We start from the raw sequence: 54,274 nt of genomic DNA on the forward strand, positions 1-54,274 counted from the left end.
GGCCTCGGTCCAGCCGTCGCGCACGGCGCCGGCCGGCAGGTAGCGGATCGGCCCGCAGACCAGGGCGTCGTGCGCCGCCGCCGCCGCGGCGAGGGCCGGGACGAGGCCGGCGGAGGGGATGCAATCGACGTCGAGGAAGACGAGGACGTCGCCCCGCGCCGCCGCCCGGCCGGCATTGCGCGCGGCGGCGAGCGGCAGGCCCGGGCTCGGGAAACCGACGCGGCGCAACGGGAACGGCGTCTCCGGCAGCGGTGCCGGGTCCGAGCCCATCTCGACCACGACGCATTCGGCCGGGCCATCGCCCAGGGCAGCCCCGCGGGCGAGCCCCTCGATCAGGCGCGCGAGGTGGGCATCGCGCCCCTTGTTGAGCGTGACGACGCTGGTGGTGCTCACGGGTCTTCGTCCGGGACAGGCTTCTCTCGGGCCCGTCCTGCCAGCCTCAACCTGAAACCCGGATGAAGGCGCGGCCTCAGCGCAGCGCGATGTACCACTCGTGCGGGCCGCAGAGCCGGTCGATCATCGCCGGCTCCAACCGGAAACCGGACGGATCGTCCGCGATCAGGCCGGAGACCTGCGAGGCGTGCGCCTCCACCGCCCGGCGCTTGGCCGCGCGCTGGTCCTCGACGGCGAGGCGAAACCCCTCCGGCGCCGGTCCGACCTCGCGCTCCGGCGGCAGGGTCCAGCCCCAGACCGGGTAGGCGTAGGCCGCGATGCCGGGAAGCCGGGCGCGGGCGAGATCGACGATGGCCGCCGACGCGGTGTGGTCGCAATGGGGATCGTGCCGCCACGTCACGAACAGGGCGCCCGCCCCGGCCGCCCGGGCGATGTCGGCGATCGCATCCGCCGCCGTCTCGGCGCCCGCGCCCGCGCTCGGCACGCCGCCATCGGGCAGGCGCAGGAAGCGGACATGCCCGGGCCCGAGCCCGAGTTCGGCCATGGCCTTCACGGTCTCGGATTCGCGCAGGCTCCGCAGGCGGTCGTGCGGATAGGCCCTGGAGTTCGGATGCGAGCCGCAGCCGTCGCTGACGACGACGACGCGCACGGCGCGACCGTCTGCAAGGCCCTGCGCGATCAGCCCGCCGCAGCCGAGGCTCTCGTCGTCCGGGTGCGGCGCGACCACGACGAGGGCACGCCCCTCCGGCACCAGGGTGGCGAGATCGGCGACGGGCAAGGCCTTCACGGCCTCGAGGAAGGCGTCGGCGCGCATGGCTCCTCCTGTTCCTGTTCGGCTCTCTTGTCCTGTTCGGCTCTCTTGGCGCGGTAGCGCGCAAAACCCCTGGCGCGCAGGTCGCAGGCCGGGCAGGTGCCGCAGCCGTAGCCCCATGCGTGGCGCGTGCCCCGCTCGCCGAGATAGCAGGTATGGCTCTCCTCGACGATCAGGTCGACCAGCGCCCGCCCGCCCAGGCTTTCCGCGAGCGCCCAGGTCTGCGCCTTGTCGATCCACATCAGGGGCGTGTGCAGCACGAAGCGGCGCTCCATGCCGAGATTGAGTGCGACCTGCAGCGCCTTGATCGTGTCGTCGCGGCAATCGGGATAGCCCGAATAATCGGTCTCGCACATGCCGCCGACGATGTGGCGCAAGGACCGGCGGTAGGCGAGCGCGGCGGCGAAGGTGAGGAACGCGAGGTTGCGCCCGGGCACGAAGGTGTTGGGCAGGCCGTCCCGGGCGAACGCGATCGCGCCGTCGCGGGTCAGCGCCGTGTCGGAGATCTCGCCCAGAGCCGCGAGCGGGAGCGTGTGGTCCTGCCCGAGCCGGCGTCCCCAGGCCGGATCGAGGGCGGCCATGCCCCGCCGCAGGGCCTCGCGCCGGTCGAGCTCGACCCGGTGGCGCTGGCCGTAATCGAAGCCCAGCGTCTCGACATGCGGGAAGCGGTCGAGCGCCCAGGCGAGGCAGGTGGCCGAATCCTGGCCGCCGGAGAACAGCACCAGGGCGCCGTCGTCCCCGCCCGCCGCCGGGCTCGTGCCTGCGCTCGCCTGCGCCATCGCCTTCAATCGCCCTCGTACTCGGCCCAGGACAACGGCGTCTCGAAGATCCGCACGCTCGACAGGCCGGGGATCGCCGGCTTGGCGCGATGCCAGATCCAGGCCGCGATGTGCTCGGCGGTGGGGTTTTCGAGCCCCTCGATCTCGTTGAGGCAGTGGTGGTCGAGCCGCTCCAGGAGCGGCGCGAAGGCGCTCTCGATGTCGTAGAAATCGACCACCCAGCCGGTCCCGGCATCGACCGCCCCCGAAACCGTCAGTTCCACGCGGTAGGAATGCCCGTGCATGCGGTGGCAGCGGTGGGTTTCGGGCACGTTCGGCAGGCGGTGGGCCGCCTCGAAGGTGAACGCCTGGGTGATCTTCATGGAACTCTCGACCGTCCCGCCGACGAGGCGGGCACCGGGTTGACGGCGGCCGGCGGGTGCGACCGTCTCCGGGATATGTCACCGCCTCTGCCGAAATGCACCCTCTATCCGGTCTTCGCGGCCGCGAGCCCGCTCGCCGTGATCTACCGGCGCGGGATCAAACAACAATCGAGGCGACCGGTGAAACGGACGACATCACGCCGCTCCTTCGCGGCCAGTACGACATCGCGCTGCTCACCTACGAGAAGTTCGCGGCGGCCGCGCTTACCTCCCCCACGTGCTGCGCCGGACTGGTGTCATCGTGGTCGGCGAAGCCCAAATGATCGGCGACGAGGGCCGCGGCGCGAACTTGGAGTTCATCCTTACCCTGATCCGCATGCAGGCGGCGGATCGACGTCGAGCCTCAGATCATCGCGCTCTCGGCCGTGATCGGTGACACTAGCGGCCTCGAACGCTGGCTCGGCCATGCGACACACGGTTCGATGCACAAGGCTTCAGCGCAGGTAAGAGGGTGGGCTTAAATCGTTCCAACTGCGATTAAATTTATGGAGCGGGCGATCGGGATCGAACCGACGACATTCAGCTTGGGAAGCTGACGTTCTACCACTGAACTACGCCCGCATCCGACTGCTCTCGACGTGCAGTCGCACTTCGAAAGCCGGAAGGTGATCCCGGGAGCCGGCGGCTTCGGAAGCACCTCATTTTCATAAGCGATGGCCGGCGCCTGTCCACCCCTAAAATGCGCTCGCCGCCTCATCGGGGCGGCCGTGCCCCGGCGCTGCAGCCCGCGACCAGCCAGCAGATCAGGCCGGAGAACGGCGCCGGTCGCCAGCAGGATCGCAGCGAGGCGTACCTCCGCACGCGCCGCGGCCGTGCCGGCGGCAGCGCCTGCGCCGGCGCGGGCCAGCCAGGGCAGCAGCGCCGTGAGGCCGCCCGCCGCACCGCCGTACCAGAACGGCGAACGCAGCCCGAGCGTCTCGCCGATGAGGGCGACGAGCGCGGGCGGCAGGATCAGCAGGAGGCCGAGGGCCTGGGCGAGACCGATCACGGCCATCACCGCGAGGTCCGACAGGCCGGCGACGAGGCTGAGGAGCCCGAGCCGGCCGAACGCCTCGCGGAAGGCCGGGTCGAGGAGGATGCCGGCGCCGAGCGTCAGCGTTCCGGCGGGGATCGCCAGGATCAGGGCGAAGGCCGCGAGGAAGACGCGCCCCGGCATCGGCATCGATGGACCGGCCTCTTCGTCTCCCGTGCTTCGCCGGAGCGATAGACCCGGTGCGAGAGGCCGGCAACCGCTCCGTCCGGCGGCCGGGGTTGCCGCGCCGCGGGGACCGGATCCGGTGGGACGGGATCAGCAATCGAGGGTGGTGTCGCGCTCCCACTGGGTCAGGTGGCGGCAGTAATCGTCCCATTCCTGCCGCTTGAGCTTGAGGTAGCTCGGCACGAACGCGCCGAGCGCCTCGTTGAGGACGGAACTCGATTCCAGGGCGCGCAGCGCGTCGAGCAGGTTGAGCGGCAGGCGCTTGACGCCCTCCACCGTATGCCCGTCCGTGTACATGTTGATGTCGAGGCGCCGGCCCGGATCGCGCTGCTGCCGGATGCCGTCGAGGCCGGCGGCGAGGATGCCCGCCTGGAGCAGGTAGGGGTTGGCCGCGCCGTCGGCGAGGCGGAACTCGAAGCGCCCGCCGTCGGGGACGCGGATCATGTGGGTGCGGTTGTTGCCCGTGTAGGTCACGGTGTTCGGCGCCCAGGTCGCGCCGGAGGTCGTGCGCGGCGCGTTGATGCGCTTGTAGGAGTTCACGCACGGGTTCGTCAGCGCGGCGAGCGCGTCGGCCGAGTGGATCAGGCCGCCGATGAAGTGATAGCCCACCTGCGATAGGCCGATCTCGTCCGAGCGGTCGGCGAACACGTTCTGCCCGTCACGCCAGAGCGAGACGTGGGCGTGGCAGCCGGAGCCCGTCAGGTCCATGAAGGGCTTGGGCATGAAGGTCGCGCGGAAGCCGTGCTTCTCGGCGATCGAGCGGGTCATGTACTTGAAGAAGGCGTGCCGGTCGGCGGTGATCAGGGCGTCGTCGTAGTCCCAGTTCATCTCGAACTGGCCGTTCGCGTCCTCGTGGTCGTTCTGATAGGGCTTCCAGCCGAGGCTCAGCATCGCGTCGCAGATCTCGGTGATCACCTCGTAGCGGCGCATCAGGGCGGACTGGTCGTAGCAGGGCTTGGTCTGCCGGTCGGCGGTGTCGGCGGGCTCCGAGCCGCAGGGCGTGATCAGGAAGAACTCGCACTCGACGCCGCTCTTCATCTGCAGCCCCTCGCGGGCCGCTTCCTTGATCAGGCGCTTGAGGATGTTGCGCGGGCCCTGCTCCACCGCCTTGCCGTCCATCACGAGGTCGGCGGGCAGCCAGCCGACTTCCGGCTTCCAGGGGAGCTGGATCAGCCCCTCCGGGTCGGGCATGGCGAGAAGGTCGGCATCGGCCGGGCTCATGTCGAGCCAGGTGGCGAAGCCGGCGAACCCCGCGCCGTTGCGGCAGGTGCTGCCGATGGCGGCCGCCGGCACCAGCTTGGCGCGCTGGGTGCCGAACAGGTCGGTATAGGAGACGAGGAAGTACTTGATGCCGCGCTCCCGGGCGGCGATTTCGAGATCGTGCGTCATTGCAAGAATCCTCCCGGTGTCATCGGACCCACGTCGGTCTCACCCAAGAAAAAGGGCCGCCCCCTGAAGCTTTCGGGGGCGGCCCTCGCACGTCACAGGCCGGTCTTGCCGGGGATCCAGCCGGTGCCGGCCAGCGGCACCTGCGCCATCGCCGCGGCCTCGATGGTGAGCGCCACCAGATCCTCGGGTTCGAGGTTGTGCAGGTGGCTCTTGCCGCAGGCGCGGGCGATGGTCTGGGCCTCCAGCGTCATCACCGCGAGGTAGTTGGCGAGCCGCCGCCCGGCGAGTTCCGGATCGAGGCGCTTGGCGAGTTCGGGATCCTGCGTCGTGATGCCGGCGGGGTCGCGCCCCTCGTGCCAGTCGTCGTAGGCGCCGGCCGTGGTGCCGAGCGCCTCGTACTCGGCCTGCCAGCGGGGGTCGTTGTCGCCGAGCGCGATCAGCGCGGCGGTGCCGATGGCGACCGCGTCGGCGCCGAGCGCCAGCACCTTGGCCACGTCCGCGCCGGAGCGGATGCCGCCGGAGACGACGAGCTGCACCTTGCGATGCAGGCCGAGGTCCTGGAGCGCCTGAACCGCGGGGCGGATCGCGGCGAGCGTCGGGATGCCGACATGCTCGATGAACACGTCCTGCGTCGCGGCGGTGCCGCCCTGCATGCCGTCGAGCACCACCACGTCGGCGCCGGACTTCGCCGCCAGCGCGGTGTCGTAGTAGGGACGCGATGCGCCGACCTTGACGTAGATCGGTTTCTCCCAGTCGGTGATCTCGCGCAGCTCCTCGATCTTGATCGCGAGGTCGTCCGGTCCGGTCCAGTCCGGGTGGCGGCAGGCGGAGCGCTGGTCGACGCCGGGCGGCAGGCAGCGCATGCCGGCGACGCGCTCGGTGATCTTCTGGCCGAGCAGCATGCCGCCGCCGCCGGGCTTGGCGCCCTGGCCGATCACCACCTCGATGGCGTCGGCCTTGCGCAGATCGTCCGGGTTCATGCCGTAGCGCGAGGGCAGGTACTGGTAGACCAGCGTCTTCGAGTGGCCGCGCTCCTCCGGCGTCATGCCGCCGTCGCCCGTCGTGGTGGAGGTGCCGGCGAGGGTCGCGCCGCGCCCGAGCGCCTCCTTGGCGTTGGCCGAGAGCGAGCCGAAGCTCATGCCGGCGATGGTGACCGGCGTCTTCAGGTGGATCGGCTTCGAGGCGAAGCGGGAGCCCAGCACCACCTCGGTGCCGCAGCGCTCGCGGTAGCCTTCCAGCGGGTAGCGGCTGATCGAGGCGCCGAGGAACAGCAGGTCGTCGAAATGGGGCAGCGCGCGCTTCGCGCCGGCCCCGCGGATGTCGTAGATGCCGGTCGCCGCCGCGCGGCGGATCTCGGACATCACGTCGGGGGTGAAGGTCGCCGACAGGCGCGGCTTGGTGCGCGGAGGCTGGCGATGATCGGTCATCAGTAGGCTCCGGCGTTGTCGACGTGGAAGTGGTAGAGGGTGCGGGCCGAGCCGTAGCGGCGGAACTCGCTCGGGCTCACCTCGCCGGCGAGACCGGCGGCGGCGAGCTTGTCGGCGAGTTCCCGCAGGTGCTCGTCGCGCATCTCCTTCTCGACGCAGTCGGCACCGAGGCTCTTGACCGAGCCGCGCACGTAGAGCTTCGCCTCGTAGAGCGAATCGCCCAGCGCCTCGCCCGCGTCGCCGAGCACGGTGAGCGTGCCGGCCTGGGCCATGAAGGCCGACATGTGGCCGATCGAGCCCTTCACCACGATGTCGACGCCCTTCATCGAGATGCCGCAGCGGGCCCCCGCATTGCCGTCGATGACGAGGAGGCCGCCATGGGCCGTGGCGCCGGCCGACTGGCTGGCGTCCCCCCGCACGTGGACGAGGCCGGAGATCATGTTCTCGGCCACGCCCACGCCCGCGTTGCCGTTGACGAGAACGGTGGCGAGCTTGTTCATGCCGGCACAGTAGTAGCCGACGTTGCCCTCGATCTCGACGCTGACCGGCGCGTCGAGCCCGGCGGCGATGGCGTGACGGCCGTCGGGATGCGTGACCGTCCAGCGGGTCTCGTTGGTGTCGGGCCGCAGGGCGTGCAGGGCCCGGTTCAGCTCGCGCGGCGGCGCGGTCCGCAGGTCGAAGCTCGGCATCAGTGGCGCTCCCCGGATTCGCGTTCCCACGCGTAGACCTTGGCCGGCTCGGGCTCGAAGACGCGGGCCTTGTCGATGCCCGGCAGGCCGACCAGTGCCCGGTACTCGGAGCCGAAGGCGACGTAGTCGTCGGTCTCGGCCATCACGGCGGGCTTGCAGGCGATCGGGTCGCGCACCACGGCGAAGCCGTTCTCGGTGCCGACCACGAAGGTGAAGAAGCCGTCGAGATCGGTCAGGCTCGATTCGAGGGCCTGCTTCAGCGAGGCGCCCCCGCGCATGCGCCAGCTCAGGTAGCCGGCGGCGACCTCGGTGTCGTTCTGGGTGGCGAAGCTCAGGCCCTCGTGCCGGAGGCGGCGGCGCAGGTCGTTGTGGTTCGACAGCGAGCCGTTATGGACGAGGCACTCGTCGGTTCCGGTCGAGAACGGGTGGGCGCCGTTGGTCGTCACCGCGCTCTCGGTGGCCATGCGGGTATGGCCGATGCCGTGGGTGCCGGACATGCCCTCCAGGGCAAAGCGCTCGGCGACGGAGGCCGGCAGCCCGACCTCCTTGTAGATCTCCATGCGCTTGCCCGCGCTCACCACGTCGATGCCGGGAGCGTTGGCCTTCAGCCAGGCGCGGATCTCCGCCTCGCAGGTCGCCGGCACCGAGAGGACGGTGTGGGTGTCGCGCTCCGTGACCTCGGCAGAGAGGGCGAGCGCCTCCTCCAGCTTCGCGACCGCCGCGCGCAGGGCCGCCGGGCCGGGGCCGCGCAGGGTCAGCTTCACGCTCGCGCCGTCCGTCGCGCCGTCCGAACCGTAGACCGCGAAGCCCGCGCTGTCGGGGCCGCGATCGGTCATCGTCTCCAGCATCTTGGACAACAGCGCGCCGAGCTGCGGTTCAAGCCTCGGATTCTTGAGGAATAGTCCGACAATACCGCACATCGGCGTCGCCCCGTCCGTTCGTTCACTGTCGAAAGGATCGCACGGTGCGGCGTCGGCGTCAACTTTCAAGCACGAAAATTTCTTAAAGAGAAACGCCCTGCATCGGGAATGCAGAGGCGGGACGTTCCCTCCCGCCGTTGTCGTTCTGTGGTCCGGATCCGTCCTGGCGGGCTGCTCTTCGTCATTGCGAGGCGAAGCCGTGGCAATCCAGGGCGTGACCTCTCCGGAATAGGGGGCGCCCTGGATTGTACGTCTTGAGGGTCGGCCTTTGGCAGGTTGTGAGTGAGAAAGAGTCGACCCAAGGAGGGCAGCCGGCGCGATCGTTTGTGGATCGACTGCGAGGTCGCAAGCCATCCTGATCCGCCGGCTGCTTGTCCACGGTGTCGAGCACGAACGGTAGAGCGGGAGCGGCCCGCGCCTACAGTCCCGGCCGGCGCGCGACCTGCGCCAATCGCGCGTGCGAGGCCACCGGCGGCTACGAGCGGCCGCTCTGATCGAGGCGGCCACCGCCTCGGCCTGCCGATCCGCCGGTCCATCCCAGCCGCGCCCGGTCGTTCGCCAGGGCCAAGGCGAAGCGGTCCAAGACCGACCGGATCGACGCCGCCTTCCCGGTGGACGAGCCCGCCCCGCCGCTGCCCAGCCCGGCCCGCCCTGGCCGAGCTGATGACCCGCCTCGGGCCAGCTCAAGGATCAGCGCCAGGCCGAACAGGGCCGGGCGGAGCGGATCGAGAGCCCGATCGAACTCGGCAGCCTGAACCGGCGCCCCGTGGCCGTCCTGGTGGGCGGAGTTCCCCATCACCTGCCACAGCGGCGCGTCGAGCCGCCCGGCGAGCATCACCGGCGGGCGCAAGCCGGTGCGCGACCGCCTGTTCATGGCCGCCCTCAGCGCCCTCGTGCGAAAGTGCGTCACCACCCTCAACCCCATGATCCGCGCCGGAAAACCTTTCCAACACCCTTGACACCAGACACGCTCGATCGCTTCGCCGACGGAGGAGAGACCGAAGCATCCGCTCAAAAAGAAAGGGACGGCCGAAGCCGTCCCGATCCATCAGCGTCCGAGGAAGATCGAAGCCAGTCGCTGGAGCAGACCCCGCGGTGCGGGCGGAGGCTCGCTCTGCCCAGGACTGTCCCCGATCTAAGCGTTGGCGGCGAAGGGGTGCTGCGCCGAGTTGCGCTGCTCGGTGACCGTCGCGGCCTTCGGCTCGCCGTTCACGGCGCGCTGGATCGAGAGCTTGGTGGCCTCGTAGTTGTACTTCTGGATCTTGGCGTCGTCGGCCGCCTCCCAGTGGATGAACACGCCGACCAGCACGTACAGGTCGTCGGCCTCGTCGGCCGGGATGATGCCCTCGGCCACCGCATCCTGCACCGCCTTCGCGACGCCGTGCTGGGCCGGGCCGAACATCTGGACGGCCTGACGGGCGTCGTTGATGGTGACCTTGTTGAACATCAGCGTGTTCGGCTTGCACGGCAGGTTCGGCGCGATCACGGCGAGCAGGCTGGTGAAGCCGTGCTTGTTGTTCACGAGGCCGTTGCAGAAGGCGGTCTCGGCCGGCGAACCGCGCGGTCCGATGATGAGGTCGATGTGGGCGACCTCGTTGCCGTCGCCGACGAGAGCCTCGCCGACCTGAACCTTGGTGATCTTTGCCATTCGGGGTCTCTCCCTGGATTCCTGGAAAAAGGCCCGCCCTGAGAGAAGGCGGGGCCGGAAGCCATCCTTGTTCGCGGCGCCCGGCAGGGGGCCGAGCCGGTTAGCCCGGACAGCGGCGCGGACCCTACAGCGGGCCCTTGCGTCGAACAACCCGCGCAAGGCTCTGAAATCGGCGATTTTTTGTAAGTCGAAGGGCCTTGACGCGCGAACATTCGCCCCCCCCTCGCGGGCGAAGGCTCAGAGCCTGTTTGACGGCAGTGATCCCCTCTCGCCCCTCATCCTGAGGTGCCGCGTGAGCGGCCTCGAAGGGGGCTCCAGATCCCGCGCGGTTCCTGGAGCACCCTTCGAGGCCTCCGCTGCGCTCCGGCACCTCAGGATGAGGGTTCAGGATGGGAGCAGGATCTTCCTCTCGCCTTGCCGTGGCCTGACGAAGACACGGCGACCGGTCAAACAGGCTCTCAAACGGTCTCATACGCCATCCGGTTGATGACTTCGACCTGTCCTCCGCCCTTGCGAGGCTCGGCGCAAGCGATCCAGGGCACGCCCTTTCCGGACCTGTCGCGCCCTGGATCGCTTCGCGGCCGCTCGCGATGACGGAGGGGGGCGAAACCCGAAGCGATCAATCGGAAACGATCTCACCCCGGGCGACGAGCAGGGCGTCGAGGAACAGCGTCGCGACGGTGAAATCGGCGCTCGTGCCTGGGTTGAGGCCCGCCTGTTTCAGCAGCCGGTCGTAGGCGAGCAGCCGCTCGACCGGGGCCGCGGCGAGGTCGATCCCGGCGAGCTGCGCCTGCGCCTGCGCCCGCACCGCCTCGGCCCGCTCGGGCCCGTGCTTGCGGGCGATGTGGCTGTCGGCCACGCCGGTGAGATAGGCGAGGTGGACGGCCGTGGTGGTCCAGGGCGGGGCGAGTCCGCGCGCCCGCGCCCCGGCCAGCGCCGGCAGTCCGATCGCGAACAGGTCGCGAAACCCGTCCGCGTAGGCGCGGGCGATGCGGTCGCGCGAGGCGGCCTCGGCCATCGCCGCGCGCAGGGGCGGGAGCGGTCCTTCGCCGGCAACGTCGTGGCGCTCGGCCCTCCCGAGTCCGCCGGGACCGGCCCGGCGGATCGCCGCGAACACGTCGCGGGCATCCGAGGCGTCGAAGTCCGCCAGCACCGCCGCGAGACGCTCCGGGAACGGGCCGGCGTCCTCGGCGGCGCGGGCGAGCGGCGCGCACAGGAGCAGGATGCCGAGATTGGTGTTCTGGCCGACCGCGGCGAAGGTCGCCTCGACGCCGCCGCGCACCCGCCGCCCGACCCGCGCCCCCGATTCGGCGAGCGGCGGCGCCGACACTTCGGCGCTGGTCACGAAATCGGCCACCACCATGCGGTGGCCGGGGGCGTAGCCGTGGACGTTGCCGGGTTTCAGCGCGTCGAGTTCGGCGAGGCAGGCGGCGCGGTAGAGGTCGGCCACCGTCGCAGCCGGCAGGCCGGTGGGCGCCCTCATCCCAGTGCCGAGACCAGCCGCGGCGGGCGCATGGCGCGCACCGCGCTGAGGAAGCCGCGCGCCACCGCCCCGGCGATGTCGACCTCCGTCACCCGCTGCAGGCCCGACCATGCGGGCATGGAGTTCACCTCCAGCACGAGAAAGCCGCCTTCCCCGTCCTCGACGAGGTCGATTCCGGTGTAGTCGACGCCGATCGCGGCGGCGGCGGCTTCGGCGAGTTCGGCGGCGCGGGCCGGCACGTCCCAGGCGAAGGGACGGCCGCCCCGATGAACGTTGGTGATCCAGCCGTCGCCCTCGCGGATCATGCCGGCGATCGCCCGGCCCTCGCAGACGAAGACGCGGTAGTCGCGCCACAGCCCGTCGGCGCGGGGCACGTAGCGCTGGAGATAATAGACCCCGCTCACCATTTCCTGCGCCGGCAAATCGTCAGGGGTTTCGAGGAGCATCAGTCCCTCGCCCTGCGAGCCGAACAGGGGCTTGAGCACGATCGGCTTGCCCGGCCGGGCCTCGCGGGCGACGATCTCGGCCGCCGCCTCGCGCCGCGAGACGACGAAGGTGTCCGGGGTGGGCAGGCCCGCGCGAGCGATCAGCAGCGACGTCGCCGCCTTGTCGACCGAGCGCTCGATGGCGGTCGGTCCGTTCCAGACGGTGACGCCCGCGGCCACCAGCGCGTGGAGCACGCCGAGGCGCAGGGTGGTGGCCTCGAACGTGCCGCCGGCGATGGTGCGCAGGAGGACGCCATCCGGCAAGCCGTCCTCGAAGCCCGGGACGCGCAGCGGCTCGCCGCCGCCCGTCACGACGGCGACGTCGGCGAGGGAGAACAGCACCGGCTCGACGCCGAAGCCGCGCAGGGCTTCCCGCAGCCGCCCCTTGTGCCAATTGCCGTTGTCGGCCGCGAGCCCGATGCGCATTCGTCGTTCCAGTCGTTGGCCCTCTCCCCTGAAGCGGGAGAGGGTGGCCCCCGAAGGGGGTCGGGTGAGGGGCCGGCTCCGCACGATCCGGAAGCGTCGCTCCCCTCTCCCGCCTCGCATCGAGGCACCCTCCCCCGCTTCAGGGGGGAGGGGTGTTTGCGTGCTTGTCTTTACTACGCGAACGAAGCGTCCACGAGCCGCGGCTCCAGCCGGCCGCCGCGAAAAGTCTTGCCGGTCCTGACCGAGGTGACGATCGCCTCGGCCGGCGAGAACAGCGCGCCGTCGATCTTGTAGAAGTCGCCGTTCACCCGGGAAAAGATCTCGGCGAAGGGCGCGCCGTGATCGGCGGAGGTGGTGGAGGGGAGTTGCTCGGCGAGCCCCTTGGCGTCGGCGTCGTCGGCATCGACGAAGAGCTGGACCCGGCCGCCGTAGATGATCGCGTCGTTGGTGCGGCCCATCGCCTGGATGAAGTCCGGATGCTGTGGCGAGAGCGGGGCCGAGCCGATGCCGTCGAGGATCCTGTGCAGGTCGAAGCCGACGGTGTGGGCCTTGTGCAGCGCCACTTCCAGCACGCGGGCGACGACCTGGGTCGCGCCGGCGAGGCTCTGGGTCGGAGCGTAGATGAAGGTCACGTTCTCGGGCGCGATGCCGGTCTCGCGGGCGACCTTGTTGACCACGGAGGCCGGCGGGGCGCCGGCGGATTCGAGCACCAGGGCGGTCGCCGTCGCGTTGTCGCGGTAGCCGAGTTCGTTGTAGAGTTCCTCCACCACGGCGACCGCGCGGCCGGGGCCCGAGCCGAGGGCGAAGAAGCCGGAATCCCCCTCCTCGTCGGCGAGACTCCAGCCGGCATACTGGCTGCCGAGACAGGCCAGAACCGGGTCGGCGGAGTGGACGACGATCGAGTAGGGCCAGGAGGCGATCGGGCCGGTGGGGGCGATCGTCACCGTGCCGAGACCGCCGAGGCAGATCTCGGCGATGCGCCGGCCGGCCTCGATCGAGCCGCGGGCGTTGGCGCCGGCATCGACGGTGCGCGCGCCGTTCTCCCGGGCGACGACCAGGCGGAGCGTGGCCGCGTCAGCGACGAGGCTCTCGACCAGCGGCCCCGCCAGGGCGTTGAGGCTCGGCGCGGTCGTGTTGGAACTCATGACTGTTCTCCGTTTCCTCCAGCAGGGCGCGGACCGTCTCGATCCCCGACCGCAATTCGTTTCGGACCGCCGCCTCATCCGGCCCGGAGGCCGTCACCGTGCAGAGCGGCGCGCCGCGCTCGATGCGGCTGCCGGCCCGCGGCCGATCATGGACGCCGTTCGGCCAGTCGAGCGGCGGCACCGCCGCACAGGTGCGGGCCGCGTAACAGATCTCGGCGCCTGTCGCATCCTTCGGGACGGCCTCGATCGCAGGCATTCGACCGAGCGCGGCCTCGATATGCTGGATCAGGAGCGGCGTCGGCCGGCGGTCGAGCACGTCGAGGGTCGCGCCGGGGCGCGGGTTGATCTCGAGAAGCCACCAGCGTTCGCCGTCGATCAGCAGGTCGGCGCTGGCGAGGCCCGTCAGACCGGTCGCGCGCACGAGCCGGAGAACGGCCTCGGCGATCTCCGCGACGCGGGCCGCCGGAACCGGCCCGGCCGCGTCGCGGCCGCGGGCGAGCGCCCCGGCATAGCGGAACGGCCGCAGCGGCGAGGGCGCCTGCCACTGCTCGGTCAGCGCGAGCGGTTCGATGCGGCGCCCGTCGGACAGGACGTTCAGGGCGAAGGCGCGGCCGGGCATCCGGGCCTGGAGGTAGTGGCCGGGCGGGGCCGCGCCCGTCGCGCCGACGCGGATATGCGAACCGCCGCAGCCGCCCGCGCGCTTGAGGAGCCACCCGCTGCGCTCCGCCACCGGGCCGGCGGTGACCGCCGGATGCGGAATCGCGAGGCGCTCGCAGAGCGCGGCAAAGCGGAACGGGTCCTTCAGTGCCGCCACGACCCCGGGACTTGCGCCGAGCAGGCGGTGGCGGGCGGCGATCGCGGCGACGAGGTCCGGCGCACCCTCGAAGCCGCTGCCGAGCACGATCCCGAGTTCACTGCCGCCCGCCTCCCGCGACAGGTCGCCGAGTGCTGCCAGCACGCCGGCCCGGTCGCGGCCGCCCGCACCGAACCGGCCGGGCAGCGTGCGGTGTGCCTCGGCGAGCGCCAGGGTATCCGCGTCGCCGAACAGGTCGAGCACGAACGGCCGCAGGCCCGCCCGCCGCGCGGCCTGCGCCAGCGCCCGGCCGGACTGGGCGGCGATCAGGATTGCGCCGCCCTCGCGATGGCGAAGCGGGCTCGGCGCGGCGCTGGTACCGTTTCCGGTTGATCTGTTCGGGCTTTGCGTCATCGCGAGCGAATGCGAAGCGATCCAGGGGCGCGACCTTTCCGGAAAGGCGGGCGCCCTGGATCGCTTCGGCTGAAGCCTCGCGATGACGGTGAGGCGTCCCCTGGATCCGGGCACATTACATGGAAGCCGTGTCAGCCGGCGATCTCGACGGCGAGCCCGTAGGCGTCGCGGAAGTCGAGGGCGAGCGGCTCCTGCGCCTCCAGCATCGTCCGGAACAGGCGGCACTGGGTCTGGTACTTCACGTTGCCGACCGCGAGCGCGCCGATGCCGACGCCCTTGCCCACCGGCAGGGGTACGTCCCTGGCGTTCACGTCGATGCCGGCGATGCCGGCGGGCGGCACGGCGTTGACGTCGGAGGCGACGAGCAGCTTGGGCGCGGATTCGAGATCCTCCGCCGTCAGGATCGGGATGCCGGCCGGGCCGGCCGAGAGGATCACGTCGGCCTCGGCGATGGCCGCGCGGCGCGCCTCCGGCAGGGTGCCGTCGACGGCGCCGACCTCGATGCCGAAGCGCCACTTCATGGTGAAGGCGATCTTCGAGACGCGCTCCTCGCCGTCATGGCCGACGAGCACGCTGTGCGCGCCCTCCAGCGCGCCGATCACCGCGGCGACGTAGGCGACCACGCCCGCACCGCCGAAGACGACGATGCGCTTGCCCTTGAGGTCGGTCGAGAACTTCGCCTTGAGGGCCCGGGAGACCTCGGCGACCATGGCCGCGCCGGTGGTGAAGGAGCCGGCCGGATCGGCGAAGACGTGGTTGGCGAACGGCGGCACGAAGGCCTTCCTGGCCCGGTCCATCATGTCGAGCGCCGTCTCGGCGTTCTTGCCGCCGATGAAGATGCCGGTGCGCACGCCGTCCTGGGGCGCGCGGGAGAAGATCGAATCCTGGGTCAGCGAGACCACGTCGGCGAGATCGACGCCGGTATAGGTGACCAGCGTCTCGAATCCGGCATCGACCGCCATGTTCACGTCGAACGGGCTCATGTGCTTGAGCGGCGTCAGCATGTGCAGGATCGAGCGAGCCATGATGTTCGTCCTCCCGTGATCGCGCCCTTGCGGGGCGCTTCAGGTGCCAAACCGGAACGACCGGCGCCGGTCAAGCGCAGGTTTCCTTGAAGCGCCGGAAAAGAAAAGCTCTACGCTTCGGCGATCGCCGCGCCCGCGTTGCGCCCGCGGGCGACGACGAAGCGCAGGCGGCCCGGGCGGGCAAGCCGCGCGACCAGCGCTTCCGCCTCCCCCTGCGAGGGCACCAGCGCGAAGCCGGTCGGCCCCCAGGAACTCTGGCCGTAGCCGGGCAATCCGGCTTGAGCGATGCTCTCCAGCACCTCGGCCACCGCCGGGCTGGCGTAGCGCCCGCCCTGGTGGGGGGAGAAATGGTCGCCGATCCGCTTCTGGATCGCGGTGATGCCGGCGCCGAACCCGTTCGGCTCGGCGGTCGCGGCGGCCGGCAGCACCTGCATCAGCACGATCCGGCAGATCTCGGCGGCTTGCCCCGCATCGAAGGGCGGCAGGTCGCGAAACGCTTCCGTCTCGCGGGAGCCATGCACGCCGGTCATGGCTTCGTCGAGAATCAGCACGACGCGCCAGTCTTCCGGGTAGGGCAGCCGCGCGATCACCGGCGGCGGCGCGCCCGAGCCGTCGCGGCCGCCATCGACGATCAGGCCGCCCTCGGTGAAGGCCGCGAGGCCGACGCCGGAGCGGTTGCCGCGGTCGAGCACGTCGGCGAAGTCGGCCGGGGCGAAGGGCCGTCCGTTGAGGCGCGCCACCGCGGCGGCCACCGCCAGCGCGACCTGCGTGCCCGAGCCGAAGCCGGCATGGGGCGGGATCGCCTCCTCGACCGCGATGGCGACCGTCTCCGGCACGTCGAGATAGGCGGCGGCCGCGAGCAGGTTCGCCCGCACCCGCTCGGCCTCGGGGCCGCTGGCGGAGGCGCGCTTGGCTCCGCGTGCGACGAGTTGCACGGCGGGCGCATCGAGGGCGAGACCGATGCTGCCGAAGCGGCGCCCCAGCCCGCCGTTGAGATCGAGGAAACCGAAATGCAGGCGCGCGGGCGCGCGGACCCGGACGGCACCGCCGGGACGCGGCGCGCTCACGGTCTCACCCGTCTGGTCCGGGACCTCGGCCACGGTCTCATTCCCTTCCGCCGACGCGGCCGGCCCAGCCGGCGCACACGCGCCCTCACGGTGCGGGCGGCTTCTCCCATGCTGCGGTGCCCGCGACAACCTCGTCGGACACATCTCGGGCGATGCCCAGGGCTCCGAACCGGGGTCCACGGCTTTTGTCCCCCTTCCTCTTCCCCTGACCCGTCATTCCGGGCTCGCGCAGCGAAACCCGCAAATCCACCCGCGAGGCGCGGCTGGCATCGAGCGTCGAGCTTGGACGTGGAGTCCGGGCTCGCCCTCGGCGCCCCGGAGTGACGAAGGAGTTGGCCGACGGGGCGGATCGCATCGCGCGGGATGATCGCTGCGCCGGGAGCCGACCGACGAACGAAATCCTTAGGCCAAACTTCGCCGGGGGCTTGCGGGCTCCGGTTCGGGAGGGCAAAACCACCCCCGCTCCCTTCGCGGAGCCGGTCCGAGCCCCCGCCCTCGAACCCGAGCTCGGGATTTCGAGGCGATCGAGGCTCCACCAAGAGCGTCCGTGACGTTCTTCGGACATGACCGTCTTTCGCCCCGCCTCGACCGGGGATGCCCGAAGAAACGACGGTGAGGAAGCATGGCGGCCTGGGTGAAGGGAGGCGCGGCGGATGTGGACGCGGCGGTCGAAGCCGCGGCCGACCTGCTGGCCGCGGCACGCGTGCCGGTGCTGGCGGGCCTGAGCGCCGAAGTCTCGGCGCTCCGCGCCGCCTGCCGGCTGGCCGAGACGCTGGGCGCCTCGCTCGATCCCGTTTCCGGTCCCAGCGTCTACGCCGAACTCGGCGCGCTCGGCGCGGGCAGTGCCATGAACACGACCCGGGCCGAGACCGTCGGCCGGGCGGATGTGGTCCTGATCGTCGGCAACCGTCCCTGGGACGGCGACCTGATCGCCGAGATCGCCGCCTCCGCCCCGAGCCGGGGACGCGCGGCGGGCGCCGAGCGCGCCCTGCTCTCGCTCGGCGGTCCGCAGAACGGCGCGATCCGCCACGTCGCCTACGCGGCCGATGCCGGCGGCCTCGCCGTCTCGCTCGGGCACCTGCGCGCCTTCGCCAAGGGACACCTCGCGGGTGAAGCCGCCTATGCCGACCTCGCCAAGCGCCTGTTCGCGGCGCAGTACGGCGCCGTCGTCTACGACCCGGAGGAGGTCGGCGAACTCGGCGTGGACATGCTCCAGGGCCTGATCCGCGACCTCAACGAGTCCACCCGCTTCTTCGCGCTGACGCTGGCCGACCCGTTCCAGGGCCGCGCCGCCGTACAGCTCTCCGCCTGGACCACGGGTCAGGCGCCTCGGGTCGGCTTCGGCCGGCACCTGCCGGAGCACGATCCCTGGCGCTTCGACAGCGCCCGGCAGATCGCCGCGGGCGAGGCCGACGCCGCCCTGTGGCTCGCCTCGCTGCCCGCTCCGCGCCCGGACTGGCTCGGCCGCCTGCCCACGGTCGCCATCGTCGGCGAGGGCTCGCCCGAGGCCGCGGGCGAGACCGCGGAGGTCGTCATCACCGTGGGCGTGCCCGGCGAGAGCGTCGGCGGCGCGCTCTGGAACGAGCGGCGCGGCGTCATCGCCTATGCCGAGCCGAAAGCCGCCGCCGAGGCGCCGACCGCTTCCGGCGTGCTCGCCCGCATCCGCGACCGCCTCATCGAGAAGGGTGTCTCATGCTGACCCGTATCCACGGCGGACGGGTGGTCGATCCCACGGTCGGGCGCGACGCTGTCGGCGACGTCTGGATCGAGGACGGCCGCGTCGTCGCCGCGAGCGACCGTTCCCCCGACCAGACGATCGACGCCGCCGGCTGCGTGGTGATGGCCGGCGGCGTCGAGGTCCACTCGCACATCGCCGGCGGCAACGTGGTGATGAGCCGCCTGCTCCTGCCCGACCTCTACGTCAGCGAGTCGGCGCCCGACGGCCACCCCTTCGCCCATGCCGGCGGCTCGGGAAGCTGGATCGGCGCCAACTACGCGCGGATGGGCTACACCACCGCGGTCGAGCCGGCCCTGCCGCCCTCGAACGCGCTCGCGACCCATCTCGAACTCGCCGACATCCCGCTGCTCGACCGCGGCGGGCTGGCGGTGCTCGGCAACGACGACCACCTGCTCCAGTTCCTGCGCGACGGCGAGGGCAGGAACGCCGTTCGCGACCTCGTGCAGCAGACGCTGGCCCATGCGCGGGGCTTGGGCGTCAAGTGCATCAACGCGGGCGGCGCCTCGGCCTTCAAGGACGGCGTGCTGAAGCTCGGCCTCGACGACGAGATCCCCTGCTACGGGCTGTCCACGCGCACGATCATGTCGGCGCTGCTCGATGCGGTCGAAGAAATCGGCGTGCCGCACCCGCTGCACGTCCACTGCAACAACCTGGGCTTGCCCGGCGCCGACGACTCGCTCGTCGCGACGCTGGAGGCGGCGGAGGGGCGGCGCATCCACTTCGCCCACGCCCAGTTCTACGCCTACGGCGTGGTCGATCCCGAGAATCCGATGACCGGCGGATTCCGCTCGGCGGCCGAGCGCATCAACGCGGCGATGGAGGCCCACCCCAACGCGACCTACGACGTGGGTCAGGTGGTGTTCGGCCAGACGGTGACGATCTCGCTCGACATCCTGCGCCAGTTCGGCGGCCGGAAGGGGGCCAAGCCCAGGAAATGGGTGCTCTCGGCGGGCGATGCCGAGGGCGGCGGCGTGGTGCCGTTCCTCTACCGGCCGCGCGGGCCGGTCTCGTCGCTGCAATGGGCGATCGGCCTCGAACTGATGCTGCTCTCGAGGAACCCCGAGCGCACCATCCTCACCACCGACCACCCGAACGGCGGCGTCTTCACCGAGTATCCGCGCATCATCCACCTGCTGATGGATGCCGAGGAGCGGGCGAAGGAGATCGCGACGCTGCCGGCGGTCGTCGGCGAGCGTTCCGGCTTGGCCGGTATCGAACGCGAGTACACGTTCGGCGAGATCGCCCAGCTCACCCGCTCGGGGCCTGCCAAGCTCCTGGGCCTGACCGACCGCGGCCACCTGCGGGAGGGCGCCAAGGCCGATGTCGCGATCTACCGCGACGAGAAGGACCGCACGGCGATGTTTTCGCGGGCCAAGCTCGTATTGAAGGACGGGAAGGCGATCGTCGAGGACGGCGAGGTCGTGGCCTGGGGCCCGGGCAAGACGCTCTCGCTCGACGTCGAGGCCGATGCCGGCATGGAAAGGCGGGCGGACGCCTACCTGCAGGACCGCTTCGGCGCCGGGCTCGACACCTTCGCGGTGCCGGACGCCGCGTTCCCGGAGAACACCGGGACGTTCGAAGACGTGGCATGCCGGGCGTGATGGAACGGAATCGATGAGCGACCTCACCCTCAACGGCATCAAGGTCGAGGACACCTTCGCCGAGGCCTTCGACGTCGCGGGCACCGCGATCGTCGTCACCAACGACACGCCGAAATGGGCGATGATCGCGGCGACGGTGATGACGGGCTTCGCCACCTCGGTGATCGGCTGCGGCGCCGAGGCCGGCATCGATGCCGAACTGTCCCCGGACGAGACCCCGGACGGACGCCCCGGCGTGCGCATCCTGCTGTTCGGCTTCGAGCCGAACGGACTGAAGGACCAACTGCTCAAGCGCGTCGGCCAGTGCATCCTCACCTGCCCCGGCACCGCCTGCTACGCCGGCGTCGAAGGCCCCACGAAAATCAGGCTCGGCGGCGCGATCCGCTATTTCGGCGACGGCTTCGCGGTCGCCAAGCGGCTGCCGGATGCGCAGGGCAGGATGCGCCGCTACTGGCGGATTCCCGTCATGGACGGCGAGTTCCTGTGCGAGGATTCGACCCGCGCGGTCGACGGCGCGGTCGGCGGCGGCAACCTGCTGTTCCTCGGCCGCAAGCACGCCGACACCCTCGTCGTCGCCGAGATCGCGGTCGAGGCGGCGCGTGCCGTGCCCGGCGCGATCCTGCCCTTCCCCGGCGGCATCGTCCGCTCCGGCTCGAAGGTCGGCGGCCGCACCAAGGGCATGATGGCCTCGACCAACGATGCCTACTGCCCGACGCTCAAAGGTCGGGCCGGCTCGGCGCTGCCGCCCGAATGCGGCGTGGTGCTGGAAATCGTCATCGACGCGCTGACCTCGGCGGCCGTCGCCGAGTCGATGCGCGCGGCGCTGCACGCGGCGACCGAGATCGGCGCGAGGCACGGGCTGGTCGCGGTCACCGCCGGCAATTACGGCGGCAATCTCGGCCGGCACCACTACCACCTCCGCGACCTGTTGGAGAAACCCGCCGCATGAGGACTCCACGATGAGCACGCTGAGACTGCGCGGTGAGCCGCCGGAGCGCGTCGATCTCCTCGACGTCACGCCGCTGGCGCTCAGGGGCCTGTCCGAGGCCGAGGCGGGCCGGCTCGCGATCGGCACCAGCCGCCGCGGCCTGACGCTCGGCGACCTGTTCGAGATCCGCCTCGACGGCTCCGACGGCCTCGTGATCGAGGGCGGCTCGTCCCGGCTCGACCGGGTCGGCGCGGCGCTCTCGGAGGGCGCGATCCGGGTCGAGGGCGATGTCGGCCAGCGGCTGGCCGAGGGCATGGCGGCGGGCACGCTCACGGTGACGGGTTCGGCCGGCCCCTACGCCGCCACCGGCGCCACCGGCGGCACCATCACCATCGAGGGCGATGCCGGGGATCACGCGGGCGGCGCGGTCTACGCCGCCAGGGCCGGGCTCGACGGCGCGACGCTCGTCGTCAAGGGCCGGGCCGGCGACCATCTCGGCGACCGCATGCGCCGCGGCATGATCCTGGCGGCCTCGGCCGGCGCCTATGCGGGCTCCCGCATGATCGCCGGCACGATCGTCGTCTCCGGGGCGCTCGGCGACCATCCGGGCTACGGCATGCGCCGCGGCACGCTGATCGCGGGCAGCCACGGCGCCTTGCTGCCGACCTTCGTCGAGACCGGCACGCCGGATCTGGTCTTCGTCCGCCTGCTGGCCCGGAGCCTCAAGCGACTCGGCGCGGCCCAGGCCGGCCTGATCGGCGGCACGCTGCGGCGCTACTCCGGCGATCTCGCGACGCTCGGCAAGGGGGAGCTGTTCGTGCCGGCCTGATCGGCACGATTTCTCCCGGAGCCGCCGACAGGTCGCAGAAAAATGACTTGTAGACTTGCCACATCATCCTACCTTGATTCGGGCCGAGGCGCAGGGCACTGATCCGTTTCGCCTCTGAGAGCCTGTTTGACTGCAGTGATCCCATCTCGCCCCTCATCCTGAGGTGCCGCGTGAGCGGCCTCGAAGGGTGCTCCAGATCCCGCGCGATTCCTGGAGCACCCTTCGAGGCCTCCGCTGCGCTCCGGCACCTCAGGATGAGGGTTCAGGATGGGAGTAGGATCTTCCTCTCGCCTTGCCGTTGCCTGACGAAGACACGGTGGCCGGTCAAACAGGCTCTGACGAATCGAGGCCGCGCGTGTTCCTGCTCCTGTCCGTCTGCCTGATCGCCCAACCCGCCCGGTGTCACGAGGAGCGGATCAATCTCTCCTACGACAACCCGAACCCGTTTCTGTGCCTGCGCAACGCGCAGAGCACCCTGGCGGCGTGGCAGGAGGAGCATCCCGATCATCACGTGAAGAGCTGGCGCTGCGCTCCCAGGGGCAGCGTCCCGAACGACCTGTGACCCGCTTGAGGCGCCGTCCCGGCGGTGACATGGTCCGCCCGCCGCCCCCGCGGCGGAGACGGAGACCATGCGCTCGCTGAAAGTCCGGTTCGCCCTGCTGCTCGGCGGCACCGCGTTGCTGGCGCTGCTGGCCGCCGCCGGCGTGCTCTGGTCGATCCGGCTGACCGAGAATGCGATCGACCGCACGCTGGCCGCCCAGCACCGGCTGGAGCTTCTCTCCGAACTCTCGGGCCGGCTGGCGCAGTACGGCTTCGCCGCCATCGAGAGCGTCGCCAATCCGGACGCGCCGCCCGAGGCGCTGTCGGTGACCCGCGACCGGGTCGATCAGGCGCTCAACGAGGTGGACGACGCCCTCGGCAACGGCATGGCGACGAGCACCGACCCGCAGGACCGGATCCGGTACGTCGCCCGCACCCGGCCGCTCGCCAACGTGCGCGCGGCGCGGGCGATGCTCGACCGGCAGGTCACCCTGGTCCGGCGGGAGAGCGATCCGGAGCGGCGCAAGACCGCGATGCAGGGCGCGCTCAACGCCTTCGGCGCCATGACGGGGCCGCCGCTCTCCCTGCTGATCGAGGCCGAGCGGCGCAGCATGACCGCCGGCTCGGAGGCCGCCCGCACCCTGTCGCAACGGCTCACCGCCGCCTCGCTCGCGGCGGTCGCGCTGGCCCTCGCCTTCGTGGGCGTGCTCTACCGCTCGGTGACCCGTCCGACGCTGGCGCGGATCGAGGAGGTGCGCCGCGCGGCCGGCGCCATCGGCAGCGGTGCGCTCGAGACCCGGCTCTCGGTCGAGACCCGCGACGAACTCGGGCTCCTGGTGGCGAACGTCAACCGCATGGCCGCCCGGCTCGCCCGCCGCGAGGGGCGGCTCGCCGCCGACCGGGCCGCCCTGGAGGACACGGTGCAGGCCCGCACCGCCGACCTGCGCGCGGCCAACGAGCGGCTGGAGGTGGTGGACCGCTCCCGCCGCCGCTTCTTCGCCGATGTCAGCCACGAACTGCGCACGCCGCTCACCGTGATCCTGGGCGAATGCGACCTCGCGCAACGGTCGGCGGAGCGCGCCGCCGGGCGAGCCATGGATCACGGACCCGTCTTCGTCACCATCCGCAAGCGGGCCCAGCGCCTCAAGCGCCGGGTCGAGGATCTCCTGCGCGTCGCCCGCTCGGAATCCGGCCAGATCGAGCTCGACCGGCGCAGCGTGAGCGCGGTGGCGGTGCTCGGCGACGCCGTGGACGGCGCCGGCTCCGAGGCCGCCCGCCGCCGGGTCGAGCTGACCCTGGAGCCGGGCGACCACGACATCGAGATCAGCGCCGACCCGGAATGGCTGCGCCAGGTGGTCGAGAGCCTGATCGACAACGCCCTGCGCCACGCCACCGGCCTGACGCGCATCGTCGTGTCCCTGAGCGAGCGGAGCGGCCCGCAGGGCCACCGCGCCCTGATCGCGATCGAGGATGACGGCCCCGGCTTCCCCGAGCCCGGCGCGGGATTGTTCGAGCGCTTCCGCCGCGAGGCCCGATCGGGAGAAGCGGGTTTCGGCATCGGTTTGGCCCTGGCGCGATGGGTCGTCGAGCGCCATGATGGCACGATCGGCCTCGGCAGGGCCGAGCACGGAAGCGGCGCCCGGGTGGTCCTCGACCTGCCCTCGCTCGATTCCGATGCCGGGACGGGACGAAACGGGGCGGGACACGAGAGGATCGGCGCCGCATGACGACGACGCGCGTATTGATCGTCGAGGACGACATCGACATCCGCGCCATCCTGGCGCGCGGCCTGGAGGCGGAAGGGTTTTCCGTCGGCGTGGCGGGCCGGGTCGAGGACGCGCTCAGCGCCGCCCGCGACGACGCCCCCGAAGCCGTGGTGCTCGACATCACCCTGCCGGACGGCTCGGGCCACGACGTCTGCCGCTCCTTGCGCGAGGGCGGCTATCCCGGCGCGATCCTTTTCTTGAGCGCCCGCGACGAGGTGCGCGACCGGGCCGAGGGGCTCGCCCTCGGCGCCGACGACTACATCGTCAAGCCGTTCGTGTTCGACGAGCTGCTCGCCCGCCTCCAGACCCACCTGCTGCGCCGCCGCGAGGCGGACACCCCGCGCACCGTCTTCACCGCCGGCCGCCTGACCCTCGACGTCAACATCCGGCAAGTGAGCTTCGGCGAGGCCTCGGCCCGGCTCACCCCGCGGGAGGCGGAACTGCTCGCCCTGCTGATGCAGGAGGTGAACCGGCCGATCTCGCGGGGCGAAATCTTCGACCGGCTCTGGGCGAGCCAGGGCGGGCTCTCGCTCAACGTGGTCGATGTCTATGTCGGCTACCTGCGCTCGAAGCTCTCGGATTTCGTGCGGCTCGGCGGCCCCGTCATCGTCACGGTGCGGGGCAAGGGCTTCATGCTCGACCTGCGCGGCCAGGATTTCCGCCACTGATACCGTTTCCGATCGATCGCTTCGGGTTTGGCCCCCTCCGTCATCGCGAGCGGCCGCGAAGCGATCCAGGGCGCAGACAGGTCCGGAAAGGTCGCGCCCTGGATTGCTTGCGCCGAGCCTCGCAAGGACGCAGGACAGGCCGAACGCATCGACCGGATGGCGTATCAGGCCCGCGACATTTCGCGCCCCGACGAAAGTCCATCCCGCGCCTCACGCGAACCCGGCCCGAACCTGGGAAGAAGCGGCAAGGGAGCCCTTGCGGGCGGGGCCGGAATTGGCGATATACCTCCGGCGTACGAAACGCGTGCGCCGTCAGAATCTTACGATCCTCTTAAACAATTGGATCGAAGGCTCCTGGCGTTCCATAATGTCGAGGAGAGACACCATGAAGTGGGCCGCCCCCATCGTTTCCGAGATCTGCGTCGGCATGGAAGTCACGAGCTACGAGTCGGCCGAGATCGACACCTTCAACTAAGGTGTCCTGCAACTGACGTGATCGGAGCCGGGTCGCAGGTCGCGGGCAGCAGCGGGTTCTCACCATGCATGTCGTGATCCTCGGCTCGGCGGCGGGCGGCGGCGTTCCCCAGTGGAACTGCCGCTGCCCCGTCTGCTCCCTGGCCTGGGCGGGCGACGCCAGGGTCAAGCCGCGCACGCAGTCGAGCATCGCGGTCTCCCCCGACGGGGAGCGCTGGCTCCTGCTGAACGCCTCCCCCGATATCCGCCAGCAGATTCAGGCCAATCCGCCCCTGCATCCGCGGACAGGCCTGCGCCACTCGCCGATCCACGCGGTTCTGTTGACCAACGGCGACGTCGATCACGTCGCGGGCCTGCTGACCCTGCGCGAGGGCCAGCCCTTCACGCTCTACGCCACTCCCGGCATCCTGGCCTCCGTCTCGGACAACCGCGTCTTCGACGTGATGGCCGCCGACGTGGTGCAGCGGCGGACGATTGCCCTGAACCAGGCCTTCGAGCCGGTGCCCGGACTTTCGGTGACGCTGTTCGCCGTACCGGGCAAGGTGCCGCTCTGGCTGGAGGATGCCTCGATGCGGATCGGGGCGGAGACCGAGACCACCGTCGGCACGATGATCGAGGCGGGCGGCAAACGCCTCGCCTACATTCCCGGCTGCGCCCGGGTGACCGAGGATCTGAAGGCCCGCGTCGCGGGGGCCGACGCGCTCCTGTTCGACGGCACCGTGCTGGAGGACGACGACATGATCCGCGCCGGCGTCGGCACCAAGACCGGCTGGCGCATGGGCCATGTCCAGATCAACGGCGAGACCGGCTCGATCGCCTCGTTCGCGGATGCCGAGATCGGCCGGCGGGTTTTGATCCACATCAACAACACCAACCCGATCCTGGTCGAGGACTCGCCCGAGCGCGCCGGCGTCGAGGCGCGCGGATGGACCGTTGCGCACGACGGGTTGACCCTCGATCTCTAGGGCATCGTCCCGAAAGGTGGCTGCCGGCTTTCGGAAAGAGACGATGCTCCGGACCGGGCGAATCTCGGCGAGACCGGTTCGGCCTGGAAATTTAATGCCGGGCCGATTATGTTTTGCGCGATACAATCGTGCGACAATCGCACGGCCCCTCGCGCGCGGCGGACCCATCTGACAAAAAGATCCAGGAAACGCGATTCAAGTCGGGGAAACCGAACGCCATGACCGCCCAATTCCCGCCGCCCGTCCCGGAATCCGAGCAGCGTCTGCTGAGCCACGAGGAGCTCGAGGCGGCCCTGCGCGACATCGGTGCGCGGCGCTACCACAACCTCCACCCGTTCCACCGCCTGCTGCACGACGGCAAGCTCTCGAAGGATCAGGTGCGGGCCTGGGCGCTGAACCGCTACTATTATCAGGCGATGATCCCGGTGAAGGACGCGGCACTGCTGGCCCGCCTGCCGGACGCGCCGTTGCGCCGGATCTGGCGCCAGCGCATCGTCGATCACGACGGCGACCACGAGGGCGACGGCGGCATCGAGCGCTGGCTCAAGCTCGCCGAAGGCGTCGGCTTCACCCGCGACTACGTGCTCTCGACCAGGGGCATCCTGTCGGCGACCCGCTTCTCGGTCGACGCCTACGTCCACTTCGTCTCGGAGCGCTCGCTTCTGGAAGCCATCGCCTCCTCGCTCACCGAGATGTTCTCGCCGACGATCATCTCCGAGCGCGTCGCCGGGATGCTGAAGAACTACGACTTCATCACCAGGGAGACGCTGGCCTATTTCGACAAGCGCCTCACCCAGGCCCCGCGCGACGCCGACTTCGCCCTCGACTACGTGAAGCGCCACGCCACCACGCCCGAGATGCAGCGGGCGGCGCTTGCCGCGCTGACCTTCAAGTGCACCGTGCTCTGGACGCAGCTCGACGCGCTCTACTTCGCCTACGTCGCGCCCGGCATGGTGCCGCCGGACGCGTGGCAGCCGGGCGAGGGCTTGGTCGCCGAGGGCAGCCCTGCCACGACCGCCGATGCGGCGCCGGCGGCCTTCGCCGGCGGCGACGTGCCGCGCCTGCCCCGCGGCGTGCGCCTGCGCTACGACGAGGTGCGGGCCAAGCACGTCCTGCTCGCGCCCGAGCGCACCTTCGACCTCGACGACAACGCCGTCGCGGTCCTCAAGCTCGTCGACGGCCGGACCTCGGTCTCGCAGATCGCCCGCACCCTGGGCCAGACCTACGACGCCGACCCGGCCGTCATCGAGGCCGACATCCTGGTGATGCTGGCCGGTCTCGCGCAAAAAAGGGTTCTGGAGCGATGAATGCACCGACCCCCGCCCCCTCCCCCGCGGACGTCATCCCGGCACCGGTCGGCCTGCTCGCCGAACTGACCCACCGCTGCCCCCTCCGCTGCCCCTACTGCTCGAACCCGCTGGAGCTCGACCGGCGCTCGGCCGAGCTCGACACGGCGACATGGCTGCGGGTGCTGACGGAGGCGGCGGGCTTGGGCGTGCTGCACGTCCACCTCTCCGGCGGCGAGCCGACCGCCCGCCCCGACATCGTCGAGATCACGGCCAGATGCGCCGAACTCGGCCTCTACTCGAACCTGATCACCTCGGGCGTCGGCGGGGCGCTGGCCAAGCTCGACGCGCTGTACGATGCCGGCCTCGACCACGTGCAGCTCTCGGTGCAGGGCGTCGATGCGGCCAACGCGGAAAAGATCGGCGGCCTGAAGAACGCGCAACCCCAAAAAATGCAGTTCGCCGCCCGCGTCACCGAACTCGGCCTGCCGCTGACGCTGAACGCGGTGATCCACCGCGGCAACATCCACGAGGTGCCGGGCTTCATCGACCTCGCGGTCGAGCTCGGCGCCAAGCGGCTGGAGGTGGCCCACACCCAGTATTACGGCTGGGCCTACGTCAACCGCGCCGCGCTGATGCCGGACAAGGCCCAGGTCGACGCGTCGATCCGCATCGTCGAAGCGGCGCGCGAGCGGCTCAAGGGCCGGCTCGTCATCGATCTCGTGGTGCCGGACTACTACGCCAAGTATCCGAAGGCCTGTGCCGGCGGCTGGGGCCGCAAGCTGATGAACGTCACGCCCCAGGGCAAGGTGCTGCCCTGCCACGCCGCCGAGACGATTCCGGGCCTCGAATTCTGGTACGTGAACGACCATTCCCTCGGCGACATCTGGACGCGATCCCCGGCCTTCGCCGCCTATCGCGGCACGTCCTGGATGAAGGAGCCCTGCCGCTCCTGCGACCGGCGCGAGAAGGATTGGGGCGGCTGCCGCTGTCAGGCGCTGGCGCTGACGGGCGACGCGGCCAACACCGATCCCGCCTGCTCTCTCTCGCCGCTGCACGCGAAGATGCGGGATCTCGCCAAGGAAGAGGCTGCCGAGAACCCGCCGGATTATATATACCGCACCATCGGGACGAATGTGCAAAGCCCGTTGAGCGAAAAGGCACCCCTTTGAGACGGTCCATCCTGGCGGCGGCTCTGCTCGCCGCGCCCGCGCACGCCGAGGAGTAACGGCGACCCGACCGATGCGCGGGCCGATTGCGTGTTCGGCTGCATGGCCGCGAACGGCCAGACCCGCGAGACGCTGGAGAAGTGCTCCTGCTCCCTCGCCGCGATCCTGCCCTACGACCGCTACGTCCAGGCCTCGACCATCCTGTCGATGCGACAGGGCATCGGCCAGCGCACCGTGGCCTTCACGTCGACCAAGACGTTCGACAAGGTGGCCGAGCTGCGCCGCACCCAGGTCGAAGCCGAGATCCGCTGCTACCACGGCGCCTCCTGAGGCCTTTCCCGGATCGGATCGGGGCTGCATGGAATGGATCTGGCTAAACCCCGCCGGAGGGGCTAGGCCGGCAGGACCGGCCCGACCCGCTCCGATCCGAGATGCCGCCCGACGCCCCCGCCCCGACGACCCGCCTGACCGCCCTGCTGCCCGAACTCGGACGGCGGACCCTGGTGATGGGCATCCTCAACGTCACGCCGGATTCGTTCTCCGACGGAGGCCGCTTCGTGGGTGTCGCGGCGGCGCGGACGCAGGCCGCCGCGCTGATCGGGGCCGGTGCCCACATCCTCGATATCGGCGGCGAATCGACCCGGCCGGGCCACACGCCGGTTCCGGCGCGGGAGGAGCAGGCTCGCGTCCTGCCGGTGATCGCGGCGGTGGCCCCGGGGCTGTCGGTGCCGATCTCGATCGACACCTACAAGGCCTCGACGGCGGACGCCGCGCTCCGGGCCGGCGCCACCCTCGTCAACGATGTCTGGGGCCTGCAACGCGAGCCCGACATCGCCCGCGTGGCGGCCGACCACGGCGCGCCGGTCATCGTCATGCACAACCGCGAGACGGTCGACGGCAGCCTCGACATCGTCGCGGACATGCTGCGCTTCTTCGAGCGCTCCCTCGCCATCGCCCGCCGCGCCGGCATCCCCGACGGCGACATCGTGCTCGATCCCGGCATCGGCTTCGGCAAGAGCTGGGAGCAGCACCTCGAAGCCCTGCGCCGCCTCCCCGAAATCCGCGCGCTGGGCTTCCCCCTCCTCGTCGGCGTCTCGCGGAAAAGCCTGCTCGGGCGCCTGCACGACCGGGAGACGGCGCCGCGCGACCGGCTGGTCGGCTCGCTCGCCGCGCACGTGCTGGCGGGCTCGCTCGGCGCCGACATCGTGCGCGTCCACGACGTGGCACCGCATGTCGAGGCCCTGCGGGTGCTCGACGCGGTGATGCGCCCGGATGGGGTTCCCGGAACTCCTCATGGCTGACCGCATCCTCGTCCATCGTCTCGCGGTCTTCGCCCGCCACGGGGTGCTGCCGGAGGAGGAGCGGCTCGGGCAGCGCTTCTACATCTCGCTCGAATGCCGGCTCGACCTTTCGGAGGCCGGCCGCAGCGACGACGTGGCGGCGACCGTGAGCTACGCGGATCTGGCCGAGATCGCCCTCGACATCGCCACGAACCGGCGCTTCGCCCTGATCGAGGCCCTGGCCGAAACCATCGCCGAGACCTGCCTCGCCCGGTTTTCCCGCATCGAGTCCATCGCGGTGCGGATCGACAAGCCCAGCGCGCCGATCCCCGCCGTGCTCGACCATGCGGCGATCGAGATCGTGCGGGGCCGCGCCGCGAAGGACCCGTCATGACGCGCGCCTATCTCGGGCTCGGCAGCAACATCGGCGACAAGGCGGCGATGCTGGCGCAAGCCGTCGAGCGCCTCGCGGCCACCCCCGGCATCCGGATCGCGGCGCGCTCGGCCGATTACCGCACGCCCCCCTGGGGCGACACGGATCAGGACTGGTTCCTCAACGCCGCACTCGCCATCGATACGGAACTGACCCCGCACGCTCTCCTGGAAGTCTGCCTGTCGATCGAGGCGGCGCTGGGCCGGGTGCGCGAGCGCCGGTGGGGACCGCGGGTCATCGACATCGACGTGCTGGCCTACGCGGGCGCGCAGGTCGCCGACGAGCGCCTCGTGCTGCCGCACCGCTTCGTCCGGGAGCGGGCCTTCGTTCTGGTGCCGCTCGCCGAGATCGCCCCCGACCTCGTCATCGGCGGCGAGACCGTGACGCGGGCGCTGGCCAGGCTCGACGCGGCCGGGATCGAGCGGGCGAAATGATATGCCGTCCGGTCGATGACTTCGGCCTGTCCTGCGTCCTTGCGAGGCGAAGCCGTGGTGCCGGCGCGGGTTTCGCGCCGGCATCCTTTCGGCGTCGCAAGCGACTTAGTTGTTCGGCAGAGCGAAGACGGTGAGCTGGCCGCCGAGGTTGGTGTAGCTCGACAGAGCCGCGTACCCCCCCACCGCGCCGAGGCCGGCGTTCGGGTCGGTCAGGCCGGCCGCGAGGCCGATGCCGGCCCAGCCGCCGACGCCCGACAGGACGCCCACGTACTGCTTGCCCTTGTGCTCGTAGGTCATCACGTTGCCGATGATGCCCGACGGGGTCTTGAAGCGGTACAGTTCCTTGCCCGACTTCGAGTCGACCGCCTTCAGGTAGCCTTCGAGCGTGCCGTAGAACACCACGTCGCCGGCGGTGGCGAGCGCACCCGACCAAGCCGAGAACTGCTCGGGATTCGACCACTTGATCTTGCCGCTCACGCCGTCCCAGGCGATGAAGTTGCCCATGCCGCCGTGCGAGCCGGGGGCCGGGTACATCGAGAGCGTCGCACCGACATAGGGCTGGCCCGGGGTGTAGGTCGCCCGGAACGGCTCGTAGTCCATGCAGACGTGGTTGGTCGGCACGTAGAACAGGTTGGTCTTGGGCGAGTAGGCCGCCGGCTGCTGGTCCTTGGAGCCGAGCGCCGCCGGGCAGATGCCCTTCGAGTTCACGTCCTCGCCGTTCTGCTCGGTCGAGTACTTCGACACGACGAGCGGACGGCCGTAGGTCTCGGACCCCTTGTCCATGTCGACCTTGGAGGCCCAGTTCACGGCCGGATCGTACTTCTCGGCGACGAGCAGCTCGCCGGTGGCGCGATCGAGCGTGTAGCCGAAGCCGTTTCGGTCGAAGTGCGTCAGGAGCGGGCGCTCCTTGCCGTCGAACTTCTGATCCGTGAGGATCATCTCGTTGATGCCGTCGAAGTCCCAATCGTCGTGGGGGGTCATCTGGTAGACCCACTTGGCGACGCCGGTGTCGGGGTTACGCGCCCAGATGGTCATCGACCACTTGTTGTCGCCCGGACGCTGCTTCGGGTTCCAGGTCGAGGGGGTGCCCGAGCCGTAGTACATCAGGTCGAGCTTGGGATCGTAGGAGAACCAGCCCCAGGTGCAGCCGCCGCCGGTCTTCCACTGATCGCCCTCCCAGGTCTTCAGCGAGGAGTCCTTGCCGATCGGCTTGCCGAGCGAGGTGGTCTTCTCGGGATCGACCAGGAGCTGATCGTCCGGGCCGACGGAGTAGCCGCGCCAGACCTTCTTGCCGGTCTTCAGGTCGTAGGCGGTGACGTGGCACTGCACGCCGAACTCGCCGCCGGAGATGCCGACGATCACCTTGTCCTTCACCGGGAGGACGGTGGCGGTGTTGGTCTCGCCCTTGGACGGGTCGCCGTTCTTGACCGACCAGTTGACCTTGCCGGTCCTGGCGTCGAGCGACACGACGGTGGTGTCGGCCTGGTGCAGGATGATGGCACCTTCGGCGTAGGCCAGACCGCGGTTGACCGTGTCGCAGCACATCACCGGGATCACGGACGGATCCTGCTTGGGCTCGTACTTCCACACGATCTTGGCGCCCTGATCGAGGTCGAGCGCGTAGACGATGTTCGGGAAGGGCGTGTGGACGTACATGACGTTGCCGACGACGAGCGGGGAGCCCTCGTGGCCGCGCAGCACGCCGGTCGAGAAGGTCCAGGCGACCTGGAGGTTCTTGACGTTGTCCTTGTTGATCTGGTCGAGCTTGGAGTAACGGGTGTTCGCGTAGTCGACCGTCTGAAGCACCTGCTCCGCCGGGTTGGCGATGCCCTTCATGACGCTTTCGTTGGCGAGGGCCGGGCCGGCCGCCGCGAGACCCGCACCGAGTGCGAGGAGATGTACCGCTCTCATGGCTTCCTCCGACAGGCCTTATCCAGCCCCGAGGAGCAGCCCGCTCCCCGGCGTCGATTGACCTGCTGTTTGCGACAGGGACCGTCTTCGCCCCGGCAGCTCGGGAGCACCGCCGCGGAACCGAGATTGACCCGTGTTCCCGGTGGCTTACCCGGCCGGGCCCGCATCCCCCGGCGGCCCCCTCGAACCGAATCTTGAACGAACTCTAAGAAAATTTCGGGCGCCGTCAACTCGCTTTCACGCGTAGGATGTCGCAGCCGGACCCGCGTTTTGCAGGAAATTTTCCAGTCGAGGCGGGACTTTTACGCTGCAAAATTCGATCCGCAGCGCACAAGACAAAACGTTATTTTGGAGAAATCCCCACTCGACCGGCCGGCATGGCCGCGTTGTCGGCATGGGAAATCGGTCCTGTCTCCTTATCCATGCGTCCCGCGCACTTTGACGCCGGTTTCCCGGTTGATCGGACCCGAACTTTCCTCGTTGCATTGCGGGAGCGGCCGCGAAGCGATCGAGGGCGCGACAGGTCCGGAAAGGGCTGCGCCCTGGATGGCCACGGCTTCGCCTCGCAAGGACGCAGGACAGGCCGAACGCATCGACGATCGCATCACACGTGATTTCCGGGTTCCGCTGCGCGGCCCCGGAATGACGACGGCGGCTCGATGATGGTGGGGCGCATCGACGTTCACCAGAGTGTGGAACCCTGGGATCATGCGATCGCGGCTTGCGCCGCCGCCGGTCCCGACGCAGGTTTCGCGCAATCGGACAGGGAGAACGACGATGGCTCAGGCACGCGAGAGCGTCCTCGACGACGCGACGGTCGAGCGCCGGCTCAAGGAAGAGCTGCCGGAATGGCGGCTGGAGGAGGGCTGGATTCGCCGGACCTACAAGACCGCCTCGTGGAAGAGCACGCTGATGGTCATCAACACGGTGGGCCATCTCGCCGAGGCCGCGTGGCACCACCCCGATCTCACCGCCTCCTACGCCTGGGTCGAGGTGCGGCTGATGAACCACGCCGCCAAGGGTATCACCGAAAAGGATTTCGCCCTGGCGAGGAAGATCGAGGAGGTCGTCGCGTGGCAGCCCGGCGCGGAGGGCGGCGCCCTGGAGGGCACGCCGGCCGATCCGCGCTTCGCGTACATCAAGTACGAGAAATAGGCCGCAGGGGCCTTGCCGCGTCGGCGCGGGCGGGGACATCCGGGCAGGGCGTCCTCTCGAAGTCCGGGCGCAGGCACGGTTACGTGCCGGACGCGACGCCGGGGCCTTCGCCTCATACCGTTTCCGATCGATCGCTTCGGGTTTCGCCCCACGCCGTCATCGCGAGCGGCTGCGAAGCCATCCAGGGCGCGCCCTGGATGGCCACGGCTTCGCCTCGCAAGGACGCAGGAGAAGCCGAAGTCATCGACCGGAGGCGTATCAGAGCCTGTTTGACTGCAGTGATCCCATCTCGCCCCTCATCCTGAGGTGCCGCGTGAGCGGCCTCGAAGGGTGCTCCAGATCCCGCGCGATTCCTGGAGCATCCTTCGAGGCCTCCGCTACGCTCCGGCACCTCAGGATGAGGGTCGGGATGGGAGTAGGACCTTCCCTCGCCTTGCCGTTGCCTGACGAAGACACGTTGGTCGGTCAAACAGGCTCTCAGGTGTTCATCGAGTCGAAGAAGTCGCTGTTGCTCTTGGTCTGGCGCAGCTTGTCCATGAGGAACTCGATCGCGTCGGTGACGCCCATCGGGTTGAGGATGCGGCGCAGGACGTAGGTCTTCTTGAGCGAATCCGGCGGCACCAGCAGTTCCTCCTTGCGGGTGCCGGAGCGGGTGATGTCGATGGCCGGGAAGATGCGCTTGTCGGAGACCTTGCGGTCGAGGATGATCTCGGAATTGCCGGTGCCCTTGAACTCCTCGAAGATCACCTCGTCCATGCGCGAGCCGGTGTCGATCAGCGCGGTGGCGATGATCGAGAGCGAGCCGCCCTCCTCGATGTTGCGGGCCGCACCGAAGAAGCGCTTGGGCCGCTGCAGGGCGTTGGCGTCGACGCCGCCGGTCAGCACCTTGCCGGAGGACGGGACGACGGTGTTGTAGGCGCGGCCCAGGCGGGTGATCGAATCGAGCAGGATCACCACGTCGCGGCCGTGCTCGACCAGGCGCTTGGCCTTCTCGATCACCATCTCGGCGACCTGGACGTGGCGGGTGGCCGGCTCGTCGAAGGTCGAGGCGATGACCTCGCCCTTCACCGAGCGGATCATGTCGGTCACCTCCTCCGGGCGCTCGTCGATGAGCAGCACGATGAGGTAGCACTCGGGGTGGTTGAGGGTGATCGACTGCGCGATGTTCTGCATCAGCACGGTCTTGCCGGTGCGCGGCGGCGCGACGATCAGCGCGCGCTGGCCCTTGCCGATCGGCGAGACGATGTCGATGATGCGGGGCGAGAAGTCCTTCTTGGTCGGGTTGTCCAGTTCGAGCTTGAACCGCTTGGTCGGGAAGAGCGGCGTCAGGTTGTCGAAATGGACCTTGTGCTTGATCTTCTCCGGGTTCTCGAAGTTGATCGTGTTGACCTTGATCAGGGCGAAGTAGCGCTCGCCGTCCTTGGGTCCGCGGATCGGGCCCTCGACCGTGTCGCCGGTGCGCAGGCCGAAGCGGCGGATCTGGGTCGGCGAGATGTAGATGTCGTCCGGGCCCGGCAGATAGTTCGAGTCGTTGGAGCGCAGGAAGCCGAACCCGTCCTGCAGCACCTCGACGGTGCCGGCGCCGATGATCTCGGTCTCGTTGGCCGCGAGCTGCTTGAGGATCGCGAACATCAGCTCCTGCTTGCGCATGGTCGAGGCGTTCTCGACCTCGACTTCTTCCGCAAAGGCGATGAGCTCGGTGGGGGATTTGGACTTCAGGTCCTGAAGCCGCACTTCGCGCCGCGTGGCGAGATCGGCCGGCGCGGCGGCTTCGGCCGGGGCTTCGACGGGGGCGAGAGCGTCGTTCTGTGACGTCATGTGGGGAGATGCAACCAACGAATGGCGGGGAGTGGTCGGCCGGTCGGGGAGCAGGGCCGGACGCCGGAGAAGCGTCCCAGGTTCGTAGCCGCCGCGGGCGCGCGGCCCGGCCCACGCATCGGGTCCACTCGGCCTGGACGACCTAAGGGATGCGACACGGCTGCAATCGGAAAGCAGGGGTCAATAGCGCGTTTCGCCGCCCGGCTCAAGCCCCGGCTCGATCCGACCCAGGGCCATCGCTTGAAAGCGATGGCCCTGGTTTTTGCCGGCCTCAGTCGCCGGCGCCCGCCTCCGCGGACATCTCGGCCCCTTGGGCTTTCGCTCCGCTCGATGCTTCTCAGGAGCATGGTCCTGAGAAGCCCGCTCCGCGCGGCGCTCTTGGTCGTGTCCCTTGGCGCCGCGAAGCCGCTCAGGCGGCTTCGAGCGATGGCCCTGGATCCGACCCAGGGCCTCCGAACCCGGGTTGACACAGCGAGCCTTCAGGATGCCGACCTGCCCGCCGTCGTCATTCCCGGGGCGCCGACAAGCGAACCCCGGAATGACGGGTCCGTGCAGGAGACGCGGTGGTCGAGAGCCGTCGACCCGAGTTCGGAGCCCTCTCGATCCGACCGGTGACGCCGTTCGCGAAAAAGCGTCTGCGCGTCCCCTTCACCGCCGCCGCAGGCGCACGTAGAGGGCGCCCGCCCCGCCGTGATGGCGCGCCGCCGCCTCGAAGCCGAGTACGAGGCCGCGCAGTTCCGGCCCGCGCAGCCAGTGCGGCACGCTGCGCCGGAGGACGCCGCGCTGGGCGAAGCCGCCGCGCTCGCCGAAGTCTTCGCCGCCCTTGCCGGTCACCACGAGCACGCGGGCATGGCCCGCCGCGCGGGCGCGCAGCAGGAAGCCGACCAGTGCGGCATGCGCCTCCGCCTGATACAGGCCGTGCAGGTCGATGCGCGCCTCGATCGACAGGGTGCCGCGCTCCAGCCCGCGCCGCTCCCGCCGCTCCAGCCCCGGCGCGCCCGGCGGCGACGGGGGAGGAAGCGGTGCCGACGCCTTGCTCACCCGGGCGATCTCGGGAGCGAGGTCGCCGAGCTTGAGCGGCTTGGCGGCGGCGCGCGGCAGGCCGACGGCCGGTACGGCGCGGGGTGCGGGAGGAGCGACGGGCTTCGCGGGCGGCTTTGTGGGCGGCTTGGCGGCAGGCTTTGCAACGGGTTTCGGGATGGGCCGCGCGGACGGCGGCACCGCGGCGGCCGGATCCGGCCGGGCCGGCGCCGCCGGCCGCTCGATCTCGGCCGGCGGCGCCTTCTTCGGCTCGGCGCGGCCGCGCAGGGGCGTGATCAGCTTGGCGATCTCGCCCCACAGATGCGCCTCCTCGCGGGAGAGCCGGCGCGGGCGCCGGGGGGCTCGCTCCCTCACGGCCGACCCTCCCCGGCGGCCTCCTCCGGTACGGCGTCCCCGGCGGCGGCGCTCGCCTCGGGGATCAGCACGACGAAGCCCATGCGGTCGTGCAGGTCGCCCGCCGCGCGGCCCGCCGCGGCGCCGGTGCCGACATAGAGGTCGCCCCGCGCTGGCCCGACGATGGCCGAGCCGGCATCGGCGGCGACCACGAGATGGCCGCGGCCGGGCTGGCCCGGGAGCTGTCCTTCCAGCCAGAACGGCAGGCCGTAGCGCCACAGGTTCCCGTCCACCGCCATGGTGCGGCCCGCGCTCAAGGGGGCGCCGGCGGCGCCGGGCGGGCCGAGGGCGGGGTCCGTCACCGGCTCGGTCCGGAAGAAGATGTAGGACGCGTTCATCCGCATCAGCCGGCGGGCATGGTCCGGATGGGCCCGCAGCCACGCGGTCCAGCGCTCCAGGCTCAATCCGTTCAGCGGCAGGTGTCCCTCGGCGACCAGCAGCTTGCCGATCGAGGTGTAGGGCTGGCCGTTCTTGCCGTCGTAGAGCACGCGAATCCCGCGCCCGTCGGGCAGCCTGACCCGGCCCGACCCCTGCACCTGCAGGACGAACAGGTCGACCGCGTCGCGCAGCCACAGGAGCGGCCGGGTCCGCTCGCCCAGCGCCCCGTCCTCGATCGCGGCGCGGTCGGGATAGGGCACGAGTCCGGCCTCGGTGCGCCGTCCCGCCCGGTAGCCCGGGTCGAGCCCCGGCACGGTCTCGCCGGGAGCGAGGCTGACGAGGTCGTCGGGGCGGGCGAGGACGGGGGCGGTGTAGCCGGGCCCGGGTTCGAGCGAGCCCGCCAGTTCCGGCTCGAAATAGCCCGTGAGGAAGCCGAGCCGCCGCTCGGGCTCCGCCCCGGCGGCCGGCCGGACGATGCGGTAGGCGGAAAACCGTGCCTCGAAGAACGCCTTGGCGTCGCCCGGCTTCACGTCGCCCGCCGCCGCGCAGGCCGCCGCGAGGTCGGCGGCGGAGCCCGTCACGCCCGCAGCCTGGGGCGGGTTGGGACCGGGCCCCATGCAGGTGCGGCGGAAGGCGTCGAGGGCCGCGCCGGCCTCGTCCCCGCGCCAGCCCGGCAGGGCGGCGAGCGCGACCGGTTCCAGCACGGCACCCGGCACGGACGGAGGCCCGGCCGCCTTCGGAACGGAGGCGGGAACGGAAACGGCCGCAGCGGCGAGGACCGCTGCGGCCGGACCGGAAACGCGCAGACGCGGCATCGAACGACGGTCAGCCGCCGGCGTCGGTGGCGACGAGCTGCCAGTTCGGATCGCGCGCGCCGAGCGTGCGGGCGAAGGTCCACACGTCGGGGACCTCGACGCCGGTCTCGGCATTGCCGTCGATCACCTTGCCGTCCGCGTCGCGGGTGGCGGTGATCAGGTTCGAGAGGAAGCGCACGGTGATCTGCGCGGCGCGGTTCTTGACCTCGATGGCGGCGATCTCCGCCTTGTCGATCGAGATGAAGGTGGTCTCCGCGGTCTCGCGGCGCTTCTCGCGCTCGGAGATCGCCCGCTCGAAGCCCTCGCAGACCTCCCGCGACAGGAGCGTGCGCAGGGTCTTGCGGTCGCCCTTGGCGAAGGCGGTGACGACGGTCTCGTAGGCGCCCTTGGCCCCCTCCAGGAAGGCCCGGGGATCGAAGCCCGGCTCGGCCTGCACCACCTGCTCCAGGCCGCGGGCGACCGCCGAGCCCGGCTCGGCGATGCCGTGCCAGTCGCGCGCCGGGGCGGCCTGCACCGCGGCTCCGGCCTGGGGTCGATCTTGCCCCCGATCCTGCCCGCGATCCTGGCCCCGGTCGGCGCCGGGCAGGCGCACCACGTTGTCGCCCTCGCCGCGGCCGGCCGGCGGCTCGGTGCGGTTGCGCTCCACCGGCCGGAACGGCGAGCGCTCCGCCCCGGTCTTCTGGCCGAGCACCGAGCGCAGCCGCCAGATCACGAAGACGGCCAGCGCCAGGAAAATCAGGGTGGTTACGTCGAAGGAATCCTGCATCACCGATCCGAATCGTGACCGTCGCACACGTGAGTCCGGCGCCCGAACGGGCCGCCCGGAGGAGGGGCACCCCGTGATCCCGCCCGACGCGCTTTCCGCGAGAGGGTCTCGCGAACAAGGCTCTTAGCCGAGGGCGGCGCGGGGCGCGAGCCGGGAACGGACGTGCCGTGAGGCGCTTGTGGAGGCGTGGGGGCTTTTCGTGTCTCCGACCGTTCGAAGTCCGCGACCTTACCGTGATATGGGCGGACCCGCGAGCGATTCCAGGCAAGCCGACGGGACAGGCCGCCGCGTCGCATTCGCGCGCGTCTTCGTTCGGGCCGTCGCGGCCGACGGATCGATCCGGCTCGGCTTGTTCGCCGGGTACGGGCATGGTAGCGCGCAGCCCGCGCCGGAGGGGCGCCCTTGCGCGCGCCGCTGCGCGCCGAAGACGACGCGAGAAGGAGAGACGCCATGGCCGACACCGCGGCACCGAACGGCAACGGCGCACAGACCGAGGATCTCGCGCCCGCGATCAACGCGCTGGCGCAATATGCCAAGGATCTCTCCTTCGAGAACCCGAACGCGCCGCGCTCGCTGCAGCCGCAGGAGGGCGGCCCCCAGATCAACATCCAGGTCAACGTCAACGCCCAGCAGATCGCCGAGGCCGATTTCGAGGTCGAGCTGACGCTGGAGGGCGATGCCAAGATCGCCAACGAGGTGCTGTTCGCGTTCGAGCTGAAATACGCCGGCATCTTCCGCATGCGCAACATCCCGCAGGACCAGATCCATCCGGCGGTGATGATCGAGTGCCCGCGCCTGCTCTTCCCCTTCGCCCGCCAGATCGTCGCCGAGGCGGTGCGCAACGGCGGCTTCCCGCCCCTCTACATCGACCCGATCGACTTCGTCGGCCTCTACCGCCAGAAGATGATGGAGGCGCAGGGCGCCCCCGGCCAGGGCACGCCGCTCGCCTCCTGAGGCGGATCGCGCCCGTCAGGGTGTCGAGGCGAGGGCTCCGCGACGGCGGGGCCTTTTTCGTGCCGCGGAGGGTCGCAGGGGCGGGCGGCGCGGCGGTCGCGGATCGCCACGATGCCGAGCCTGTTCCCGCCGGCGGTCCTCGGCCTCGCGGCGCTCCCGGCCCGTCGCGTAAAAATCCTGGCGTCATCGCGATGACGCGGGCCCGGCGCGGCCGCCATACGCATCCGGCGCTTCCGCCGAAAACGGTTCGATCCATGCACGTCACCCACGATCCCACCGCCCCGGAATCCGAAACGATCGGGTTCGACGCCTTCCTCGCCGTCGACATCCGCGTCGGCACGATCGTGACGGCGGAAGCCTTTCCGGAGGCGCGCAAGCCGGCCATCAAACTCGTCATCGATTTCGGGCCGGCGATCGGCCGGAAGCGCTCCAGCGCGCAGATCACCGAGCACTACGCACCCGAGGCCCTGGTCGGCCGGCAGGTCGCGGCGGTGGTGAACTTCCCAGCCCGCCAGATCGGAAAGTTCCTGTCCGAGGTGCTGACGCTGGGCTTTCCCGACGCGGCCGGCGCCGTCGTGCTCTTCGCTCCCGACCGTCCGGTCCCCGATGGCGGCCGACTGTTCTAGGACGCCTCCGGGTTGCCGCGTCACGGCCGCCTGCGATAGAGCCGGGCTTCCCTTCAAAGAACCGCTCCGATCGGCGACGACATGGCCAAGGCCGCGACCCTGAAACCCCGCCTGCCGCGCGGCTTCCCCGACCGTCACGAGGCCGAGATCGCGGCGCAGGGGCGGATGCTCGACACCATCCGCCAGACCTTCGAGCTCTACGGCTTCGAGGCCCTGGAGACGCCCTTCGTCGAGTACACCGAGGCGCTCGGCAAGTTCCTGCCCGATCTCGACCGGCCGAACGAGGGCGTCTTCTCGTTCCAGGACGACGACGAGCAGTGGCTCTCGCTCCGCTACGACCTCACCGCGCCGCTCGCCCGTCACGTGGCGGAACACTTCGACGCGATCCCGAAGCCTTACCGCAGCTACCGGGCGGGCTACGTCTTCCGCAACGAGAAGCCGGGGCCGGGCCGCTTCCGCCAGTTCATGCAGTTCGATGCCGACATCGTCGGCGCCGGGTCCGTCGCGGCGGATGCCGAGACCTGCATGCTGATGGCCGACACGCTGGAGCGCCTCGGGCTCGCGGGCCGGTACGTGGTCAAGGTCAACAACCGCAAGGTGCTCGACGGGGTGATGGAGGCGATCGGGCTGGCCGGTCCCGACAAGGCCGGCCAGCGGCTCACCGTGCTGCGCGCCATCGACAAGCTCGACCGCCTCGGCGCCGACGGGGTGCGCCTGCTCCTCGGCCCCGGCCGCAGGGACGAGAGCGGCGACGTCACCAAGGGCGCCGGCCTGTCGGACGAGGCGATCGAGCGCATCCTGGCCTATGTCGGCTTCGAGGCGAGCCCGCACGAGGGCGCCGACCGGATGGCGTTCTGGGAAAAGTTCTTCGGTTCCTGGCAGGAGGTCGTCGGCACCTCGGAGACCGGCCGCGAGGGCATCGCCGAACTCCACGCCATCATGCGGCTGTGCGAGGCGGCGGGCTACGGCCACGACCGGGTGCGCGCCGACCCCTCCGTGGTGCGCGGGCTCGAATACTACACCGGCCCGGTCTACGAGGCGGAGCTGACCTTCCCCGTGACCAACGAGGATGGCCAGACCGTGCGCTTCGGCTCGGTGGCGGGCGGCGGGCGCTACGACGGGCTGGTCGGCCGGTTTCGGAGCGATCCGGTGCCGGCGACCGGCTTCTCCATCGGCGTCTCGCGCCTGTTCTCGGCCCTGCGGCTGACCCGGAGCCCGCTGGTCGAGGGCGGCACCAAGCCCGGGCCGGTCGTCGTGCTCGTGCTCGACCGCGAAAACATCGCCGAGTATCAGGCTCTTGTCGCACGGTTGCGGGCGGACAACATCCGGGCCGAGCTCTATCTCGGCGCGGCCGGGATGAAGGCGCAGATGAAGTACGCCGACCGGCGCCGGGCGCCCGCGGTGGTGATCCAGGGCTCGAACGAGCGCGAGGCCGGCGAGGTCCAGATCAAGGATCTGATCGAGGGCGCCCGCGCGGCCGACGCCATCGCCAGCAACGCCGAGTGGAAGGCGGCCCGCCCGGCGCAGGTGTCGGTGCCGGTGGAGCGGATGGTCGAGACCGTCCGCGAGACCCTCGCCCGGCATTTCGGCTGAGCACGCCCTTGCCAGGGCGCATCGTCCCGGACCGATTCCGGGACGATGCGCCGCCCGCGGCCGGGATGGGGGCCACTCGAGCGAGCCGCTCCACCGGCGATCCGTTTTTCGAAGCGCTGTCGGACGATCCCGACTGCGAGTACCGGATCGTCGATTCCACCATCATGCGCGCTCACCAACATGCGACGGGCGCGAAAAAAGGGGGCCTGGAGATCGGCCCCTGTCCGACCCGGCACCGGATCAAGCCCTGAGCCGCTCGCGCGGCGGCCTGAGCATCAAGCTCCATCTAATCGTCCGGCCGGTCCATCCAGCGGATCAGCGGCATCAGCGGGAAGATCCAGGCGATGCCGAGGATCGAGTAGATCACCGTCTGCACCGCCGGATGCGTCTCCGAGATGCGGCTGTCGGCCAGCGCCATGGCGAGCGGCGCGTAGACGATCACGAAGGCCAGGATGCCGAAGGTTCCGAGCAGGGTGCGCGTGCGGCGGCGCAGGGAGCGGCGCATTGGGGGGCCTTGGATCTCTCGCGTCGGGTCGGGGCGCCCGTCCGGGCGCTGAAGGGGGGTCGTATCGGTCCCGCCCGCGCGCCGCAACGCAGGGGCCCTGCGTCACGGGCCGCGTTGCGCGCGGGCCCGTGCTTCCCGTAAGCCGCACCCGAACGTCCCCGGCACGCCGAGACCTTGGCACGCGAGACCATGAGACTGTCGAAATCCCCGACCCTCGATCGATTCGATGCGGTGCCGGCGGCCTCCTACCGCCCCGGACACGGCGCGGTGCGCGCGTGGCTCTACCTGCTGGCCCTGCTGGTGGTGGCGATGGTCGCCGTCGGCGGCGCGACGCGGCTCACCGGTTCGGGACTGTCGATCACCGAGTGGCGGCCGGTCACCGGCGTGGTGCCGCCGCTGAACGCGGCCGACTGGGCGGTGGCGTTCGACAAGTACCGCGACACGCCGCAATTCCGCATCCTCAACCAGGGCCTCGCGCTCGACGACTTCAAGACGCTCTATTGGTGGGAATGGGGCCACCGCCTGCTGGGGCGGATCGTCGGCCTCGTGTTCTTCCTGCCCTTCGCGTGGTTCTGGGCTCGCGGCCTGCTCGGGCGCCGGCGGCTGCTCGGGCTCCTCGGCCTCGGCCTGCTCGGCGGACTTCAAGGCGCGATCGGCTGGATCATGGTCGCCTCGGGTCTCCAGCCCGGCATGACGGCGGTGGCGCCGCTCAAGCTCGCCCTGCACCTCACCACCGCGAGCCTGATCCTCGCCGGCCTGGTCTGGCTCGCCGCCGGCACCCGGGCGCGGGCGCTCGCCCCGGCCGAGCGGCCCGTGCGGGTGGTCGCCTGCCTGCTGCCGGCGCTGGTGCTGGTCCAGATCGGGCTCGGCGGGCTCGTCGCCGGCTCGAAGGCGGGCCTGCTCTACAACACGTGGCCCGACATGGACGGCGCCCTCGTGCCGCCCGCGCGCGTGCTGTTCGACAAGGTGCCCTGGATCGAGAACTTCGTCGACAATCTCGCCCTGGTGCAGCTCGACCATCGCCTGTTCGCCTATCTCGTGGTGCTCGCCGCCCTCGCCCACGCGGTCCAGGCGGCCCGCGCGCTGCCCGGCAGCGCCGCCGCGGGCCGGGCGAAGGGCGTGGCGGCCCTGGCGCTGGCCCAGACGAGCCTCGGCATCGTGACGCTGCTCCTGCAGGTGCCGCTCTGGGCCGGGCTCGCGCATCAGGTCTTCGCCATGGCCGTCCTGACCATGGCCACCGTCCACGCCCGCCTCGGCCTCGGCGTGCGGGCCGCCTCCAGCCCGGTGCAGGGCGCGGTGCCGATCGGCCTCGAAACCCTCGCGGGCCGCACGGCCTGAGGCCGCTCCTCGATCCGGATGGCGTGAAACCTGCCTCGCCCGCGCGGCAAGGTCACGAGGTCAAAGTCACGGGGCCATCGCTCGAAGCCGCTTGAGCGGCTTCGCGGCGTGAAGAGCGCCGCGCGGAGCGGGCTTTTCAGGACGGATGTCCTGAAAAGCATCGAGCGGAGCGAAAGCCTCAAGCCCGCGGAGGCGGGCGCCGGCGACTGAGGCTGGCCAAGAAAGCCAGGGCCATCGCTTCAGGCGATGGCCCTGGTCAAGGTCACGAAACCGTCGCCGTCGGTGCCGATGCTGAACGGGGGCGCCGACTGACCGCGATGCAGCATAAAATGCGCGTCATCTTGCGGCGCAATGGATAGAGGCCAGTCGTCGCAGAGGAAATTTCGGTGGAGGAGGGATGTTTCGGTCGTTCGACGATGGAACGACCCGGGCTTCTCCAGCTTTAAATACCTCGCCAACACAGGAGCAGAGGATGTTTCTGACCGAGGACGGACGACCGCTTGCTCTGACTTGGAGCTACACGCCGCGCGAATTGCGGGCGGACGGTGCGGTCCATATCGCGGGCGTCGTTCTTGGATGTCTCGGGGCGGTCTGCTTGGTCGTCACCGCCGCCCTCACCCATCTCGGCTGGATCGAGCGCGCCTCTCTGCTGGTCTACGCCACGGCGATGCTGGCGATGCTCGGCGCCTCGGCGGCCTACAACATGTGGCCGGTGAGCCCGCGCAAGTGGATCCTGCGCCGGTTCGACCACGCCTTCATCTACCTGATGATCGCCGGCACCTACACGCCGGTGGTGGCGCTGGTGGGGTCCGGCCCGGTCGCCTGGAGCCTGCTCGCCCTGATCTGGGCGGTGGCCCTCGCCGGCATCGCCATCAAGATCCTGATGCCGGGCCGCTGGGACCGGGTCTCGATCGTGCTCTACCTGATGCTGGGCTGGAGCGGCGTGCTCGCCTACGAGTCGGTGATCTCGGGACTCACCCCGTCCGCCCTGTGGTTCCTCGCCGTCGGCGGCCTGCTCTACTCGGTGGGCGTGGTCTTCCACGTCTGGCGGACCCTGCCGTTCCAGAACGCGATCTGGCACGCCTTCGTGCTCGCCGCGACCGCCTGCCATTACGGGACGATCATGGCGAGCGTGCTGAGCGTGGGGGCGTGAGTTCCCGGGACGGTTGCGAGGCCGTCGGGCGAAGCGTCGGAGGCGGCAGGGGGCCGATGCCTCAGGCCGGCTCGGAGACGCTGCTGCCCTCGCCGAGGCAGTCGGAGGCACGCTCCACGGCGCTGATCGCGTCGAGCAGGTGCTGCACGCTGCGCTCCACCTCGATCCGCGGCCGGTCCATGCTGGCGGCCCGCGCCACCAGCCCTTCGAGCTGATCCAGCACGCCCAGGAGGTCGCTCGCCACGGCCGCCACGTCGCAGCCGGTGCGGGTCTGCGCCGGGGGGGGAGGGCGACGGAAAGGGATGATCGTGCTCATCGCCATCGTGTGTCGCGAAAAGGCGGAGGTCTGGCCACCCGCCGACCGGGCGTCATCCACACCCAAGCCGCCCTTCGCGGTCGCCAAAGGGGAATTGCCGCCGCAATTGGTGAGTTTTTCGTCGAAACTGCGGCTCGGATGTGCAGCAAGCTGTCAAGCTTTCCCTGTCTGACAGCGCGCAGGTTCCGAAACGGAAACATCCTGTTCCGAATCAGCCCTTTCCCGGCAGTGCATTGACAAGGCTCGCGCCGAGGCAGAGGCTGGAATCGTTCCGAGGGGGGCCCCGAACGGGGCTGAGAGTGGGCGAGGCGCCCTGACCCTTGAACCTGATCCGGCTCGTACCGGCGGAGGGACGGGAACCTGCGGCCGCTGCTCGCAAGCAGCATCGGCCTTCCGCACCATCGTCGGGACAACGGGTCGCCTCCCACTTCAGGAGCGACAGCGATGAACGCACCCGTCCGTCCCAAAGATCTCCCCGACGGCAGCCCTGTCGGCGTCACCACGGGCCCGATCCAGGGTTCGCGCAAGGTCTATGCGCAGGCCCCCGGCCACCCCGACATCCGCGTGCCCTACCGGGAGATCGCGCTGTCCGACCCGAAGGAGGAACCGGTGCGGGTCTACGACCCGTCGGGCCCCTACACCGAGACGGATGCGGCGATCGACCTCGAGAAGGGTTTGCCCCCCGTCCGAGAGCCCTGGATCGTCAGGCGCGGCTACGCGGCGGTCGAGCCCCGGGCGGTCAAGCCCGAGGACAACGGCTTCGCCGCCGCCGACAGGCTCGTCGCGCCCTGTCCGGCCGAGCGCACCATTCGCCGGGCCGAGCCCGGGCAGAGGGTGACGCAGTACGAGTTCGCCCGCGCCGGGATCGTCACCGAAGAGATGATCTTCGTCGCCCACCGCGAGAACGCCTGCCGCGCGGAGATGCTGAAGAGCGCCGAGGCGGCTCTCGCCGACGGGCAAAACTTCGGCGCGGCGATCCCGCCCTTCATCACCCCGGACTTCGTGCGCGAGGAGGTGGCTAGAGGGCGCGCCATCATCCCGGCCAACATCAACCACCTCGAACTCGAGCCGATGGCGATCGGCCGCAACTTCCTCGTCAAGATCAACGCCAACATCGGCAATTCCGCCGTCACGTCGTCGGCTGCGGAGGAGGTCGAGAAGCTGGTCTGGTCGATCCGCTGGGGCGCGGACACGGTGATGGACCTCTCCACCGGCCGCAACATCCACAACATCCGCTCGTGGATCGTGCGCAACGCGCCCGTCCCGATCGGCACCGTGCCGATCTATCAGGCGCTGGAGAAGGTCGGCGGCGACCCGCTCAAGCTCGACTGGGCGGTGTTCAAGGACACCCTGATCGAGCAGGCCGAGCAGGGCATTGACTACTTCACGATCCATGCCGGCGTGCGGCTGGCCCACGTGCCGCTCACCGCGCGGCGCACCACCGGCATCGTGTCGCGCGGCGGCTCGATCATGGCGCGCTGGTGCCTCGCCGGGCACCGCGAATCGTTCCTCTACGAGCGGTTCGAGGAGATCTGCGACATCTGCCGTGCCTACGACGTCTCGTTCTCGCTGGGCGACGGCCTGCGCCCCGGCTCGATCGCCGACGCCAACGACGCCGCCCAGTTCGCCGAACTGGAGACGCTCGGCGAACTCACCCGGATCGCCTGGGACAAGGGCTGCCAGACCATGATCGAGGGCCCCGGCCACGTGCCGATGCACAAGATCAAGGTCAACATGGAGAAGCAGTTGCGCGAGTGCGGCGAGGCGCCGTTCTACACCCTCGGCCCGCTCACCACCGACATCGCCCCGGGCTACGACCACATCACGAGCGGGATCGGCGCGGCGATGATCGGCTGGTTCGGTTGCGCCATGCTCTGCTACGTCACGCCGAAGGAGCATCTCGGCCTGCCGAACCGCGACGACGTGAAGACCGGCGTCATCACCTACAAGATCGCCGCGCACGCCGCCGACCTCGCCAAGGGCCACCCCGCCGCGCAGTTGCGCGACGACGCGCTCTCCCGCGCCCGGTTCGACTTCCGCTGGGAGGACCAGTTCAACCTCTCGCTCGATCCCGACACGGCGCGCTCGTTCCACGACGAGACCCTGCCGAAGGATGCGCACAAGGTCGCGCATTTCTGCTCGATGTGCGGCCCGAAATTCTGCTCGATGAAGATCACGCAGGATCTGCGCGCCGACGTGCTCGCCATGGAGGAGGCCGGCATCGTGCTGGGCGAGGCCAAGCCCCTCTCCGAGGAGGAGCGCCGGGCCGGCATGGCGGCGAAGTCGCAGGAGTTTCTCGCGGAGGGCGGCAAGCTCTACGTCGACGCGGCGGAGTAGCGGCAAGCGGACGAGGCGTTCTTCCGATCGGAGAGAGCCTCCCGTCCGTGGCGAGGTTCGGGGCGGTGCGGGAAGCGCCCGCACCCCGCTTGTTTTCGGGCAGGGCACGGCACGTTGATGCCGATCGCCGGATGCGCGTATGAATCTTCGCGTTCGGTCGAGCGAGGCGCACGATGCAGCGGAGGACGGCGCTGGAATCCGCCACGGCCCATGGCGGCGTCAGCTACGGCGCGCTGCCGGCGCAGCGCCTGCGCGCCGTCCTTCTCGGGGACGCGCCCTCGGACGCCGAACGGGCGCGGATCCATCAGGCTTTGTCCGAGACGCCGCTCTATCGGCTGGCGACCCTCGCCCGGGAGATCGGACTCCCCTTCGAGGCACTCGACGCACGATTTTCCGCCCTGTTCGGGAGCAGCCTGGAGGGCGCGCAGCAATGGAAGCCTGGCGGTCACTGATCCGTCGCGCCATGGCCCGCCTCCAGGCCGTCGGGCTCGGCAGTCGCGATTGGACATGGGGTGGCGGCACGGTGCTGATGCTTCGGCATCGGCACCGGCGGAGTCGCGACGTCGATATCTTCATCAACGACGTTCAGTATCTGTCCTACCTGTCGCCGCGCCTCGATGATCGCGAAACGTCCGATCTGATGGATTACCACGAGCAAGCCAATCACCTGCGCCTCGAATACCCGGAAGGCGAGGTCGATTTCCTCACGGTCGCCCCGGTGTTTCCCGGCCTGAAGCCGCACACGATGAGCCTGGAGGGCATATCGGGCGACATTCAACTCATGCAGGACAAGGAAATCTGTTGCGGCACATCGCCGAGCGGCGCCGGGATGCGCTGGACGTCGCCCTGGGCTCGCCGAACTGCGAGAGAGGCTATGCGGGCGTCGAGCAGCCGTCGCCGAACATTCCCTTCTCCGAGGCCCGCTCCGCCCTGCTCGACTGGATCGGGCATCGTTGAGCCGATCGATCGATGCGATCGGTAAAAACCTTCAGGCCATCTTTACGGATCGGTGAGGCTGGTCGCCGGTCCCGGGGGACAAGCTCCGGGCGTTAAGGGTTCGGTAGCGACACGGGCAATCTCCTGAGAACCGGTTTCAGCGCCGGAACCCGAAGGAATTGCAGCCATGGACCCGATCAGGGCCGCGGCCTCGACGCCGCCCGTCTCGACCGCTCCCATCACCCCCGTCCGCCCCGTGGCGGAGACCGCCCGCAGCGAGGCGCTGGCATCGCGCACGCTCGACCCCGCGGTCACCGTCGCGGTGAAACCCGAGAGCACCGAGGCGAAGCCGTCGGAGCCGGAGCGGCGCGCCTATGTCCGCGACGCGGAGAGCCAGAGCCTCGTCTTCCGGGTCACCGATCCGCAGACCGGCGACGTGGTGATGCAGATCCCCGACGAGGTGATCCTCAAGGCACGCACCTATGCGCGGGAATCGTCCGCATCTCCGGGCGAGCGCGTCGCCAAATCCGTCTGATACGACATCCGGTCGATGACCTCGGCCTCTCCTCCGTCATCGCGAGGCGAAGCCGTGGCAAACCAGGGCGCGCCCTTTCCGGACATGGCGCGCGCCCTGGATCGCTTCGCGGCCGCTCGCGATGACGAGAGTCTGGCGAAACCCGAAGCGATCGATCGGAAACGGTATGAGGAGCGGGCGAGGGCCCGCTCATGTTCGGTCGGCCGCGTCGCGGCGCCGGGCGAGACGTCAGGCGCCGGGTCCCGCATCGCCCTGCAGACCCGCGGCGATGTGGTTGTTGAGCGCGACCAGGGACTCGACCTTCTGCACCGTCGGCTCGATCATCGTGTCCAGGATCGTGTGGAACACGTAGGCCGAGAGCTGCGCCATGCCGTTGCGCACTTCGACGGGAAGCGGGCTGTTCGCCTCGGTCGCGGCGGAGGCGAGGATCGTCCAGACCCGCTGGTTGAAGGTCAGCGCCTCGTTGAGGGCGGTGCCCGGCGTGAGGTCGGTGCCGAGGGCCTGGAGCCGCCCGGCCGCCTTCAGGAGAACCGCCGCCTCGGCCTCCCGCGGGGATAGCGCCACGCGCGAGACCTTCGCGTAGGCATTGGCCGCATAATGCATCGTCCGCGTTCTCCCCGCACCGTTCAGGATCGGCCGCAGGGGATGAGTCGCATGAGCTTTGTTAAAAGCGGGTATGCGAGACCTCTGCCGCATTGGCGCCCCGAAAGGGGAGGAGTGCTGCGCCGTGGCCGACTCGCGCGATCCGTCGACGGGAGGGTCCACGCCGCACCGGGTCCGGAACCCGTTTCAGATGACGAATTTCCTTCTCGGTCTGATGGCCGGCTGCATCATCGCCGGCGTTGCCACCATCACCGCGGCGCGGCATCCGGCGGTCCAGTTGCGGCTCGGGCTCGTGCCGACCGCACAGGCGGCGATCGCCCCGCCGCCCCGCATCGAGGCGCCCCGCTGCCCGGCACCGAGAGCCGTCGACCCAGTCGGCAAGCCGGAGATGCTGTTCTCGCGCAGCCGCCTGTGGTCGGTCGCGCCCTGAGGCGCGAAGGGATGCCTCAGACGCTGCTGCCGAGCAGGAACATCACCATCGTCGTGGCGACGGTGCTGCCGAGGAACCCGCACAGGGCCGCGGCGAAGGACGGTCCGGTCCGCCGCTCGGTGGTGGACGGGAGGGCGGTGGTGTCGGTGGCGATCATGGCGGGCTCTCGGGCGAAGCGGTTGGTTTCGTTGCGATGAACGTGCGCCTCACGGCGACGCTTGGCGGTGCGGGACCGCACCCGGATCCGGGCGGGATCCGACTTTCGCGGGATCGGGTCGGGGGCGGGCTCGGGAAGCCCGGTCAGTCGCAGCGGTTCACGCGCTTGGCGACCCGCAGCGCCCGGAGTTCGCTGCGCAGATCGATCGCGACGATATCGGCGCCGCAATCCTCGAAGGCGTCCTGCGCCTCGTGGTAGCGGTCGCCGACCTCGTCGAGGGTGTCGCAGACCCGGTCGTGGTTGCCGAATTGCGCCTCCTGGCGGGCCTGATAGCGCAGGGCGCCGGCTTCCTGGACCTTCCGGCGGGCGTCGATGCAGCCGGGCGCGGCGAGGGCGGAGGAGGCCACGCCGAGGCTCACGAGGCAAGCCGCGAGGCCGGCGAGGGCGGTGTGGCGCATGAGGTGACGCATGGGCGGACCGACGCTGTTTCGACCGGGGTCATGAAGGGTTCGGGAGCGTGCGACGCGCAGCCATCACAGTGCCTTGGCACTGCTCTCGCCGCCCCGCCGCCGTCCGGCTCGGTCTTTTGAACGGTGACGCCGAGCCGATGGTTCCGAGCGCGTCCACTCAACCTGAAGGCTGTCTTCCCGGACGTTCGGACAGCCTCAGGCTCGATTGTCGCCGCGCGTCCCCCGGCCGGCGCCGGGAGGCGAGGATCTGGGCGAGCGTGACCGGGCGCAGGCCCTGCGGATCGACGCCGACATCGTATTGCCGCGGGATCGGCTTGAGCCGGCCGTGGGAATGGCCGTGCAGGTCGATCGTGCCGCGGCCGAGGCCGTTCCAGGTGCGGAAGGCATAGTGGCACAGCACGAGCCGGCGGCCTTCGACCTCGGTTTCCGCGTAATGCGCGACCGAGGCCCAGCCCGGCGCCGAGAGCGTGGCCGGGCCGTCGTTGTTGCCGACGATCAGGTGCTTGTGCCCGTTGAGCGCGGCGAGCAGCGCCGCGATGCGCTCCGGCGGGGGCCCGAGGGCGAAGTCGCCGAGATGCCACACCGTGTCGTCCGGCCCGACGCGGGCGTTCCAGGCGTCCACCAGGGCCGCGTCGTGGGCGGGCAGGTCGGGGAACGGGCGCCGGTCGATCCGCAGCACCCGGGAATCGCCGAAATGCGTATCGCTGGTGAGAAGGTCGTCATCCGCCGCGCCGTCCGCTGTGAGCGGGACAACGCGGCGGAGGCGCGAACGATACCGGCCTCAACGCCCCGGGCTGAAGCGCAGCGGCACCGTGACCGCGAGGCTCGACTGCGTGACCCCGGCCGGGGCGGGGGGCAGGCTGCCGCGCACCGCCGCGAGCGCGGCGGCGTCGATGGCGCCGACCCCGCTGCTGCCGACGAGGGCCGCCCCGCTCACCGCGCCGGAGCGGCCCACGGTGAAGCGCACGGTGGCCACGCCGCCCCCCGTGCCGGCGGCCGCCTCGCGGTTCATGCGGCCCTTGATGGCCGAGGCGAGCGCCCCCCGCCAGGCGGCCATGGCGTTGGGGTCGCTGGCCGAGGCGGCCGAGCCCGTGGCGCTCTGGCGCGAGGTCGCGGCGGCGTTGCGCTGCGAATTGCCCGCGACGGCCTGCTGGGCGCGGCGGGCGGCATCGCGCTCGGCCTTCGCCTTGGCGGCCTTGATCCGCGCCTCCTTCTGCGCCTCCTCGCGCCTCTTCTCCAGGATCTCCCTTCGGCGCGCCTCGCGCTCGGCCTCGCGCTTCTTCTCCAGCGCGGCCTTGCGGCGCTCCTCGATCCTGGGATCGGGCTTGGGAGGCTCGGGCGCCTTCGCCACCACCGGCGGCGCCAACGGCTCCGCCTCCTGCGCCTGCGAGGTGACGATCTGCTCCTCCGGCGGCGGGGGCGGCGTGTCGGGCGGAACCTCGGCGACGGCCTCCGGCGGCGGCGGCATCTCCTCCGGCTCGACCTCGGTCGGCGGCGGGGGCTGCACCTCCTGCGGCGTCTCGACCGGCTGGGCCGTTTCCGGCTCGCCCTCGGGCTTGGCCTCCTCGGGGATCGCCTCCGATCGCTGCGTCTCGACGGGGCCTTGAGTCTCCGCCTCCATCATCTGCGGAGCGAGATCGATGGTGATCTCCTGGTCGCCGGGCGGGGAGGGCGGCGTCAGGCGCAGGTAGGCGATGCCGAGAAGCCCCGCGCCGTGCAGGGCAAGCGCGAGGGCGAAGGCGGCCGCGAGGCGCCCGTGCCCGTCGTTCCCGCCCGCCGGGAGCCCCGGCCCGGCACCGGCGGGCATCGGGGCCGGCATCGGCGGCGGGGTCGGGGCGGACCGTGGGGCGAGCGAGGGAGCGGGCTTGGGAGCGGCCATCGGCTTAACGGGCCGTCCCTGCGGCGGCCGGGGCAGCGCCCGCCGATTGCGCGATCAGCGAGACCTTGGTGAAGCCGGCCTGACCGACGAGGCCCATCACCTCCATGATCCTGCCGTAGGGCACGTCGCGGTCGCCGCGCACCAGCACGACCTGATCCGGGTTCTCGGCCTTGAGCTGCCTGAGGCGCGGCAGGATCGTCTCCGGCGTGAAGCCATCCTTGGCGATGAACGGGTTGCCGTCCTTGTCGATGGAGACTTCGAGCGGCTTCTGCGACTGCGCCACCTTGGCGGCGGTCGTCTTCGGCAACTGCACCGGCACGCCCGTCGTCATCAGCGGCGCGGCGACCATGAAGATGATCAGCAGCACCAGCATCACGTCGACCATCGGCGTGACGTTGATTTCGGACATCGGCGTCGCGTCGAGGCCGTCCTCGTCGTCGCTCGCCGAACGAACGGTTCCCATGGCCATGACATCGCCCTCCCGGGCATCGGCGGCGGCCCGCCGGACCGGGCGGGCGTCGCGTCGGGGGTTTCGGGGTGTCGAACGGGGGCCGCTACTCGGCGGCCGCGGCGCGGGCGTGGGGGCCGCGGTCGCGGGCGAGACGGTTGCCGAGCACCGCGATGCAGGACACGAAGCCCGACTGGATGCGGGCGACGTCGCCGGAGAGCTTGTTGTAGGCCATCACCGCGGGAATCGCGACGACGAGGCCGATGGCGGTGGCGAACAGCGCCTCGGCGATGCCGGGAGCGACCACCGCGAGGCTGGTGTCCTGGCTCTTCGCGATCGACGAGAACGAGTTCATGATGCCCCAGACCGTGCCGAACAGGCCGACGAACGGGGCGGTGGAGCCGGAGGTCGCCAGCAGCGGCAGCCCGCCCTGGAGCCGTTTCACCTCGACGACGAGGGCGCCCTTCATGGCCCGCTCGATCCGCTCGCGGCGCTCGGCCCGGCTCTCGCTCGCGTCCTGATCGCGCCACGCGTCGAGACCCGCCTTGACCACGTGGCCGGCGATGCCCTTCTGCCCGGTATCGATGGTGCCCTCCGAGCGCACCATCGCCTCGAAGGCCTTGGCCTGCCGCTTGGCGGCGGCGAGGCGCACGATCTTCTCGAACACCACGGTCCAGCAGGCGAGCGAGGCCACCACGAGCAGGATCATCACGGTCTTGACGATCGGGTCGGCCTGAAGGAACAGGCCGATGAACGACATGTCGTGGGCTGTGGCGACCGCCTCGGCGGGCACGGACGTCGGATCCATGTGTGACTCCTCGTGGCTCCAGTTTTCGCCCGCCGTCCCGCATCGCCCGACCGGGCCGATGCAGGACGGCGAGGGCCGGCCTCAGCGGTCGAAGGCGGCCGATGTCTTGCTGGCGGGCTCGATCCGCTCCAGGCAGGTCTCGCGGGTGGCCTCGCCGCCTTCGCAGGCCAGCACGTCGTTGAGCAGGAGGCGGCCGATCTTCGGGCAGGCGAGGCCGGTGAAGTCGAACAGCCGCATCACGGTCTTCCTCTCCTGGACCGGGCCCAGCTCGACGGCGAGGCGCT

Annotated in this window: 57 protein-coding genes, 1 tRNA gene, 2 pseudogenes and 1 riboswitch (2 of these 61 running past the window's edge); of the genes and pseudogenes, 28 read left to right on the forward strand and 32 right to left on the reverse strand. The window is 70.6% G+C overall.

Annotated features, from left to right (window positions below; all coding sequences use genetic code 11):
* The 5 genes from PGN25_10750 to PGN25_10770 form a co-directional block, all read right to left on the reverse strand.
* Positions 1-393: the 5' end (the start) of a glycosyltransferase gene (locus PGN25_10750; protein MEH3118045.1), read on the reverse strand. Its footprint begins 471 nt before the window's first position; 393 of the gene's 864 nt are visible here — the first part of the coding sequence; its start codon is at positions 391-393; its stop codon lies beyond the left edge, outside the window.
* A gap of 76 nt (positions 394-469) precedes the next feature.
* Positions 470-1,207, reverse strand: a complete 738-nt coding sequence (locus PGN25_10755; GenBank protein ID MEH3118046.1) for a PIG-L family deacetylase — start codon at positions 1,205-1,207, stop codon at positions 470-472.
* Positions 1,177-1,983, reverse strand: a complete 807-nt coding sequence (queC, locus tag PGN25_10760; GenBank protein ID MEH3118047.1) for a 7-cyano-7-deazaguanine synthase QueC — start codon at positions 1,981-1,983, stop codon at positions 1,177-1,179. Before queC ends, PGN25_10755 begins: the two co-directional genes overlap by 31 nt.
* 5 nt (positions 1,984-1,988) lie before the next feature.
* Positions 1,989-2,345, reverse strand: a complete 357-nt coding sequence (gene queD, locus PGN25_10765) for a 6-carboxytetrahydropterin synthase QueD (protein ID MEH3118048.1) — start codon at positions 2,343-2,345, stop codon at positions 1,989-1,991.
* A gap of 546 nt (positions 2,346-2,891) precedes the next feature.
* Positions 2,892-2,966 (reverse strand) — tRNA-Gly (locus PGN25_10770).
* A gap of 118 nt (positions 2,967-3,084) precedes the next feature.
* Here PGN25_10770 and PGN25_10775 point away from each other — a divergent pair.
* Positions 3,085-3,612 carry a hypothetical protein gene (locus PGN25_10775; protein ID MEH3118049.1) on the forward strand — a complete coding sequence of 176 codons (528 nt, stop codon included), beginning with the start codon at positions 3,085-3,087 and terminating at the stop codon, positions 3,610-3,612.
* Between the two features lie 81 nt (positions 3,613-3,693).
* Here PGN25_10775 and glnT read toward each other — a convergent pair whose 3' ends face one another.
* The 12 genes from glnT to PGN25_10835 form a co-directional block, all read right to left on the reverse strand.
* Positions 3,694-4,992: a type III glutamate--ammonia ligase gene (gene glnT, locus PGN25_10780; protein MEH3118050.1), complete on the reverse strand. Its 1,299-nt coding sequence runs from the start codon at positions 4,990-4,992 to the stop codon at positions 3,694-3,696.
* Between the two features lie 92 nt (positions 4,993-5,084).
* On the reverse strand, positions 5,085-6,419 hold the full coding sequence (locus tag PGN25_10785; GenBank protein ID MEH3118051.1) for an FMN-binding glutamate synthase family protein: 1,335 nt from the start codon (positions 6,417-6,419) through the stop codon (positions 5,085-5,087).
* Positions 6,419-7,108 carry a protein glxC gene (locus tag PGN25_10790; GenBank protein MEH3118052.1) on the reverse strand — a complete coding sequence of 230 codons (690 nt, stop codon included), beginning with the start codon at positions 7,106-7,108 and terminating at the stop codon, positions 6,419-6,421. Before PGN25_10790 ends, PGN25_10785 begins: the two co-directional genes overlap by 1 nt.
* On the reverse strand, positions 7,108-8,028 hold the full coding sequence (locus PGN25_10795; protein ID MEH3118053.1) for a glutamine amidotransferase family protein: 921 nt from the start codon (positions 8,026-8,028) through the stop codon (positions 7,108-7,110). The genes PGN25_10790 and PGN25_10795 overlap by 1 nt, the downstream gene beginning before the upstream one ends.
* A 475-nt stretch (positions 8,029-8,503) precedes the next feature.
* A complete protein-coding gene (locus PGN25_10800; protein MEH3118054.1) occupies positions 8,504-8,902 on the reverse strand; it encodes a hypothetical protein in 399 nt (132 codons plus the stop codon).
* A gap of 261 nt (positions 8,903-9,163) precedes the next feature.
* Positions 9,164-9,676 carry a 5,6,7,8-tetrahydromethanopterin hydro-lyase gene (gene fae / locus PGN25_10805; GenBank protein MEH3118055.1) on the reverse strand — a complete coding sequence of 171 codons (513 nt, stop codon included), beginning with the start codon at positions 9,674-9,676 and terminating at the stop codon, positions 9,164-9,166.
* Between the two features lie 619 nt (positions 9,677-10,295).
* Positions 10,296-11,159, reverse strand: coding sequence for a triphosphoribosyl-dephospho-CoA synthase (locus PGN25_10810; protein ID MEH3118056.1), 864 nt, complete (start codon positions 11,157-11,159; stop codon positions 10,296-10,298).
* Positions 11,156-12,070 (reverse strand): RimK family alpha-L-glutamate ligase, encoded by a 915-nt coding sequence (locus PGN25_10815; protein ID MEH3118057.1) that lies wholly within the window; start codon positions 12,068-12,070, stop codon positions 11,156-11,158. Before PGN25_10815 ends, PGN25_10810 begins: the two co-directional genes overlap by 4 nt.
* A 173-nt stretch (positions 12,071-12,243) precedes the next feature.
* Positions 12,244-13,215 carry a methenyltetrahydromethanopterin cyclohydrolase gene (gene mch, locus PGN25_10820; GenBank protein ID MEH3118058.1) on the reverse strand — a complete coding sequence of 324 codons (972 nt, stop codon included), beginning with the start codon at positions 13,213-13,215 and terminating at the stop codon, positions 12,244-12,246.
* Entirely contained in the window at positions 13,145-14,272 is a 1,128-nt protein-coding gene (locus PGN25_10825; GenBank protein MEH3118059.1) for an ATP-grasp domain-containing protein, read from the reverse strand. Before PGN25_10825 ends, mch begins: the two co-directional genes overlap by 71 nt.
* A gap of 281 nt (positions 14,273-14,553) precedes the next feature.
* Positions 14,554-15,447 (reverse strand): methylenetetrahydromethanopterin dehydrogenase, encoded by an 894-nt coding sequence (locus PGN25_10830; GenBank protein ID MEH3118060.1) that lies wholly within the window; start codon positions 15,445-15,447, stop codon positions 14,554-14,556.
* Positions 15,448-15,557: 110 nt separating this feature from the next.
* Positions 15,558-16,547, reverse strand: a complete 990-nt coding sequence (locus PGN25_10835) for a beta-ribofuranosylaminobenzene 5'-phosphate synthase (GenBank protein ID MEH3118061.1) — start codon at positions 16,545-16,547, stop codon at positions 15,558-15,560.
* 589 nt (positions 16,548-17,136) lie between these two features.
* On the opposite strand from PGN25_10835, the gene PGN25_10840 reads away from it, so the two are divergent.
* The 15 genes and pseudogenes from PGN25_10840 (at position 17,137) to folK (ending at position 30,625) form a co-directional block, all read left to right on the forward strand.
* Positions 17,137-18,213 carry a formyltransferase gene (locus tag PGN25_10840; GenBank protein ID MEH3118062.1) on the forward strand — a complete coding sequence of 359 codons (1,077 nt, stop codon included), beginning with the start codon at positions 17,137-17,139 and terminating at the stop codon, positions 18,211-18,213.
* Positions 18,207-19,853, forward strand: coding sequence for a formylmethanofuran dehydrogenase subunit A (locus PGN25_10845; protein ID MEH3118063.1), 1,647 nt, complete (start codon positions 18,207-18,209; stop codon positions 19,851-19,853). The genes PGN25_10840 and PGN25_10845 overlap by 7 nt, the downstream gene beginning before the upstream one ends.
* 13 nt (positions 19,854-19,866) lie before the next feature.
* The gene (gene fhcD / locus PGN25_10850; protein MEH3118064.1) at positions 19,867-20,802 is read left to right on the forward strand and encodes a formylmethanofuran--tetrahydromethanopterin N-formyltransferase; all 936 of its coding nucleotides are present in this window, start codon (positions 19,867-19,869) and stop codon (positions 20,800-20,802) included.
* Between the two features lie 10 nt (positions 20,803-20,812).
* The gene (locus PGN25_10855; protein ID MEH3118065.1) at positions 20,813-21,610 is read left to right on the forward strand and encodes a formylmethanofuran dehydrogenase subunit C; all 798 of its coding nucleotides are present in this window, start codon (positions 20,813-20,815) and stop codon (positions 21,608-21,610) included.
* Positions 21,611-21,965: 355 nt separating this feature from the next.
* Positions 21,966-22,172, forward strand: coding sequence for a hypothetical protein (locus PGN25_10860; protein MEH3118066.1), 207 nt, complete (start codon positions 21,966-21,968; stop codon positions 22,170-22,172).
* A 67-nt stretch (positions 22,173-22,239) separates the two neighbouring features.
* Positions 22,240-23,877, forward strand: a complete 1,638-nt coding sequence (locus PGN25_10865; protein MEH3118067.1) for an ATP-binding protein — start codon at positions 22,240-22,242, stop codon at positions 23,875-23,877.
* On the forward strand, positions 23,874-24,584 hold the full coding sequence (locus PGN25_10870) for a response regulator transcription factor (protein ID MEH3118068.1): 711 nt from the start codon (positions 23,874-23,876) through the stop codon (positions 24,582-24,584). The genes PGN25_10865 and PGN25_10870 overlap by 4 nt, the downstream gene beginning before the upstream one ends.
* Before the next feature lie 385 nt (positions 24,585-24,969).
* Positions 24,970-25,059, forward strand: coding sequence for a pyrroloquinoline quinone precursor peptide PqqA (gene pqqA, locus PGN25_10875; protein ID MEH3118069.1), 90 nt, complete (start codon positions 24,970-24,972; stop codon positions 25,057-25,059).
* A 64-nt stretch (positions 25,060-25,123) separates the two neighbouring features.
* Positions 25,124-26,023, forward strand: a complete 900-nt coding sequence (pqqB, locus tag PGN25_10880; GenBank protein ID MEH3118070.1) for a pyrroloquinoline quinone biosynthesis protein PqqB — start codon at positions 25,124-25,126, stop codon at positions 26,021-26,023.
* A 218-nt stretch (positions 26,024-26,241) separates the two neighbouring features.
* The gene (gene pqqC, locus PGN25_10885; protein ID MEH3118071.1) at positions 26,242-27,330 is read left to right on the forward strand and encodes a pyrroloquinoline-quinone synthase PqqC; all 1,089 of its coding nucleotides are present in this window, start codon (positions 26,242-26,244) and stop codon (positions 27,328-27,330) included.
* Positions 27,327-28,481 carry a pyrroloquinoline quinone biosynthesis protein PqqE gene (pqqE, locus tag PGN25_10890; protein MEH3118072.1) on the forward strand — a complete coding sequence of 385 codons (1,155 nt, stop codon included), beginning with the start codon at positions 27,327-27,329 and terminating at the stop codon, positions 28,479-28,481. The genes pqqC and pqqE overlap by 4 nt, the downstream gene beginning before the upstream one ends.
* 8 nt (positions 28,482-28,489) lie before the next feature.
* A pseudogene (locus PGN25_10895) lies at positions 28,490-28,808 on the forward strand (hypothetical protein).
* A gap of 101 nt (positions 28,809-28,909) precedes the next feature.
* Complete coding sequence (folP, locus tag PGN25_10900) at positions 28,910-29,779, forward strand: dihydropteroate synthase (protein MEH3118073.1); 870 nt, start codon at positions 28,910-28,912, stop codon at positions 29,777-29,779.
* A complete protein-coding gene (folB, locus tag PGN25_10905) occupies positions 29,772-30,152 on the forward strand; it encodes a dihydroneopterin aldolase (protein MEH3118074.1) in 381 nt (126 codons plus the stop codon). Before folP ends, folB begins: the two co-directional genes overlap by 8 nt.
* A complete protein-coding gene (folK, locus tag PGN25_10910; GenBank protein MEH3118075.1) occupies positions 30,149-30,625 on the forward strand; it encodes a 2-amino-4-hydroxy-6-hydroxymethyldihydropteridine diphosphokinase in 477 nt (158 codons plus the stop codon). Before folB ends, folK begins: the two co-directional genes overlap by 4 nt.
* A 105-nt stretch (positions 30,626-30,730) precedes the next feature.
* Here folK and PGN25_10915 read toward each other — a convergent pair whose 3' ends face one another.
* Complete coding sequence (locus PGN25_10915) at positions 30,731-32,536, reverse strand: methanol/ethanol family PQQ-dependent dehydrogenase (protein MEH3118076.1); 1,806 nt, start codon at positions 32,534-32,536, stop codon at positions 30,731-30,733.
* A 777-nt stretch (positions 32,537-33,313) separates the two neighbouring features.
* On the opposite strand from PGN25_10915, the gene PGN25_10920 reads away from it, so the two are divergent.
* Positions 33,314-33,691 carry a 4a-hydroxytetrahydrobiopterin dehydratase gene (locus tag PGN25_10920; GenBank protein ID MEH3118077.1) on the forward strand — a complete coding sequence of 126 codons (378 nt, stop codon included), beginning with the start codon at positions 33,314-33,316 and terminating at the stop codon, positions 33,689-33,691.
* A 477-nt stretch (positions 33,692-34,168) separates the two neighbouring features.
* On the opposite strand, the gene rho is transcribed toward PGN25_10920, so the two are convergent.
* From rho to PGN25_10940, 4 genes are all read right to left on the reverse strand, one after another.
* Positions 34,169-35,509 (reverse strand): transcription termination factor Rho, encoded by a 1,341-nt coding sequence (rho, locus tag PGN25_10925; protein MEH3118078.1) that lies wholly within the window; start codon positions 35,507-35,509, stop codon positions 34,169-34,171.
* Between the two features lie 648 nt (positions 35,510-36,157).
* On the reverse strand, positions 36,158-36,904 hold the full coding sequence (locus PGN25_10930; protein MEH3118079.1) for a Smr/MutS family protein: 747 nt from the start codon (positions 36,902-36,904) through the stop codon (positions 36,158-36,160).
* Positions 36,901-38,136, reverse strand: a complete 1,236-nt coding sequence (locus PGN25_10935) for an MltA domain-containing protein (protein MEH3118080.1) — start codon at positions 38,134-38,136, stop codon at positions 36,901-36,903. Before PGN25_10935 ends, PGN25_10930 begins: the two co-directional genes overlap by 4 nt.
* Before the next feature lie 10 nt (positions 38,137-38,146).
* On the reverse strand, positions 38,147-38,902 hold the full coding sequence (locus PGN25_10940; protein ID MEH3118081.1) for a Tim44/TimA family putative adaptor protein: 756 nt from the start codon (positions 38,900-38,902) through the stop codon (positions 38,147-38,149).
* Between the two features lie 450 nt (positions 38,903-39,352).
* On the opposite strand from PGN25_10940, the gene secB reads away from it, so the two are divergent.
* From secB to PGN25_10960, 4 genes and pseudogenes are all read left to right on the forward strand, one after another.
* Entirely contained in the window at positions 39,353-39,856 is a 504-nt protein-coding gene (secB, locus tag PGN25_10945) for a protein-export chaperone SecB (protein MEH3118082.1), read from the forward strand.
* 254 nt (positions 39,857-40,110) lie between these two features.
* Positions 40,111-40,482, forward strand: coding sequence for a tRNA-binding protein (locus tag PGN25_10950; GenBank protein ID MEH3118083.1), 372 nt, complete (start codon positions 40,111-40,113; stop codon positions 40,480-40,482).
* An 81-nt stretch (positions 40,483-40,563) separates the two neighbouring features.
* Positions 40,564-42,075, forward strand: a complete 1,512-nt coding sequence (gene hisS, locus PGN25_10955) for a histidine--tRNA ligase (protein ID MEH3118084.1) — start codon at positions 40,564-40,566, stop codon at positions 42,073-42,075.
* A 107-nt stretch (positions 42,076-42,182) separates the two neighbouring features.
* Positions 42,183-42,373, forward strand: a pseudogene (locus tag PGN25_10960) (IS5/IS1182 family transposase).
* Here the strand turns inward: PGN25_10960 and PGN25_10965 are convergent.
* On the reverse strand, positions 42,362-42,568 hold the full coding sequence (locus tag PGN25_10965) for a DUF2842 domain-containing protein (protein MEH3118085.1): 207 nt from the start codon (positions 42,566-42,568) through the stop codon (positions 42,362-42,364). The pseudogene PGN25_10960 and the gene PGN25_10965 sit on opposite strands and share 12 nt — an antisense overlap.
* Before the next feature lie 201 nt (positions 42,569-42,769).
* On the opposite strand from PGN25_10965, the gene PGN25_10970 reads away from it, so the two are divergent.
* On the forward strand, positions 42,770-43,918 hold the full coding sequence (locus PGN25_10970; protein ID MEH3118086.1) for a COX15/CtaA family protein: 1,149 nt from the start codon (positions 42,770-42,772) through the stop codon (positions 43,916-43,918).
* Positions 43,919-44,390: 472 nt separating this feature from the next.
* A complete protein-coding gene (locus tag PGN25_10975; GenBank protein MEH3118087.1) occupies positions 44,391-45,071 on the forward strand; it encodes a hemolysin III family protein in 681 nt (226 codons plus the stop codon).
* Positions 45,072-45,132: 61 nt separating this feature from the next.
* On the opposite strand, the gene PGN25_10980 is transcribed toward PGN25_10975, so the two are convergent.
* Positions 45,133-45,393: a hypothetical protein gene (locus tag PGN25_10980; protein ID MEH3118088.1), complete on the reverse strand. Its 261-nt coding sequence runs from the start codon at positions 45,391-45,393 to the stop codon at positions 45,133-45,135.
* 258 nt (positions 45,394-45,651) lie between these two features.
* Positions 45,652-45,757: riboswitch (TPP riboswitch) on the forward strand.
* A gap of 74 nt (positions 45,758-45,831) precedes the next feature.
* Here PGN25_10980 and thiC point away from each other — a divergent pair.
* From thiC to PGN25_11000, 4 genes are all read left to right on the forward strand, one after another.
* The gene (thiC, locus tag PGN25_10985; protein ID MEH3118089.1) at positions 45,832-47,724 is read left to right on the forward strand and encodes a phosphomethylpyrimidine synthase ThiC; all 1,893 of its coding nucleotides are present in this window, start codon (positions 45,832-45,834) and stop codon (positions 47,722-47,724) included.
* A gap of 173 nt (positions 47,725-47,897) precedes the next feature.
* Positions 47,898-48,176, forward strand: coding sequence for a hypothetical protein (locus tag PGN25_10990; protein ID MEH3118090.1), 279 nt, complete (start codon positions 47,898-47,900; stop codon positions 48,174-48,176).
* 11 nt (positions 48,177-48,187) lie between these two features.
* The gene (locus PGN25_10995; protein MEH3118091.1) at positions 48,188-48,706 is read left to right on the forward strand and encodes a hypothetical protein; all 519 of its coding nucleotides are present in this window, start codon (positions 48,188-48,190) and stop codon (positions 48,704-48,706) included.
* A 141-nt stretch (positions 48,707-48,847) separates the two neighbouring features.
* Positions 48,848-49,195 carry a flagellar protein FlaG gene (locus PGN25_11000; GenBank protein MEH3118092.1) on the forward strand — a complete coding sequence of 116 codons (348 nt, stop codon included), beginning with the start codon at positions 48,848-48,850 and terminating at the stop codon, positions 49,193-49,195.
* Between the two features lie 228 nt (positions 49,196-49,423).
* Here the strand turns inward: PGN25_11000 and PGN25_11005 are convergent, their stop codons facing one another.
* Positions 49,424-49,798 (reverse strand): flagellar biosynthesis regulator FlaF, encoded by a 375-nt coding sequence (locus tag PGN25_11005; GenBank protein MEH3118093.1) that lies wholly within the window; start codon positions 49,796-49,798, stop codon positions 49,424-49,426.
* 190 nt (positions 49,799-49,988) lie between these two features.
* Here PGN25_11005 and PGN25_11010 point away from each other — a divergent pair, with 190 nt between their 5' ends.
* Positions 49,989-50,228, forward strand: coding sequence for a hypothetical protein (locus PGN25_11010; GenBank protein ID MEH3118094.1), 240 nt, complete (start codon positions 49,989-49,991; stop codon positions 50,226-50,228).
* 16 nt (positions 50,229-50,244) lie between these two features.
* On the opposite strand, the gene PGN25_11015 is transcribed toward PGN25_11010, so the two are convergent.
* The 7 genes from PGN25_11015 to PGN25_11045 all read right to left on the reverse strand — a co-directional run.
* Positions 50,245-50,385, reverse strand: coding sequence for a hypothetical protein (locus PGN25_11015; protein ID MEH3118095.1), 141 nt, complete (start codon positions 50,383-50,385; stop codon positions 50,245-50,247).
* Between the two features lie 143 nt (positions 50,386-50,528).
* Complete coding sequence (locus PGN25_11020) at positions 50,529-50,855, reverse strand: hypothetical protein (GenBank protein MEH3118096.1); 327 nt, start codon at positions 50,853-50,855, stop codon at positions 50,529-50,531.
* Positions 50,856-51,012: 157 nt separating this feature from the next.
* The gene (locus tag PGN25_11025) at positions 51,013-51,534 is read right to left on the reverse strand and encodes a metallophosphoesterase (protein MEH3118097.1); all 522 of its coding nucleotides are present in this window, start codon (positions 51,532-51,534) and stop codon (positions 51,013-51,015) included.
* Between the two features lie 102 nt (positions 51,535-51,636).
* Entirely contained in the window at positions 51,637-52,734 is a 1,098-nt protein-coding gene (locus PGN25_11030) for a TonB family protein (protein ID MEH3118098.1), read from the reverse strand.
* Positions 52,735-52,738: 4 nt separating this feature from the next.
* Positions 52,739-53,203: a protein TolR gene (tolR, locus tag PGN25_11035; GenBank protein ID MEH3118099.1), complete on the reverse strand. Its 465-nt coding sequence runs from the start codon at positions 53,201-53,203 to the stop codon at positions 52,739-52,741.
* 85 nt (positions 53,204-53,288) lie between these two features.
* The gene (locus PGN25_11040; protein ID MEH3118100.1) at positions 53,289-53,990 is read right to left on the reverse strand and encodes a MotA/TolQ/ExbB proton channel family protein; all 702 of its coding nucleotides are present in this window, start codon (positions 53,988-53,990) and stop codon (positions 53,289-53,291) included.
* 81 nt (positions 53,991-54,071) lie between these two features.
* Positions 54,072-54,274, reverse strand: the 3' portion of a protein-coding gene (locus tag PGN25_11045; GenBank protein ID MEH3118101.1) for a Tat pathway signal protein. The gene runs 277 nt beyond the window's last position; the window shows 203 of its 480 coding nt (coding positions 278-480); its start codon lies off the right edge, out of view; it ends in the stop codon at positions 54,072-54,074.

This window comes from Methylorubrum populi (assembly GCA_036946625.1).
Taxonomy (GTDB): Bacteria; Pseudomonadota; Alphaproteobacteria; order Rhizobiales; family Beijerinckiaceae; genus Methylobacterium; species Methylobacterium populi_C.

Bases quoted from the DNA above. Each gene is read 5' to 3' on its own strand.
- PGN25_10755 (MEH3118046.1), bottom strand. From the start codon at position 1,207: ATGCGCGCCGACGCCTTCCTCGAGGCCGTGAAGGCCTTGCCCGTCGCC.
- queC (MEH3118047.1), bottom strand. From the start codon at position 1,983: ATGGCGCAGGCGAGCGCAGGCACGAGCCCGGCGGCGGGCGGGGACGAC.
- queD (MEH3118048.1), bottom strand. From the start codon at position 2,345: ATGAAGATCACCCAGGCGTTCACCTTCGAGGCGGCCCACCGCCTGCCG.
- PGN25_10775 (MEH3118049.1), top strand. From the start codon at position 3,085: ATGCGCTCGCCGCCTCATCGGGGCGGCCGTGCCCCGGCGCTGCAGCCC.
- glnT (MEH3118050.1), bottom strand. From the start codon at position 4,992: ATGACGCACGATCTCGAAATCGCCGCCCGGGAGCGCGGCATCAAGTAC.
- PGN25_10785 (MEH3118051.1), bottom strand. From the start codon at position 6,419: ATGACCGATCATCGCCAGCCTCCGCGCACCAAGCCGCGCCTGTCGGCG.
- PGN25_10790 (MEH3118052.1), bottom strand. From the start codon at position 7,108: ATGCCGAGCTTCGACCTGCGGACCGCGCCGCCGCGCGAGCTGAACCGG.
- PGN25_10795 (MEH3118053.1), bottom strand. From the start codon at position 8,028: ATGTGCGGTATTGTCGGACTATTCCTCAAGAATCCGAGGCTTGAACCG.
- PGN25_10800 (MEH3118054.1), bottom strand. From the start codon at position 8,902: ATGAACAGGCGGTCGCGCACCGGCTTGCGCCCGCCGGTGATGCTCGCC.
- fae (MEH3118055.1), bottom strand. From the start codon at position 9,676: ATGGCAAAGATCACCAAGGTTCAGGTCGGCGAGGCTCTCGTCGGCGAC.
- PGN25_10810 (MEH3118056.1), bottom strand. From the start codon at position 11,159: ATGAGGGCGCCCACCGGCCTGCCGGCTGCGACGGTGGCCGACCTCTAC.
- PGN25_10815 (MEH3118057.1), bottom strand. From the start codon at position 12,070: ATGCGCATCGGGCTCGCGGCCGACAACGGCAATTGGCACAAGGGGCGG.
- mch (MEH3118058.1), bottom strand. From the start codon at position 13,215: ATGAGTTCCAACACGACCGCGCCGAGCCTCAACGCCCTGGCGGGGCCG.
- PGN25_10830 (MEH3118060.1), bottom strand. From the start codon at position 15,447: ATGGCTCGCTCGATCCTGCACATGCTGACGCCGCTCAAGCACATGAGC.
- PGN25_10840 (MEH3118062.1), top strand. From the start codon at position 17,137: ATGGCGGCCTGGGTGAAGGGAGGCGCGGCGGATGTGGACGCGGCGGTC.
- PGN25_10845 (MEH3118063.1), top strand. From the start codon at position 18,207: ATGCTGACCCGTATCCACGGCGGACGGGTGGTCGATCCCACGGTCGGG.
- fhcD (MEH3118064.1), top strand. From the start codon at position 19,867: ATGAGCGACCTCACCCTCAACGGCATCAAGGTCGAGGACACCTTCGCC.
- PGN25_10855 (MEH3118065.1), top strand. From the start codon at position 20,813: ATGAGCACGCTGAGACTGCGCGGTGAGCCGCCGGAGCGCGTCGATCTC.
- PGN25_10865 (MEH3118067.1), top strand. From the start codon at position 22,240: ATGCGCTCGCTGAAAGTCCGGTTCGCCCTGCTGCTCGGCGGCACCGCG.
- PGN25_10870 (MEH3118068.1), top strand. From the start codon at position 23,874: ATGACGACGACGCGCGTATTGATCGTCGAGGACGACATCGACATCCGC.
- pqqA (MEH3118069.1), top strand. From the start codon at position 24,970: ATGAAGTGGGCCGCCCCCATCGTTTCCGAGATCTGCGTCGGCATGGAA.
- pqqB (MEH3118070.1), top strand. From the start codon at position 25,124: ATGCATGTCGTGATCCTCGGCTCGGCGGCGGGCGGCGGCGTTCCCCAG.
- pqqC (MEH3118071.1), top strand. From the start codon at position 26,242: ATGACCGCCCAATTCCCGCCGCCCGTCCCGGAATCCGAGCAGCGTCTG.
- pqqE (MEH3118072.1), top strand. From the start codon at position 27,327: ATGAATGCACCGACCCCCGCCCCCTCCCCCGCGGACGTCATCCCGGCA.
- folP (MEH3118073.1), top strand. From the start codon at position 28,910: ATGCCGCCCGACGCCCCCGCCCCGACGACCCGCCTGACCGCCCTGCTG.
- folB (MEH3118074.1), top strand. From the start codon at position 29,772: ATGGCTGACCGCATCCTCGTCCATCGTCTCGCGGTCTTCGCCCGCCAC.
- folK (MEH3118075.1), top strand. From the start codon at position 30,149: ATGACGCGCGCCTATCTCGGGCTCGGCAGCAACATCGGCGACAAGGCG.
- PGN25_10915 (MEH3118076.1), bottom strand. From the start codon at position 32,536: ATGAGAGCGGTACATCTCCTCGCACTCGGTGCGGGTCTCGCGGCGGCC.
- PGN25_10920 (MEH3118077.1), top strand. From the start codon at position 33,314: ATGGCTCAGGCACGCGAGAGCGTCCTCGACGACGCGACGGTCGAGCGC.
- rho (MEH3118078.1), bottom strand. From the start codon at position 35,509: ATGACGTCACAGAACGACGCTCTCGCCCCCGTCGAAGCCCCGGCCGAA.
- PGN25_10935 (MEH3118080.1), bottom strand. From the start codon at position 38,136: ATGCCGCGTCTGCGCGTTTCCGGTCCGGCCGCAGCGGTCCTCGCCGCT.
- PGN25_10940 (MEH3118081.1), bottom strand. From the start codon at position 38,902: ATGCAGGATTCCTTCGACGTAACCACCCTGATTTTCCTGGCGCTGGCC.
- secB (MEH3118082.1), top strand. From the start codon at position 39,353: ATGGCCGACACCGCGGCACCGAACGGCAACGGCGCACAGACCGAGGAT.
- PGN25_10950 (MEH3118083.1), top strand. From the start codon at position 40,111: ATGCACGTCACCCACGATCCCACCGCCCCGGAATCCGAAACGATCGGG.
- hisS (MEH3118084.1), top strand. From the start codon at position 40,564: ATGGCCAAGGCCGCGACCCTGAAACCCCGCCTGCCGCGCGGCTTCCCC.
- PGN25_10970 (MEH3118086.1), top strand. From the start codon at position 42,770: ATGAGACTGTCGAAATCCCCGACCCTCGATCGATTCGATGCGGTGCCG.
- PGN25_10975 (MEH3118087.1), top strand. From the start codon at position 44,391: ATGTTTCTGACCGAGGACGGACGACCGCTTGCTCTGACTTGGAGCTAC.
- PGN25_10980 (MEH3118088.1), bottom strand. From the start codon at position 45,393: ATGGCGATGAGCACGATCATCCCTTTCCGTCGCCCTCCCCCCCCGGCG.
- thiC (MEH3118089.1), top strand. From the start codon at position 45,832: ATGAACGCACCCGTCCGTCCCAAAGATCTCCCCGACGGCAGCCCTGTC.
- PGN25_10990 (MEH3118090.1), top strand. From the start codon at position 47,898: ATGCAGCGGAGGACGGCGCTGGAATCCGCCACGGCCCATGGCGGCGTC.
- PGN25_10995 (MEH3118091.1), top strand. From the start codon at position 48,188: ATGGCCCGCCTCCAGGCCGTCGGGCTCGGCAGTCGCGATTGGACATGG.
- PGN25_11000 (MEH3118092.1), top strand. From the start codon at position 48,848: ATGGACCCGATCAGGGCCGCGGCCTCGACGCCGCCCGTCTCGACCGCT.
- PGN25_11005 (MEH3118093.1), bottom strand. From the start codon at position 49,798: ATGCATTATGCGGCCAATGCCTACGCGAAGGTCTCGCGCGTGGCGCTA.
- PGN25_11010 (MEH3118094.1), top strand. From the start codon at position 49,989: ATGACGAATTTCCTTCTCGGTCTGATGGCCGGCTGCATCATCGCCGGC.
- PGN25_11015 (MEH3118095.1), bottom strand. From the start codon at position 50,385: ATGATCGCCACCGACACCACCGCCCTCCCGTCCACCACCGAGCGGCGG.
- PGN25_11020 (MEH3118096.1), bottom strand. From the start codon at position 50,855: ATGCGTCACCTCATGCGCCACACCGCCCTCGCCGGCCTCGCGGCTTGC.
- PGN25_11030 (MEH3118098.1), bottom strand. From the start codon at position 52,734: ATGGCCGCTCCCAAGCCCGCTCCCTCGCTCGCCCCACGGTCCGCCCCG.
- tolR (MEH3118099.1), bottom strand. From the start codon at position 53,203: ATGGCCATGGGAACCGTTCGTTCGGCGAGCGACGACGAGGACGGCCTC.
- PGN25_11040 (MEH3118100.1), bottom strand. From the start codon at position 53,990: ATGGATCCGACGTCCGTGCCCGCCGAGGCGGTCGCCACAGCCCACGAC.